Below are 57,671 nucleotides of genomic sequence, written 5' to 3'. Positions count from 1 at the left end.
TATTTCAGCATATCCGGGATGCCAAAGTGCATTTGTGGCTGCTGCCGTTTTGCCTGCAACAGTTTGAGCTGGTTGATGCACCTTTTGGGTTATCCGAAGCAGCCAATTATAAAAATTACAGCCATTAATAAAATATAACGTATAAAAAAATCCTCCATCAGGGAGGATTTTATGCATTGATCTGATAATAAATCAGGTTCAGTGACTTATTCTAAAAAGCGCACCGTAACGCCCGGTTTAACCCGCTTGGACAGTGCATTGGCATCCCAGTTGGTTAAACGGATGCAGCCATGCGAGGCGGTCTTGGAAATTAATGAAGGTTCAGGCGTACCGTGAATACCAAACGAAGGCTTGGTTAAGGCAATCCACATATTACCTACCGGATTGTTTGGCCCCGGTGGTAGTGACAATGGCTTCATGTTTTTGCCTTGCACAAAGTTTTTCGGGTTATAGCCATACCATGGATTGGGTGCAATGGCTTTCACCTGATAAGTACCTTTTGGGGAAGGCGTGTCAGTGCTGCCAATGGTAGCCGGATAGGTTGCAACCATTTTATTATTGCTGTCAAAGGCATACACCTGTTTTGCACCTTTATGGGCAATAATCAGCGCTACCGGATCGCTTAAATCTTCGCGGGTATTGGTGACAATAATAGTTTCACCTACTTTGGCAAAGGTTGCTTCCGGGTTTAATTTTTTCAGGAAGTTCTCATCCATGTGAAAACGCTCGCCCAGCATTTCAGTCACGCGGGTGTAATAAAGCCCTTTCATTTTGGCCTGTTCCGCATAATCATGGGGAATGGATGCTGCATACGGGCCATCAATATCCTGCTGGGTAATGGTATAGTTCTGGAATACATCGTTGCTTTGGCCAGCGCTAAGCAGATCCCAGGTCTGGGTATCCAGGGCACCCGTTGCAGGCAGGCCGTTCATGACCTGAAATGCAGAAATGGCTTTAAGCATGTTTTTGCCGGAAATCCCATCAATCACACCTGGTGAGGCATGGTGACGGTTTAGCAAAACCTGCGCCTTGGCGTATTCGGTAAACTGACCTTTGCCAAGATCACTCACCCAGTTGGCGTTATTTAAGCCATCCAGTGTCCATTCCTCAACTGATTTTTCCTGACTAGCTTTGCTGGCGGCACCATTAACCGGATCAGTCGGGTTTTCGGGGAGGGTTTCAACCACAGCCTGTGCTTTTTCCAGTGCACGTTCAGTTTGCGCCGTCACGGGCTTGCTGGTGTCAGGTTCGTTACCCGATGCACTGTTAATATCTGACATCTGATTAACAAGGGTAGGCTTAAGGCGCTGTTCATCTTGCTCAGCAGAATTTTGGCCAGCCGCATTCAGGTTATCATTACTGGCGACAACGGTATTTTTATCAGTGGTGCGATTGCTGCCAGCGGTACTGTTGCCAGTAGTAATTTTTACAGATTTATCAGTGTTATCTTCTGCCGAAAATGCAGGTTGACTTAAACATAGTGCAAGCGCAATTGTTAAGGCCGAGCGAGCAAACATCATAATTTTCCTAAAATATGTAACTTTCTATGTAGTGGTCTAGTATGACAAAACCTGCAACAGTTTGCAGTGAGCAACTGTAAATATATACAGGCTTCCTGCGACACAGTACTGCATTTAAATACAAAGCAAAATTATTAATTTATCCGCCAGTTTGCTATGATTTGCCACTTAATTCAGCCTGCCAATTAAGAAGCTACCGTGAGGAATCCTTCAATGATGCCACTCAAAAATGATCGTTTCCTGCGAGCGCTATTACGTGAACCGGTAGATTGCACACCCGTATGGATGATGCGTCAGGCGGGCCGTTATTTACCAGAATACAAGGCAACCCGTGCGCAGGCTGGCGATTTTTTAAGCCTGTGCAAGAATACCGATCTGGCCTGCGAAGTGACCTTGCAGCCGCTGCGTCGTTATGCGCTGGATGCGGCAATCCTGTTTTCCGATATTTTAACCATTCCCGATGCGATGGGACTGGGCCTGTATTTTGAAGTGGGTGAAGGGCCAAAATTTAGAAAAACAGTGCGTACTGAAACTGACATTGCCCAGCTTGAATGGACCAATCCGGAGGTGTCGCTGGATTATGTGATGAACGCGGTCAAAGCCATCCGTTCAGCACTGGGTGGGCAGGTTCCGCTGATTGGTTTTTCCGGCAGTCCGTGGACACTGGCAACCTATATGATTGAAGGCGGCAGCAGCCGGGAGTTTCAGCACAGTAAAACCATGTTGTATCAATCGCCAGAACTGCTGCATGCCTTACTGGATAAGCTGGCCATTGCCGTCACTGAATATTTAAATGCCCAGATTCGCGCAGGCGCACAGGCTGTTCAGATTTTTGATAGCTGGGGCGGTGCACTGGCCCATTGTGAATATCAGGAATTTTCCTTAAACTACATGAAAAAAATTGTGCAGGGTTTAATCAGGGAACATGATGGACGCCGTGTTCCGGTCATCCTGTTTACCAAGGGCGGCGGGCAATGGTTACCGCAAATGCTGGATAGTGGCGCAGATGCACTGGGGCTGGACTGGACAACCAATTTAAGCATTGCCCGCCAGACGGTTCAGGGCAGGGTGGCTTTGCAGGGTAATCTTGACCCCAGCACATTGTACGGCTCACCGCAACGGATTCGGGCGGCAGTGAAAGCCATGCTGCAAGATGCCTATGCAGACGGCATTCATACCGGTTATGTGGCCAATCTGGGACATGGGATTACCCAATGGGTGAACCCGGAGCATGCAGGTATATTTGTGGATGCCGTGCATGAATACAGCAATGAAATCTTTCAAGCTAATGTATAAATTTTTCTAACGTGTTAAGAACTTTAATCAATGGCAGCATACTGAGCTTGTATGCTGCACTATTTGGTATCCTGCTGCTACTGGCCTTTGTGGTTACCCATCAAATGCATTGGCCAATTGCCGGAATTTATCGCTACGATGCCTTGCTGGCCTATGCCTTGCTCATTCAGGTATTTCTGGTGTATTTCAAGCTGGAAACCGCGCGTGAAGTCTGGGTTATTGCCATTTTCCATGCGATGGCCATGCTGATGGAGCTATTTTTAACCCACCCGAAAATTGGTTCATGGCATTATCCAGAACAAGCTCTGTTCAGAATTGCCAATGTGCCGTTATTTGCCGGGTTTATGTACTCGGCAGTGGGCAGTTTTCTGGCGCGTAGCCTGCGTTTATATCAAGCCTCTTTTGTGCATTTGCCCAGTTTAAAATGGCTTGGTTTACTGGCGGTATTGTCGTATGCCAACTTTTTTACCAAGTTTTTTATTCCGGATATCCGTAATGTGCTGTTTGTAGCATCGGTTGTTTTATTCTGGAAAACGAGGTTGTTATTTTCCATTCAGCAAAAAACGCAGCAAAAACAACAGCATCAGCTTCCTTTTTTACCGCTATTGCTGAGTTTGGCATTTATCGTCTGGCTGGCTGAAAACATTGCTACCTTTGCCAATATCTGGCGTTATCCATCACAGGCTACGCAATGGCACATGGTCGGCTGGGGCAAGCTGGGGTCGTGGTATTTGCTGCTCACGTTAAGTCTGGTGCTGGTGCTGGCAGTGATGGGTAAGCGGGATGCTACAGGGAGCTGGCGCTTGCGCTGATTTATCAGCATTGATTGACTGACGTTATAGTTATGCAGTGCCGCCAATTTCAACCTCATTATTTATTACTTTAATAAACTGCGTATTACTAATGGGATATAAAGAAAGCTGATGTTGGTAGCGATTCAAGGTTTGTTCAGCGGTTTCCTTAAATGGCAGATTGCCATAATGTGGAAGCAGATAAAAGTCCACCATATTTAAAGCAGTATAATCTGTCAGTAGCGGTGCCTTATCTTTTTCATCCATCAAACCAATATAATCAATATCAGGCGCGACAATGACACTGCCGGCTGATGTACCAATGTAAGGCTTGCCTTGTTGGATTTGCTGAATAATTATCTGGTCTGCACCTGATTTTTTGAGCTTTTGTAATAAGTAAAATGTATTGCCGCCGCCAATAAAAATATAATCATTCAAAGTAATTTTTTGCTCAATTAAGGATAATGGAGCGATGGCGATATCCAGTTCATCAACGATCACTCCAAGTTCTTCAAAGGCCAGCTTATCGTTTTGCATGTAATGATTCACTTCTTCCAGATTACTAGCCGTTGGAATAAAAGTAACAGTTTTGCCCTGCACATTATCGCCAATGAAATCAACAAAGTATTTGCTAACATCAGCAAAGGAAGATGCTAAAAATAATTTTTTCATATTGAACTGTCCAATTAAAAACCGTTTTTAGGATTCAGCTATGCTATTAAAGTCCTGCTTTATTTATGTTGATGTTGTGTAGTAGCTAAAAAGTATTGGCGCAGTCATACGGGGTCGATCAGCATATTCTATAGCCAGCATTTGCATCATTTAAAAATTTAATCAGATCGAATTTTGAATCCGGTAGAATCCTTAAAACATATTATCTATCTAGGCTCGATAAAAAATTCCCTAGCCTAGGCTGTTTTAACAAGTCAACTCTTAACCTAAAGATTTTTATAATGAATAAAATACTCGTGCCACATTTATACACTGAATTCAATCCATTTGGGCAACCCGTTGGTCAATTGCTGGAAAACTGGCAAGGTGCTACCAAGCCACTACCGCAGCTGCTTAACGGACAGCATAGCCAGCTTATTCCTGTGAGCTTTGAGCAACATGCCGATGCGCTGTGGGCGTTAGTCAATCAGGAGCCGGATGCGTCATGCTGGACGTATTTGCCATATGGGCCGTTTGCCTCGCAAGCACTGTTTAACAACTGGCTTCAAATCATTTTGGCTGAAGACTTACTGTTATATGGTATTTTTACAAGCGGGCAAATTCAGGGCTGGTGTGCGCTGATGCGGGCAGATTGCAAAGCAGGTAGCATAGAAATTGGCCATGTCTATTATTCGTTAGGCTTACGGCGCACACTGGCAGCGACTGAAGCTCTGTTTTTATTGATGCAGCAGGTATTTGCGCTGGATTATCGTCGCTGTGAGTGGAAATGTAATGATCTTAATCTTCCTTCCAAACAGGCGGCGTTGCGGCTGGGTTTTAAATATGAAGGATTATTCCGGCAGGCCACGGTGGTGAAAGGCCATAATCGCAATACAGCTTGGTTTTCTATGCTGGATAGTGAATGGCCGCAATATGAACACGCCCTACGGCGTTGGTTAAATCCTGATAACTTTGATGCAGCGGGTCAGCAAAAATTGAGTTTGCAGCAGTGCCGGAATGATTTGTAGGCTAAATGTTTTCACCGGGTACAGCCATTAAAAATTCCTGACGTGCCTGTGTATTGGTGGAAAATTCACCCAGCATAGACACACTACGCGTGCTGGAATGCTGCTTTTGCACGCCACGCATCATCATGCACATGTGCGCGGCATCCATCACCACGGCTGCACCGCGAGCCCCAGTCGCATCCATTACCGCCTGTGCAATTTGCTGGGTCAGGTTTTCCTGAATCTGCAAGCGACGTGAATACATATCAACAATGCGGGCAAACTTTGACAAACCCAGCACATGACCATTGGGTAAATAGGCAATATGTGCCTGCCCCATAAATGGCAATAAGTGATGCTCGCACAGGGAGTAAAATTCAATGCCTTTAACCAGTACCATTTCACGGTTGGTGGATGGAAATACCGCATTGTTGGTGACTTCATCCAGCGACTGGTTATAGCCATGCGTCAAAAACGAGAATGCCTTGGCAGCACGGGCAGGGGTATCAAGCAGTCCTGGACGTTCTAAATCTTCACCAATGGCAGAAATGATATTGGCGTAAGATTGTTGCATAGTCATTGTGTCAGATCACCTAATTTGGCAGAAAAGCAGTCTTGTCAGAAGCTGGGTCTGGCAGAAACCAAGTTTGGCCTGCAATTTGTCTTGGTTACGAGTGGCAGGACAAGGCTTACTGGTATTGAGGGGGCTCATTATACCAGAAAAAAGTGATACCAGAAAAAGGCAACATTAGAAAAAGCTAAAGTGAGAATATGGTCAGCTCAGGCTATTTTTTCAAAGTTTAGCCATCCGGTTATGGTAGTCAACGTGCTTTTGGCTTGGCCGGATTGGCTTTGTCATCACTAGACTGGCGCTCAGCGCGCTTAATCAATACCAGCACAGCACCCGTTCCACCCTGTTCTGCTGGTGCACTAACAAACGCCAGTACTTCGCGGTGTTGACGCAACCAACCATTCACATAAGTCTTCAAAATGGCTTGTGGCCCTTTGCCATGTACAATCTTGATCACATTTTCATTGGCTTGTCGTGCCATTTCAATAATTTGCAGTACCGCACTGCGGGCTTCTTCAATAGTACAGCCATGCAGGTCAACGGCTTCATACCAGCGCAGCTTGCCTGCTTTTAACTGCTCAAAAATACGATGCTGCAAGGTGGCTAGCCGATAGCTTAAAACGGCTTCACTGGCTACCGGATTTAGCATGGCCTGCGTATCGGAAATGCCCTGCATGCCTGCTTCATCTACACCCACGGCTGCAGCACGCCGTGCCAGAATCTGCGCGCTGGGTTTTTTTGGCCTAGCAGTGGCAGGTACAGGCGTTTCATCGGTTTTTATGGGCCTAACGCCACGCATGGCCTGCGCAAACAGCTTGTCATCATCCGGGGTTTCTTGTGCCCTCTTGCTGGATGCGGTTTGAATAGGAGTAGTCTTGGCAGATGCGGCTGTAGCAGAAACCGGCGCAGCTTTAAGTTGCTGCTTTAATTCCCGTAAAGCCTGTTGTGTGTCCTGATTGAAGGAGGAGGATTTAGCCATAGTATGCCTTTTATGCCATCAAAAAGCAGGCCCCTGGTCAGCAAACCAAATAGCAGGCAAGCCAGAAAAGGGGCCAAACGATTAAAACAGGATATTCAATTTGCCTAAATTCAGGCAATCAGTAATTACATAGAACTACTGATATTTTTAGGTTGGCCAAACAACTGGGTTAAGGCAGTACCCGGATTTTCCTCACGCATGAAGCTTTCGCCCACCAGAAAACTGTTAACGCCATTGGCCAGCATCAGGTCTACATCATTCCGGGTTTTAATACCGCTTTCAGTGACCAGCATACGGTCATTGGGCACATACTGTTTTAGGCCCAGCGTGACATTCAGGCTAACTGCAAAGTTTTTCAGGTTGCGGTTGTTGATGCCAATAATGGCAGAATCGGGCAGCTTCAAGGCGCGATCCAGCTCACTATGGTTATGGACTTCAACCAGTACATCCATGCCATGTTCATACGCCAGTGAGGCCATTTCCTGCATCTGGTCGTCGGACAGGCAGGCAGCAATTAACAGTACACAATCCGCTTCCAGCACACGGCTTTCAATAATCTGGTAAGGCGAAATCATAAAATCCTTACGCAAGGCCGGCAGTTTGCTTACACTGCGCGCCAGTTTCAGGTTCTGGTCATTGCCGGCAAAAAAATCAATGTCGGTCAGTACCGACAGGCAGGCCGCCCCGGCTTTTTCATACTGGGTTGCAATTTCTGCGGGTTTAAAGTTTGCCCGGATCACACCCTGTGAGGGAGAGGCCTTTTTGATTTCAGCAATGACAGCAGGTTTTTTGCCTTGCAATGCCCTGGCAAAACCGCGCGGAGGTGAGGCAAGCTTTGCCTGTTGTTCCAGCTCATTTAGCGACAGTTTTTGCTCGCGCAACTCAACTTCTTCACGTTTACGGGCGACAATCTTTGCAAGAATAGTGTCTTCTGTCCGTACCATATCCATTCAAGTCCTAAAATAAAGTGATCATAACAACTGCTGGTCAAATGGACGCCAGCGCTCTGTCAGGGCTGGAGGTTGACTGACTGAGTCAGACTCTGGCTAAATTCAGCTAAAATTGACATTTTTTCCAAAGCCTGCCCGCCATAAATGATGTCCTGGGCCAAGCTGATTCCGTGTGCAAGCGTAGGGCTTAATCCTGAGACATAGATCCCAGCGCCGGCATTTAGTGTGATCATGTTGGCAGCTTTTTCACCTGCATCTGATTTATTGCGCCCCAGGGCATCCCTGATCAGCTTGAGACTCTGCCGGGAATTTGCAACATCCAGACCAATCAGGCTCTGGCTTGCAATGCCATAGTCTTCCGGCACAAATTCCCACTCGGTAATGCTGCCGTCTTTTAACTCGGCCACATACGTGGTTTGGGCAAGGCTGATTTCATCAAGGCCATCCCTGGAATGTACCACCAGCGCATGCACTGTTCCCAGCTGGCGCAGTACCTCGGCCAGCGGCCGGCAAAGCCGCTGGTTAAAAACCCCGACTACCAGGCGCTGGGCACCGGCCGGATTGGTCAAGGGTCCCAGCAAATTAAACAGGGTACGCATGCCCAGCTCACGGCGTGGACCAATGGCATGGCGCATGGCAGCATGATGATTGGGGGCATATAAAAACCCTACGCCAATTTCGCGAATACACCGTTCAGTTTGGGTAACCGTTAAATCCAGTCTGATACCGGCCTGTTCCAGCAGGTCGGAACTGCCGGATTTGCTGGAAACCCCGCGGTTACCATGTTTGGCCACCGAAGCACCGGCAGCGGCAGCAACAAAGGCAGCCGCAGTGGACACATTAAACAAATGCTGGCCATCACCGCCTGTACCGACAATATCAATCAGGTGGGGCAAATCTGACACCTGAACCGGTAGCATCAGCTCACGCATTACCCGGGCCGCTGCGGTAATTTCGTCAATACTTTCCCCTTTCATGCGCAGGCCGACCAGCAGCCCGCCAATCTGGGCACTGGTGGCTTCACCTGTCATGATCACGCGCATCACATCGCCCATTTCAGACTGGGAAAGGTCAATATGACGTACAACCTGATCCAGGGCAGTTTGAATGTCCATGTGCTACCCCTTAGGCATATTCATCAATGAAGTTTTTAAGCAACTGATGGCCATGTTCACTTAAAATGGATTCAGGGTGAAACTGCACCCCTTCAATGGGCAGGGTTTTATGCCGCAAACCCATAATTTCATCGCGCTGGCCATCCGCAGTCTGGGTCCATGCAGTAACTTCCAGACAGTCCGGCAGGGTGGTTTTATCCACCACCAGAGAGTGATAGCGCGTGGCCTGATAGGGACTGGTCAAGCCCTTAAACATTCCAGCATTGGCATGATACATGGCAGACAAACGGCCATGCATGACTTCGCGCGCACGCACCACAGCACCACCAAAGGCCTGCCCAATGGCCTGATGGCCCAGACAAACCCCCAGCAGGGGAATTTTACCGGCAAAATGGTGAATGGCCTGCAGTGAAATTCCGGCTTCAGTGGGCGAGCAGGGGCCAGGGCCAATCACAATGTATTGTGGCTGCCATGCTTCAATCTGCTCAATGGTCACCTGATCATTACGAATAACCTTGACATCCTGCTCCAGCTCACCAAGATACTGGACAATGTTGTAGGTAAACGAGTCATAATTATCGAGCATCAGAAGCATCGTATTTGCAACCTTATGAAAACAGAAAATTTATTTCATCTAAAGAGGTCGGAATGCCTGTTGAGGAATCCACAGGGTCAAGGGTATTTCAAACAACACCCTTGAAGCTCTTATCTTAACAGTTATGTCATTATGTTTAAATCTTTAAACCCAACAATGTCGCGCTATGGATTTGAAGCTTATTCAACGCAACTGGCTATCCTTGCTGCCACGACGGTTAAATAGTTCAAACTTTCTGGCATGGGCTTCAAGCTTGCTTTGGCATGCTACACAATGCTGCACACCGGGCAGGGCAAGCTGGCGTGCTTTAGGGATAGGCTTGTCGCATTCCTCGCAAGTTTCTGCACTCGGGCCTGATGGAATGGCATGTCTGGCCCGTTGCAATGCATCATTTACTGTTGCTTCGATTTGTTCCTGTTCTGCGCCATCATGTGCCCAGCCGCCAGCCATATTTATCTCCAGTTGTGAACTTGATCAACGATGGTTTTAACTCACCGTATTTGAATCAATTAGGGGATTTTCTATTATTTATATGGGGCCTAAATACGCTATTTTCAATCCGGTAGGCGTTTTGCTACGGTCTTGCTCAACAGCTTACCTTTAGAGATGAGCCAATTTGGTGCAATATTCATGTAAACATCAAAAAGGGAGCTGAAATAATAAAGGCTCAATTTACTAATTTATATGATAAAAATATAAATTTACTAGGGTAGGTGGCAGGGAAATACTGCAATGCGCTGTATTAGGGCCAGCCTTCATTGATTTTTTATAATAAATATTGGAATTTTGCACCTTTTTGGTGCTATAGAAAACCTTTTACTGCAATAACAGAATTAATGATGGCAGATGGTGCATTTTTTTTAAGAGTGCGTATAATTTGTGGCGTATTATTTTTAGGCCCTCAACAAATATTTCTTTTAAATTTATTAACTTATGAATTTTAAAGAAAATTGGTATGGCTTTTGCTAATATATCAGGTATTAAATTTGTAAGGCGCACCTACAGGGTGCAGTTACCCAATACTGGGCAATACTGGAGCAAAGTGAGCATGGCAAATAAAGTCCTCAACTTAATTAAAGAGCACGAGGCCAAGTGGGTCGATTTTCGTTTTACAGACACGCGCGGTAAAGAACAACACGTTACTTTCCCGGCTGGCACTGTCGATGAAGATACCTTCGAAGATGGCAAAATGTTTGACGGTTCTTCCATTGCTGGCTGGAAAGGCATTGAAGCATCTGACATGATTTTGCGTCCAGATCCTGAAACTGCTTTTATCGACCCGTTCTTTGAAGCCACCACTGTTGTGGTTACCTGTGACGTGATCGAGCCTTCAACTGGCCAGGGTTATGACCGTGATCCACGTTCCATTGCTCGTCGCGCTGAAGAGTATTTAAAGTCTACCGGTATTGGCGACACTGCATTCTTTGGTCCAGAACCAGAATTCTTTGTATTTGACGAAGTAAAATTTGACATCGATATGTCAGGTGCGCGTCATACTATTTATGCTGAAGAAGCAGCCTGGTCTACCAACAAAGACTACGAAGCTGGTAACACTGGTCACCGTCCTCGTGTTAAGGGTGGTTATTTCCCGGTTCCTCCAGTTGATAGCGCGCATGACCTGCGTGTTGCCATGTGTGATGCCATTGAAGCCATTCTGGGCGAAGGCAAAGTTGAAGTGCAGCACCACGAAGTGGCCTCTTGCCAGTCTGAAATTGGTGTAAGCTTTAACACGCTGGTTCGCAAGGGTGACGAAGTTCAGGCCACTAAATATGCCATTTTGAATGTTGCGCATCAGTTTGGCAAAACCGCAACCTTCATGCCAAAACCAATCGTTGGTGATAACGGTTCAGGTATGCACGTTCACATGTCCATCAGCAAAGACGGCAAAAACCTGTTTGCGGGTGATGAATATGCTGGTTTGTCTGAACTGGCGCTATTCTTCATTGGCGGTGTGATCAAGCACGCACGTTCACTGAATGCGATTACCAATCCGTCAACCAACTCGTACAAGCGTCTGGTTCCGCATTTTGAAGCCCCGATCATGCTGGCTTATTCTGCGAAAAACCGTTCTGCCTCTATCCGTATTCCTTACGTATCCAGCCCGAAAGGCAAGCGTATTGAAGCGCGTTTCCCGGATTCTACTGCCAACCCGTACCTGTGCTTTGCTGCACTGTTAATGGCTGGTATTGATGGTATCCAGAACAAGATTCATCCGGGTGAAGCAGCTGACAAGAACCTGTATGACTTGCCGCCTGAAGAAGAAGCCAAGATCCCAACCGTTGCCCATAGCCTGGAAATGGCATTGGATGCACTGAAAGCGGATCATGACTACCTCACTAAAGGTGGTGTGTTCACCCAGGAAATGCTGGACGCGTATGTTGAGCTGAAAATGGAAGACGTACGTCGCCTGAACACCACAACTCACCCTGTTGAGTTTGAGATGTACTATAGCTGCTAATTAAAATAGCAGTATTAAGGCGTCCCTTTAAACTGGAGGGACATCTTAATTTAAGCCCAGAAGCATTGGTATCATTGCTTCCGGGCTTTTTATTGTCTTGTGCATTTTGATATGCTGGAATGAAATCCGGCTGTTTTTTCCTTTTGTTTTAGTCATTATCCAACGGATGATATTGGTAATTAGAACTAAAAATCTGCCTAATACCTCATAAAAAACTGGACAAATTTTTCTCAAAATCTTGTCTGGCCTGATTAATGATCCCTGATTCAACCTTTGAGCCGTAATAACACTATAGCGGCAAGTTAGAAGCAGTCAGGATTATCAATTTTACGCAGAATTTACGCCAAAGCCTTTTTTCAATATAGAGAATTTACGACCTGATTTTTCATACTGATTTGTAGGAAAACTTCCTGCGAATAATCAGGTGTAGAAATGTGGGTAACTCTTATTGTTTTTTGTTTAGCCATCTTGTTGGCTTATTCGCTGGGGAATTATCTGGCTGCCGTAATGCAGGGCAGGCCTATGAAAACGGACAGGTTATTTTGCTGGTTTGAGCAACCTGTGTACCGGATTTTAGGGGTTAACCCACAATCGGGTATGTCTGTCCGCCATTATATTAATGCATTTCTAATGAGTAGCCTGTTGTTACTGCTGGTGGTTTGCGGCATTTTTATGACCCAGCAATGGCTACCACTTAACCCTAACGATGCCCCCAACATGAACTGGGATCTGGCCCTGCATACCAGTATTTCTTTTTTAACCAATACCAACCAGCAGCATTATTCCGGTCAGGCCCAGCTTTCTCATCTGTCACAAATGACAGGAATTGTGGGATTACAGGTCATTACACCCATGATGGGTCTGGCTTTGGTGGTTGCTACCTTACGGGGCTTATTTTACCGCCATCCCCAAAACACGGCTGATCAGAATGAGGCTGTAGAAAACTCGCTTAACAGCCATGCGCGACCTACAACTGAAGTGCCTGTTAATGTGGGCAATTTCTGGGCTGATGTCATTCGTCCAGCGTGCCGATTTTTAATTCCCTTATGTGTAATCTGGGCGCTTTTGCTAACCAGTCAGGGAGTGCCATCAACGTTTGCAGGTGGGCCAATAGTACAGGTGCTGGATCAGCAGGCTGAGCCAAACGACCAGAAAATTCCGTTAGGGCCAGTGGCAGCTATGGTGGCTAGCAAGCAACTGGGCAGTAATGGCGGTGGCTGGTATGGGCCAAACAGTGCAGTGCCCCTGGAAAATCCAACCCCGCTTTCCAATATGCTGGAATTACTGGCAATCCTGCTCATTCCCATGTCAGTGATATTTATGATTGGCAAGTTCACCCAGCGTAAAAAATTCATGCTGATGGTACTGGGCAGTATGTTGCTGATGTCGGTGCTTTCAACAGGTCTTGCTTTGTGGTCAGAAGGTTATTCAGCCACCAGCCATAGCATGTCACTCATGGAAGGCAAGGAGGTACGCTTTGGTGCAGATGCTTCTGCGTTATGGCTGGCACTAACCACGCAGGTAAATAATGGCTCGGTCAATATGATGCACGATTCGGCAGCACCGCTGACTGGCTTGGTGGCGTTGTCCAATATGCTGATTAATACCATCTGGGGTGGTGTGGGCTGTGGCTTGCAGCAGTTTATCGTGTATTTGCTGCTGGCAGTATTTGTGGCTGGGCTGATGACGGGCCGTACTCCCGAATTGTTTGGCCGCAAGATTGAAGCCTATGAAATTAAATTACTGGCAGTGCTGATTGTGCTGCAACCACTGGTTATTTTGGGATTTACCGCAGTAACGCTATGGTTCCCCGCCATTACCGTCCACTCTAATCCCGCTTTTCACGGCATCAGTCAGGTGTTCTATGAGTATGTTTCCGCATTTGCCAATAATGGGTCAGGGTTTGAGGGCCTTGGTGACAATACGCTGTGGTGGAATTTGAGTTGTAGTATTGTCCTGCTGCTTGGCCGCTATCCTGCCTTGATTATTCCTTTGCTGATTGCGGCGAGTCTGGCCGGTAAACGACACGCGCCTGAAAGTACCGGTAGCCTGCAAGTTGAAACCCCAACCTTTGCCTTAACGCTGGTTGCGATTGTGGTGATTTTAACCCTGCTGCAATTTATGCCGGTACTGGTGCTTGGACCTGTTGCAGATCACGTGTTGCTGGTTGGCAGCTAAAGTCTAAAAAAATCTGTTTAACCCATCAGGCTTATCCGTACTGGATCAAAAGGCATTAGACCATGAATACATTAAATTCCCTTGTAGACGCATACGCACTAAAACAGGCTTTCCTTAAACTTGCACCCCAGCACATGATTAAAAATCCAGTGATGGCACTGGTCTGGCTGGGCACACTCATTACACTGATAGCCACTGTGGCCGGTTGGACAGATTTTACATTTGGCTTCATCGTTACCCTGCTTTTATTGCTCACGGTACTGTTTAGTAATTATGCCGAAGCGGTGGCAGAAGCCAGAGGGCGCGGGCAGGCTGCATCATTACGACAGGCACGCCAGAACCTGATGGCTAGTGAGTTGCTAGTTTTATTTAAATCAAAAATAATCAGCTTGTTTTAAAAAATTATCAGTCAACCAAAACAGAGTCAAACCGCAACTTCCAGCAGATTAACCGACAATAAAAACTTAAGCCAAACTTAAAAATTAATTTTTTAGAAAAATACTAGAAAATATGAATTAATTGTTATGTTATAACATATCTTTTTATGGGTCATTAAACTGGAGATTAACGTGTTAAATTCTAAGGTAAAAAAAGCCGCCATCAGATTGCCCTTGCTGACCGCCATGATGATATTGGCTGCCTGTGGCAATGACAGCAACAATAATGACAATACGGCTAACCAGCCTGATGTACCGCATCAAGAAAATAACACCACCTTGGGACGACTGGTTATTACCAATAGCGATTCTGCCAATCCAATGGCTTATGTTTATGATCTGGATGATCAAAAACTGGCCAGTGAATTACCGCTAAAATCTGTACCTAATGCTGTCTATTCCAGCCCTGACCATCGCTATGCCGTCCTGATTGCACGTGCAGATAACATTACCAAGTTTGTTGATGGGGGCATCTATCAGCATGATGATCACATTGATAAAGACAAACCTGCCTTATTACCTCTGGCCCTGACTGGCCCAACACCCAATCACTACCGTTCATTTAATGGACAGGCTGCTATTTTTTATGATGGCAGTGACAGCCTGACCTCCAGTTTTGACCTGTTAACAGATAACAGCCTGAAATCCGGTAAGGTGGTTGCCTACCAGCCCTTACCACAAAAGCATCATGGTGTGGCAGAACCCAGAGGCAATTATGTGTTGAGCAGTTATCTGGCTGCTGGTGAAACCACTTTAAGTAAACTGGCCTTATATGAGTTGCATAATGACCATTTTCACTTTGAAAAACAGTTTGCAACCGACTGTAGCAAGCTGCATGGGGCGGGTTCTAATCAGGACTATTCTGCATTTGGCTGTGAAGATGGCGTACTGGTCGTGCAGCAAAAAAACAATGAATTTGCAGATTATAAAATTCCGGTTAATGTAAGAATCACCACTATTGCAGGTCATTCTAAACTCAAGCAGTTTGTGGCTTTTGCAACCGGTAATCTTCAGGCATTTGTTATTGACCCTGTAGCAAAAACCAGCCGTGAGCTTGACTGGTCGGCAGGTATTAAAGACGCCGAGGGTAAGCCCGTGGCCCGCCTACAGCATGTTATGGATCAGACAGGCCAGCATCTGGTGATTATGGATAATACGGGTAACCTGCATGTCATTGAGACAGCAACATGGACGCACAAGGCCAGCATTAAGGTGCTGGATAAAGACGTGAGTCTGGGTAAAATCAGCCTTAATGCCAGCACCAATGACATTCTGGTGAGTGATGCAACGGCCAAGGCCATCCATGTGGTGAGCCTAAGAGACCTTAAAATAAGCCAGAAAATTACACTGGATTTCGCTCCGGCCAACTTTGCCTGGGTTGGTGTAAAAAAGGCCTAAAACGCTAAAAACTGATGGAACAAAAGCTTATTTAATAGCTTTTGTTTCATTTTAAAAAACCATTGTCTGTTGATGAAAACAGGCAGTGAATAGTCTGAAATTTAAAATATATTGCAGCTAACTCCATGCTTGCAACGCGCCTGTAAGCACCTTATGCCACTACCATGCTGGCGCAACTTCATAAAGCAATGACATTACTGCTCATCCGGTTGCATGATTTCAAATTTGCTTCACATTAAGGATAACGGCACAGCGGCTAAGTGGCTTGCAGTCGCTATCAAGCACGGTAAGCCATCAATGGCATTAATTAATTAAATAGCATTTATGCTTAATAACACGAATAAATTTGGCACGGATGACAATACGGTGCTGGTGTTTTTTGCCATGCAGGACATCTTTATATTACCCGGTAAACTCACAATGATTATTCGTATCCTGTAGTGGTGGACAGGCTTTGTGACAGTCAATAGAAACAAATATTAACTAATATTTATTGTTGGATTATTAAGTATGCCAATATATCGTGTAGCATCCGTCCTTTTAGTGAACTCCTTAAGGCAAACACAATGACTGGTGAACAACCTGAGATGTCGCATGCCCAAAAAGAAAAAATTGTTTTTAGGTACAGTTTTGAAATTAGCGGATTTAAAAAATCTGCGGGTAAAGGCAGCATCATTGTTAGTGATCAGCTCACCGATGAAGCCATTAAAAACTTAATCAATGAGTTTGTGTTAGGAAAAATCCGTGAATTTTTAAAAGGTAAAACCATTGTTCCTAATGGAAATTTTACTATTAATACCAGCATTGAGATTATAAAAATTACCCGGTTGACCCCATGGAACAATATGATTTACCCCGGCGATGAATCAGGGCAGGTGACCAGTCGCAAGTTTGTGGTGTTTATGGTCGGGGTTGCTTTTGTATTGCTGATGTTTTTGTTCGTATTTTTCAATAATTCGTCATTGTCCTCAATCAAATGGCAAGCTCACTAAGCGTTTAAAATTTAGGTTAAGTTTTATAAAAAGAAAGTAAATGAAATGTGTACTTCATTCATTTTTCAGGCTTTCTTGTCATATAGTATTACAGCCAATAAGAAAAGACGTTAGATAGAGCCTTGAGCATATGCAAAGTTGTGAGCGTGTAGTATTTATCAGCACGATCAGTGCAGAACTGATTGATACGGCAGAGACTATCCGGCAGTTTAGGGAGGATGGCATTGCTTATCATGTCCGTGATGAAGTGACTGGCCTGTTATTGTATGGTGATAGCTACATTTTCCATTGCTTTGAAAGCAGGCATGGGGGGATGGACAAGCTAAAGCAGACGGTAATGACCTATCCCTATCACCATAATCAGAAGCTGATTTATGACAAAGCCAATGTTGAGTCCAGATTTAATAGCTGGAGCATGGTTTGTGTTGTTACAGAAACCCAGATTCAGGATTTTATCAACAAGCATCGCTGGAGCACATTTAATCCCTATCTGCTTGATGGCGCGTTGCTGGATGAATTTATGGAAGTCATTTATAGCTATGGGGACAACCATAAAACGGCATTGATTCATCCTGCGGAGCGCTTGGTTAAAAGCCAGCAGGGCACAGATCAACAGTCCATCAAAAAGAAAACTCCCTACGGTCTGGCAGTGATTGCACTGACATTTATTATTAGCCTTATTGTGTATGGCTGGGATTATTTTGGTGTCATGCTGGATGACTGGTAAGCCTTGGCGCAGCGCATTATTGTTGGTCCATTCCATTGATTCATTCAGTGGGTTGATCAACTTGTGGGAATGTGATTCCCTATGCGCTGGATAATGCCTACCTGTCCATGGATAGCAAACAGAAGGCTGCTATACCTGTTCAAAACGCAAGCCAGCATGCCGGGTTAAGCGCTCAATAAATCGTGCGTCAAACAGGGTAGCCGGTGTCCAGAAGCCACCTTGACGGCCCGTTTTTTTGTCACCTTGTCCATGATCCAGTGCCAAACCAATAGCCGCCTGACCCAGCATTTTGCCAGTAGAGCCATAACCCGGATCACGATCACCAGTAACCTTGACCCGTATGGTTTGTCCGGCATCTGTTTGGCCAAAAAAGCGCAAATCAAAACGGCCTGACAATTGTTCCTCTATGCTTGGGCCTTCACCGGGCTTGGGTAAGAGAAAACGTTCCATAAGCTGGCTAACCGGTTTGCTGACTGCACCGAGCATAAACGCGCCAAGGCCTGCCACCACACCTGTGGCTTTTAAACGACCTTTTAAGCCATCGCCGGTAAGAATTGCTTCGTTATAGCTAAAGTTTTTACCATATGCATCGCCAGAAAGAGCATTGGAACGATGCACCACGCGCTCATTAATGGCAGCCATGACAAAAGGCGCAATCCATGCCTTAAAGTCCGGGTCATATTCGGCCGATTTGACAAAATGCTGTCGCGTCATAGAGCCGTGATGGTCAGGGCACAGCATGTAAGGATTCAGCAGCTGCTTGCGGAGTGCCGGATCAGCCGCTGCTTCCTGCACCACATTGAGCAGGCTGGCTACTGTTCCGCCCGATGCACCGCCTTTTAGGGTTCTAACCCGCATCTTGACCTGGGTGGCAGGCACGCCCCATTGTTGCATGGCCTGTTGTTGCAGGAAATAAACACCCATGTCAGAAGGTACAGAGTCAAAACCACAGCAATGCACAATGCGCGCACCGGACTGCTGGGCAGCAGGTTCATAGCGTTCAATCATCTTTTTAATCCACTGGGTTTCGCCAGTCAGATCGCAATAGTCGGTTCCACTATCAACGCATGCCCTGATCAGGGGTTCACCATACAGCGCATATGGCCCAACTGTAGAAACCACCACCCGGGTTTGGGTGCAAAGTTGCTTGAGCTGGACTTCGTTGCTGGCATCCGCAATGATAATTGGCACAGACTGGCCAGCCGTACCCAGTAAGGCCTTAACCTCTTGCAGCTTGGCTTGGGAACGTCCTGCAATGGCCCAGCGCAAGGTTTCTGTTGAGCTTGACAAATACTCAGCCAGATATTTGCTCAGGATTTGCCCAACAAAGCTGGTAGCACCAAATATGATCAGGTCATACGGTGGATTAGTCATAATTTTCTCCTTGTTTTAACTTTACGCCAATAAATTGAATGGTGTGGGCCTATTTAATACCAGTTGTGTAGGCTTGACCACTTCCAGCCACAGCATGAGGGCCAGACCATTGAGCAACTGCTTAACGGGCCACCATAACGTATCAGGTTTAGCTTTTTGCGAAAAAGCCGTTGTGCAGTATTCCTAAGCGCCAACCTTTGCTGTGATCCGGTGAGATCAACACATTCCTTGGGTAGAAAACCCTACACCCTGAAAACCACTATAAGATTAAACCTGACTTGAAGGTCAAGAGTATTCCTACACTTAGATACAATAGCCAGAACCTGCGAGCGGCTCATTTTGATGCTTTAACGTTTTTGGAATTTTATTGAGTAAAAAGCTATTGACATTAAAGTTCACTTTAATCTTAAAGTAAGGCCATCAACAATGCAGGGGATTGATATGAACGTGTTCGATAGCTTGGTTCTGCCTAATGGTTCATCGATTCCAAATCGTCTGGCCAAGGCTGCCATGGAAGAAAATATGGCCGATATAAATCAGGCACCATCTGACGCGTTAATGCGTTTGTATCAGGCTTGGGCTAAAGGCGGGGTGGGCCTGATTATTTCCGGTAATGTCATGGTGGATCGTCATGCCATGACAGGGCCGGGGGGCGTGGTACTGGAAGATGACGAGTATCTGGACCAACTTAAGCAATGGGCCACTATTGGCCGCGCCAAAGGCGCTCAGTTCTGGTTGCAGATTAATCACCCCGGTCGCCAGATGCAGTCAAATCTAGGGCAACCCACGTATGCACCCTCTGCCATTGCGCTGGATCTGGGCAAGATGTCTAGCCGGTTTGATACCCCGCAGGCAATGAGCCAGCAGAAGATTGAGGATGTCATTCAGCGTTTTGCCACTACCGCCAAACTGGGTGAACAGGCAGGGTTTACCGGCGTGGAAATTCATGCGGCACACGGCTATTTGCTCAGCCAGTTTTTATCTCCGTTAAGTAACCAGCGTACTGATCAATGGGGCGGTTCCCTTGAAAACCGTGCGCGCCTGCTAATTGAAATTGTGAAGGCCGTGCGTGCAGTGGTTTCTGCGCAGTTTGCAGTAGCCGTAAAGCTTAATTCGGCAGATTTCCAGCGTGGTGGCTTTAGTAGTGAGGATGCGCAGCAGGTGGTTAAAATGCTGAATGGACTGGCGGTTGATCTGGTTGAACTGTCTGGTGGCAGTTATGAAGCGCCCGCCATGCAGGGACAGGCACGTGATGGCCGTACACTGGCACGGGAAGCTTATTTTCTGGAGTTTGCCAGGGAAATCCGTAAAGTGGCCAATATGCCAGTTATGGTGACCGGGGGCATTCGTCGTTTAGAGGTTGCCCAGCAGGTTATTGATAGTGGGATTGAAATGGCAGGTATTGCCACGGCACTGGCAATTAACCCTAATTTGCCCAAAGAATGGAAGCAGGGCAAACATACGGCACCAGAATTGAGACCTATCGACTGGAAAAACAAGACGCTGGGTTCGCTGGCCAATATGGCAGCGGTTAAGTTCCAGTTACGCAAGCTCAGTGAGGGTAAAGCTCCCAAGCCACAGGTATCCCCATTGTGGGCTTTGATCCTGCAACAAGTCGCAATGACATGGCGCACCCGACAGTATAAAAAACGTATGGCGCGCTGTTCGACAGGCTGACTGGATAACCCAAACTAAAAAAGGCATTGCTGCCGGGTAATGTCCTTTTATTTTGTGCCTCACTACGGTAGGGTTTTTAAATGCTTTACCACGGCCTTAGCAATTTCCCTGCTGGATTGTGGGTTTTGTCCAGTAATAATCCGGTCATCGCGAATCACATAAGAGGTAAACGGGATAAAAGCCCTTTTGTATTTTGCCCCACGCTCAATTAACTGGTCTTGTAATGAAAACGGAACCTGAGACTTGATTCCCGACAGGGTTTCCTCAATATTGGCAAATCCAGTTACCGTTTTATCCGCAATCAATGTCGTGCCGTTTTCAGCCTGTAGAGGCAGCAAGCCCGCCACGCCATGACACACTGCCGAAACAATACCGCCCTGCCGATAGATTTGTTCGCTAATAGTTTGCAAGGCTTTATTGTCTGGAAAATCCCACATGGTGCCATGTCCACCAGTGTAATAAACTGCCTTGTATTGGGCTGGATCAATTGCACTGGGCGACAGGGTATTTTGCAGGCGTGTCATAAACACCAGGTCAGCCAGTTAAAGTCAGGTTTAAGGTCAGGTCTATTCAGGTTTGATGGAACAATTTCTGGCAGGCTAAACAGGTAGGATTCTTAGTTTGCCGCTCTGTAATCTGATCAGCTTGAACTAGGGAAATAGCTGTTAAACAAGCGCTGCGCATTTTCTTCACAACTGATGTCATCAGGTTTGCTGTTAATGGCATGAATCAGCGTGAGCAGGCTTTGTTTATTGTCTGCCAGTTTCTGTTCCAGTTGTTCAATTTCTGCAACTTTAGCGCTAAGACTTTCCATGAGCTTGCCATGATCCCAAACAGTAATGTTGGCAGGCAGCAAAGATTTAATTTCAGTTAGGGAAAATCCGGCCTGTTGCGCCTGCTTAATCAATAGCAGTTGCTGAAGGTCATTTTCACTGTAGTGGCGGTAACCATTGGCTTTACGTTTGGCCTTGGGCAGCAGTTTGATTTGTTCATAATAACGAATCGTTGGAGTATTCAATCCGCTTAAGCGCGAAAGTTCACTAATATTCATCCGGGTTTCCCTGATTGACATTCAAGCTTACTTTAGGCTTATAGTGCACTTGAATGTCAATACGCAGATTCAAGTTTATGCATCTTTTGGTTTATCTGTTTGTCACGGCCACCCAGCGCGCTTTTAACGATGACGTCGTAAATTGGTGATAGTAGCTGCGCCAGCGTGCAGTAAGCTATTTATGGTGATCTGCCGTATAACAGCAAAATAATGGAAAGCAAAAGTGATACTTAAAGGTTCTGATGAAATATTGCTTGCTGATGTAGCCATAGTGCAGCAATCGGAAGATTATGTGCTGGCCAGTATTCTGGAGCAGTGTCTGGCCAACTGGCGCAAACATGGGATTAATACAGATGCTTTAAGTCAACTGGTTGGTTTTGATCTGGCAGAAGCAGCAGCCAATCCGGAAGGCTGGATTAATATAAAACTGCTTGAGCAAATGGTGCAGCAAATAGCCCTGTTTACTCCTGATCCGCTGCTTGGCCTGCATGCGGCCAGCATGGAAGATATGGGTGGCTTTGGCGTGCTGGGTTATCTGGAGCAAACCTGCGGAACCTTGCAGGAAATTTATGATGCCACCATGCGCTATGAGCGTCTGGTCAGCGATATTGGCACCACCACACTACGGCATGAACCTGGCGTGGTCTTTTGCATCTGGCACTGTAAAACCGAAGATCCACTGTTTCGCCGGCATGCCACCGAATTTATTCTGGGTTGCTGGGTACGCCATATTCGTTTTGCCAAGCTACCACTAAGCCAGATACTCAAGGAAGTGCATTTTAGCCATCCGGCGCCCAGCAATCCTGCCTTACAGGCGGACTATGAAAACTACTTTGGCTGTCCGGTCAGGTTTGATCAGCCAGAGTCGGCATGGGTAGTGCCTATTGAGATGATGACGGCACAGTTACGCCTGCCTAGTCCCAGCCTGCAACTGACCTTGGAGCGGCATGCCCGCCTGTTGCTGAGCGAGCGCACTAAAAAGCCGTCCCTGCGAGAGCGCATCAAGGCACAGCTACGGGTATTACTGATGCAGGGCAATATTTCCCGCGACTATCTGGCCAGTGAGTTGGGCGTTAGCAGTCGCCACTTGCATCGACAATTGCAAAAGGCTGGCAGCAGCTATAGTCAGCTGGTAAGCGAGTTAAGGATCGAAATGGCCAAAATTTTATTGCAAGATCCGTTATTAAGTATCGAGGCAATCGCACAGCGCTTAGGGTTTAGTGAATCAACACCGTTTATTCGCTGGTTTCGGCAACACTTTGGCAGTACACCCAGACAATATCGCCAGCAGTTAAAAGATCAGGATCAATAAACTCTCAGACAGGAATAGAGGCATGGTCAGCAATCAAGCTGGAGCCGCAGGGCCAGACATGCCCAGTTAAGTAAAAAATAGATAAAAAAAGACCTATGAACCGTTGCTTGGGGCCTTGGACGTATAAACCCAACACCGTTCAGGATGTTCGCATTAACATCATTGCTTTGTTGACCTATAAAGTAATTGATATGCGTAAATTGACTGCGGCTGAAGGTTTGCAATTTCCCACTTCCGCTTTATCGGATAAACCCAGCACCACCCTCAGTGCAAAACAAATTATTCAGTCTGCTTTACAGGCTGTACAGTCACCCGTTGCTAGTAAAATCACCCGTGAAAAGAACTGGCGCAAGAATTATCCAGTGTATTTTAAGGCACTGGTTGAAGCAGGCATTGCATCAGTCGATCATCCGGTGCAGATTGCCCAGCAAGGACTCAGCACCGCCCAGCAGCTATTTGTATTTAACCGGGGCACGCAGCAGTTACCGCTTGCCGACGCCATGAACCAGTTTCAGGCACAGCCGTTTGATACCTTTACCCTCAAGGGCAATGCAACTGCCGAAATTGAACCGTGGTTTGTGCCGTATCACGGCCAGAAACTGCAAGGGCAGGCCCTGCTTGAACAAATTGATCGCTGGGAGCAACAGCATATTATTGAACCCAGCCATGCCAAGGCCTTGCGTACAGTACAGGCGCATCCTGAATGGTTTGACCTGTCTGAACGCACGATGGTGCTGTTTGGTGCCGGTTCAGAGGCAGGGCCACTCACCTGGCTGACCAAGTGGCGCGCCAATATTGTGGCCATTGATTTGCCCAGTCCTGCCATTTGGGACAAGATCACCAGTATCGTGGCCAAAGGTAATGCCACCCTGATTGCACCGCAGCAAGCCAGCATGGAGGGCAAAACACAACTGGGGGCCAACCTGTTAACCCAGACGCCTGAAATTGCCAACTGGCTGGCGACCTTGGCCCAGCCACTCGATCTGGCGGGTATTGCCTATCTGGATGGGGAAAAACACGTGCGGGTATCCATGGCCATGATTGCCATTATGGACAAGGTTAGTCAGCTTAAGCCGGATAGCAGTATCATGTTCATGCTCACTCCAACTGATATTTATGCAGTTCCCAAGGAGGTGGTGCAGGGCAGTTTAATGCTTCGCAAGCAGCGCAATCAGGTTGAAAAACTGGTAGCCCATGCTGCACGTCAACTATCTTTATCGCATTTTTTTACTCCCATTGATGAGACATTGCTGCTATCGGATAACGGCCAGCAGTATGGTATCTGCGACTGCATGGTAATTGAGCAAGGGCCTAACTATGCCTTGGCCAAGCGCTTGCAGCAGTGGTATGCGCTGCTTGCAAGGAGCCGGGGCCAACGGGTAGCTATCAATATTGCGCCATCCACCACCACATTATCAGTTGTTAAAAACCCTCTGTTAAAGGCTGCATTTGCCGGTGCCGGACTGTTTCAGGTTGAAACCTTTAATCCTGAAACCACCAATGCCATTATGGCGGCGCTCTGGGTACATGACCTGCATAACCCTGACAGCGTGGCCAACCCGCAAAACAAACTTGAACATCCCCTCAAGCTCATTATGGAAGGGGCCAATCATGGGGGATTATGGCGTGTGGCGTATCTGGCCAGAACCGCCTTGCCCTTTGCGGCTGCCTATGGCTGGGGCAAGCAAAAACTGGCTATGCTTCAAAAACAGCGCAGCCGGATAATGCATTAAATAATAATGGTTTAGGTCTGATTATTTTTAATAATTTATTATTGAAATCAATTTGATATGGCTGTTAGCCTAAAGCTGAAGAAGCCAAAAAATATTGATTTCATTCAAATAATACATTCAAGCCACTCACAATGTTTAGTGGTGTACAACCCCATCCTATGGAATGGGGTTTTATTTATATCTTAAAAAATATCCAGTTTATCCATTTCATCACAATAGCTCTGCTATTTGGTTTTATACTAGGCCAGACAAGCCGTGGCTGGCAGTTCAATAATATTCACGTTAGGCATGCTTTAGTCCCTGCACCAATATCTACTGGTTCAGTGCTATGATTAACGCCTGAGTATGGCTCCTATCACTGCCAGTGCTAATCCATGTCCAGCGTCTAAAGATACAACAGTCTAAAATGAGGAATACAAATATGTTCAGGGAAAGCAGATTTTTAGCCGTGGCTCTTGCGCTGGTAGTAAGCGGGATAGCTCAGGCCGCCATTTATAAAACAACCGATGCCAAGGGTAATGTGGTTTATACCGATTCACCCTCCAAAGAAGCTCAAACTGTTGACCTGCCGCCGCTATCCATTGTGCCCAGTTTAAGTGCAGAGCAAATTGCGCAAGCCAATGCCGGTAATCAGGCAACAGCAGCCCAGCCTGCAGTCATTCGTTACCAGCTTAAATTTGTACAGCCGCTGGCTGAACAAACTGTACGCAAACCTGATCCTATTGGGGTTAACGTCAATATTCAGCCTGCACTGGCCAATGGCGACAATATGTCTATCCTGCTGGATGGTGTTGTCGTTGCCAACGGGAATGGCGTTACCATTTCCACTGAACAAATGGAGCGTGGTGCGCATAGCATTGCCGCACGGGTTACCAATTCAGCGGGGAGGGTGGTTAGTGAGGTAGCTACTACGGTTTATGTTCAGCAAGGTAGTGTTAATTCGCCTGCAAGTCAGGCAAATAAGCCACGTACTGCCCGATAACAGACGCTTTTATAAACAGCACTAATTGTCAAGCCAGACTTAAGCGTGTAAAACGTTAAACGTTTATTCCACATGCTTGTGTTTTATGCCTGCTAATTTATCTCATCATCTGGTGCGCTGGCATACTTCCAGACAATTACTGAATCAGGCCCTCACCAGTATGCCAGCGGAATTAAAACCGTGGCTGCTGGCGCAAGGCTCCCTAACCCGCCAGTTAACCCAGCTGGCTGGTGGCCAGTTTCGGGTAGAACCATTCAGGCAGGGTTTTGAGCGTATTTACCTGCATGAAAGCCAGCTTATGCAGACTGGTGTTGACCAGCAGGCCTGGGTGCGTGAGGTCTATCTCTATGGTTGCGAAGCTGATCCGTGGGTAAAAGCGCGTAGCATCATTCCGGTAGAATCCCTCAAAGGGCAGGGTTTACGTTTACGTTATCTAAAAAACCGGTCTCTGGGGTCTTTGCTGTTTGCCCGTGCAACACCGGATTGCATTCGCCAGATTGCCCTGTTACCAGAAGGCTGGACACGGCGCAGCCTGTATTTATGGCACCAGCGTCCGCTGATTGTTCAGGAAACCTTTTTGCCGGGTTTTCAGCAGTATCTGCTTCATCATCCCCAGCTTTAGCTTGCCAAAGCCATGTCAAAACCCTATCCACAACATCATGACAAGAGGTTGCCATGCAGCTTGATACGCCGCCCACTATGTCACCCTTAAACTGGCAACAGCGCCTAAAGGCGTATGTTCAATTAACCCGTTTTGACAAGCCCATTGGTACAGAACTGCTGCTGTGGCCAACATTTTGGGCAGTGTGGATTGCGGCTGAAGGTAAACCCAGTGTCAAGATTGTGCTGATCATGTTTTTGGGTGTGGTATTTATGCGGGCCGCCGGCTGTGCCATTAATGACTTTGCAGACCGCAAGGTAGATGGCCGGGTGGAGCGTACCAAACACCGGCCCCTGCCCAGTGGGCTGATTTCTGCCAAAGAAGCCTTAATTGTATTTGCGGTATTGGTAGTGGCCAGTGCCAGCTTACTGCTGTTTTTGCCGCTTAAAGCATTTTACTGGTCATTTGGTGCGCTGGCACTGGCAGCGGTTTATCCGTTTATGAAACGTTATACCTACCTGCCGCAATTTGTACTGGGTGCTGCGTTTTCATGGGCCATTCCCATGGCTTATGTTGCTCAGGGCCAAAGTCCTGATTTGTCCTGCTGGCTGCTTTATGGTGCCAACCTGCTATGGACGGTTGCTTATGATACACAATATGCCATGACTGATCGTCCGGATGACCTAAAAATTGGCGTAAAGTCCACTGCTATCCTGTTTGGCAAATATGACTTGGCTATTATCGTGTTATTGCAACTGGCCAGTCTCAGCCTGCTGGCAGCAGTGTTTTATCTGCATGACCTGTTAAGTATGTTTACCGGCTGGGCCACTTTGGCTATCGTTCTGGCCTTGTTTGCATATCAACTTGCCAAAACGCTGGACCGGCAGCCTGCGCATACCTTTTGGGCGTTTCGGCATAATCGCTGGGTAGGTCTGGTAATCTGGCTGGGTATTGTTGCCAGCTATCTGTTCTAAATTAAGATTGTCCCGTTTTCTCAAGGTTATTTTTTAAGGCGTTAGTTTTCAAATTCTGGCTAGGGTAGTGTTGCCCGTAATTTACGCTTTACTACACTTGATTACCTGTGATCTACGTTGGCTACAGTTGGGGAGCATGTCTTATACAGGAGTGCATCAGCTTTAACATTTGGTTTTGTTATGCTTGAACTCATCAAGACGCAATACAAATTTGAGATGAGGTAAAGTATGTCTACTACCAATAATATGAATTCTAAATCAGTAAATAACCAGTTAAATCAGCAAAATAGTGTTAAGCAAAGTCAGACCGATGCCCAAGCTGATGCAAACCGTGCGCCCGTGCAGCAAGACTATACCGCATCAGCAGTATTTAATAATGACAAAGTGACTTCGCAACAGGTAGAAGGCCTAACCGATACTGATGAGTTAAGCCGTGAAATGGATAAAAATCCGGAAAATGCCCTAAATGAGCAGGGTGCTTCCAATCAGGAAAAAACTGAGCAAAACGACGGAAGTGCTGGAAACCAGAAAATCCGTGATGCTGTAGAACATTTAAATGAAGATAAACTAAAGGATAATGTACTTGAACAGGATAGACGAGGTACAGTGGATATCCCTACGCCTTCATCACCTGATTGATCCTTTACCTGTTTAGAATTTATTAATTTATATTTTACTAAATTATAATAATAAGTAAAACAACCAGTTAACCCCACACCATAAATCCCCAAAAATTTATGGTGTTTTTTTTATGCAAAATTTCATGATGACTTTAAAGTCATTTCTTTCATGGTTTTTGATCATTTGTTCAGGTATTTTATAAGTTCTCCTTAATGATTTCATCATTAAAGAGAGCTATATTTAAAATACGTTTATGGATGATAACGCATGAAAGCACCCTTTTTTACCCGTCATTTGCTTGCTGCTGCCATTTTTAGCAGTGTGCTTGGTTTAAGCGCTTGTGGTAGCGACAGTGACTCATCTGATAGCTATCAGAACAGCAGGGTTTATTTAAGCGAAACTACCTATAGCCTTAATCAGGGTGATTATCAGGTTACCAATGCAAATAGCATTAAGGTAATGAGCTATAACATGCCGGGTGTTGCTGGTAAGAATGTAAAAGCCACAGCAATGGTAATGACACCCAAGGGTGAAAAACCCAAGGATGGCTGGCGTATGGTAGTCTGGGCGCATGGTACAGTTGGGGTAGGCGATAGCTGTGCACCCAGCAAAAATGGATTTACCAACAACCGTTTTTCTGCCATGGCTGATCAATTGCTGGCAGAAGGCTACATGATTGTGGCACCTGATTATGAAGGTCTGGGCACTCAAGGTATTCATCCCTACCTGAATCTGGGCAGTGAAGCCAGATCGGCCATTTATGCAGTCAATGCGCTTAAAGAGCATTACAAGACTGATATTCAGGGTAACTGGATGTCGGTAGGCCAATCACAGGGCGGCCATGCGGTACTGGGTATTTCTGAATATGCCGCCAATGATGCCAGTTATAAGGGTACAGTTGCTGGCGCGCCTGCTTCCAGTCTGGGTTATATCATCACGCAAGTAGCGCCCAGTGCATTACAGGATTTGGTAAATAAAGGTCAGCAGGAGGTTGCCATTGAAGCCTATGCTGAGCTACTGGCGTATGCGGCTTACACTGCTGTCGGGATCAAGGCCTATCAGCCCGACTTTGATTATCAGTCCCTGTTCTCTGAGCGGGCTGCCAAAGTTGCAGTCAATGCCGAAGGGACCACTGGTGATAACGGGATTTGCCTGACAGATCTGCATGATCAGTTTGCTGCTGATATCCGCAATTACCTGCGCAGCAATCCTAACCAGACGGTGCTGAATTATCCTGGCTTGGACACGGCTGAGTTTGCCAGCAACCAGACCTTGCAAAAATTTCTGGCGTATACCCAGCCTGCTACCAAAAAGCTGAATACACCAACCATGATTATTCAGGGTACACTGGATTTGGCTGTTCCATTCCCGGTTACGCAATCTCTGGTTGAAGCACAGGTCAAACTGGGTTCAAACATTAACTTCCAGCCGGTGGTCGGGGCTTCCCATACTCAGGCAATTGTTACTAAGCGTCCTGAACTGGTTGCCTTTATTAAAAAATATATGCCAGCCCAATAAGCTGCTGGTGTGCTGTACGTTTGCCAAATGCAGGCGTGCAGCAGTTTCAACCTATAATGAAGAAATATCAGTCTGATAAAAATTAAACTTCATGTTAAACTGTAGCGCGTTTTATTTGCCTTTGCCCAAAAAGCCCTTTATTGATAGGTAGAGTTTGCCATGTTTGCCAATATTTCCATTCGCGATTTTGATCCAGAGCTGGCCCAGGCCATCAGCGCCGAAGATCAACGTCAGGAAAACCACATCGAGTTGATTGCTTCTGAAAATTATTGTTCACCTGCAGTAATGGAAGCACAAGGGACCAAGCTCACCAACAAATATGCAGAAGGTTATCCGGGCAAGCGCTACTATGGCGGTTGTGAACATGTGGATGTGATTGAGCAGCTGGCCATTGACCGTGCCAAGCAACTGTTTGGTGCCGACTATGCCAACGTACAGCCCCATGCAGGTTCTCAAGCGAACAGTGCGGTATTTTTGGCTTTGCTGAGTGCGGGTGACACAGTGCTGGGCATGAGCCTTGCGCATGGTGGCCACCTGACTCACGGTGCCAAAGTGAACTTTTCTGGCAAAAGCTACAATGCTGTACAATATGGCCTAAATTGTGACACTGGCGAAATTGACTATGAAGAAGTTGAGCGTCTGGCACTGGAACACAAGCCAAGAATGATTATTGCCGGCTTTTCTGCCTACAGCCGTGTGGTGGACTGGCAGCGTTTCCGTGATATCGCTGACAAAGTAGGCGCCTACCTGATGGTGGATATGGCGCATGTGGCAGGCCTTGTGGCTGCTGGTGTTTATCCAAGTCCGGTGCAAATTGCAGACGTAACCACCACCACTACACACAAAACCCTGCGTGGCCCACGTTCTGGCTTGATTCTGGCCAAAGCCAACGAAGAAATTGAGAAAAAACTGCAATCTGCGGTATTCCCGGGTAATCAGGGTGGCCCGCTGATGCATGCCATTGCCGCCAAAGCAGTTTGCTTTAAAGAAGCCATGAGCCCCGAGTTCAAAACCTACCAGCAACAAGTGGTAAAAAATGCACAGGCCATGGCCAAGGTGCTGGTTGAGCGCGGTTATGACATCGTTTCCAGCGGTACAGACAATCATTTGTTCCTGTTGTCACTTATCAAACAGGACATTACTGGTAAGGAAGCGGATGCGTGGCTGGGTCAGGCGCACATTACGGTGAACAAGAATGCTGTACCGAATGATCCACGTTCGCCCTTTGTGACTTCCGGTATCCGTATTGGTACACCAGCCGTGACCACGCGTGGTTTTGGCGAAGCAGAAGTGACTGATCTGGCAGGCTGGATTGCAGATGTTCTGGACAGCAAGGGTGATGAAAAAGTCATCAGCGACGTTGCCCAGAAAGTGGCTGCCGTTTGTGCCAAGTTTCCGGTGTATGCCAATTAAACTAAATAAGCTGTGTAGGCTCAATAATCAACAGCATGCCAGCTGATAAATTGCTATGATAAAAAGCGCTTTCTGATGAAGGCGCTTTTTTTATTGTATTGGGCAAAATCAGCCAGAAACCAGTCGGAAAATCAGGCCATGCAAATTGAACAGCTTTACTTAGGCAAACTGACACACTGGGAAGCCAAAAACCAGAATACTGGAATTTTTAAGCAACCTGTTGATTGTGCCTATGTCAGTAAAGAGGGTCTGGTGGGGGATGTTCAGGCTGACCGACGCTTTCATGGCGGGCCGGAAAAGGCACTGCATCAGTTTGCGCAGGCCAGTTATGACAAAATTGTAGAAGGCTATCCTGAATTAAATGGCATTGCAGTCAAGGGCACTATCGGTGAAAACTTTAGTTGCGCCGACATGACCGATGAAAATGTATTCATTGGTGATATTTATCAGTATGGTACAGCCGTGATTCAGGTGGCACAACCGCGTAATCCCTGCTGGAAAATCAATTACCGTTATAAGGTCGAGTTGCTGTCCAATTACATTGCTGAGCACGCCATTTCCGGCTGGTATTACCGGGTGCTGCAAGAAGGCAAGGTAGCCGTGGGTGACACAATTGTTTTACTGGAACGTCCCAATCATTTAATTTCCAATGCTGGCTTGCTTCATCTGATGAACCAGCAACAGCCTGCTTTACTGGCACTTGAGGCCGCAAGGGATTGTGCAGGCTTAAATACCGACTGGATCAAACGCATTGATAGCCGCATTAAACATCTAACCCATGCCCTTAATAAGCAATAGTATGTAATAGGGTGTTTGTTAGGCCAAAATATTGGTTAAATTACCAAGCGTAACTATCCATCAAGCGTAACTATCCATAATGAAAATAAAAATAAGAGACACGCTTTGAATCTGGAAGCTTTAAATTTGCAAGCTGTGATATCTGGCGGGCTGTTATTTTATGTTTATGAAAAATAGAAGAAACTGAGGTCAATTTTTAATATGAGCTAAAATAAAATTTTGAGAAAAGCTAAAATTTGTGCTTCAATTCTATTGAATTTTTGGCTTGTAGCTCCATTTATTCCTATTGTTCGATGAATTAAATATTTGAATAATTTAAATTAAAATTTAAAACGCCCTTGAAACTCCAAAAAAAACACTTATCTAATTTTCATGGCTTAACACGATAACACTCGCTCAGTTTGACTGATTTTATCAGTCATGGAGGAATACAATAATGCGTTTTGAAAAGTTCACCGATCGATTACAACAAGCATTATCCAATGCGCAATCTTTGGCAGCCGGTCGGGATCACACGGGGATTGAGGCCTTTCACATACTGGCCACCCTGCTGGAAGAGCCTGGCAATGTCAGTGTATTGCAACAGGCTGGTGCCAATATGGCTACCTTGCAAAGCAAGCTTCAACAGGCATTGAATGATGCCCCCAAACTGGCTACGCCCACCGGTGATGTCAACCTGACGCCTGAATCTGTGCGGATTTTAAATCTGGCGGATAGTTATGCGCAAAAGGCTGGTGATGAGTATATTTCCAGCGAATGGGTATTACAGGCTTTAAGCGAACAGGGTTCCAGCAAGAAAATTATTGAGACGGCTGGCGCAGACAGTAAAAAACTGCGTGCCGTGATTGAACAAATTCGAGGTAATGAAAAAGTGACCAGTAATAACCATGAAGACCAGCGCGAAGCGCTGAGTAAATATACCATTGACCTGACCGAACGCGCCTTGAATGGCAAGCTTGACCCGGTGATTGGTCGTGATGATGAAATCCGCCGTACCATTCAGGTGCTGGCCCGTCGTACCAAAAACAATCCGGTATTAATTGGTGAGCCGGGTGTAGGTAAAACCGCCATTGTTGAAGGATTGGCGCAGCGTATTGTGAATGGCGAAGTGCCTGAAGGCCTGAAAAACAAGAAAGTCTTATCGCTGGATCTGGGTGCTTTAATTGCGGGTGCCAAGTTCCGTGGCGAGTTCGAAGAGCGCCTAAAAGCAGTGCTAAAAGACCTGTCCAAACAGGAAGGTCAGGTCATACTGTTTATTGATGAATTGCACACCATGGTTGGCGCTGGTAAGGCTGATGGAGCCATGGATGCTGGGAACATGCTTAAACCCGCACTGGCCCGTGGCGAGTTGCATTGTGTGGGTGCAACCACACTGGATGAATACCGCCAGTATATTGAAAAAGACGCAGCGCTTGAGCGCCGTTTCCAGAAAGTATTGGTGGATGAGCCCAGTGTTGCCGACACCATTGCCATTTTACGTGGCTTAAAGGAACGCTATCAGTTGCACCATAATGTGGAAATTGAAGACTCCGCCATTATTGCCGCAGCCCGCATGTCGCATCGTTATATTACCGACCGCAAGTTACCGGACAAGGCCATTGATTTGATTGATGAAGCGGCCAGCCGCTTGCGGATGGAGATGGACTCCAAACCTGAAGCACTGGATAAAATTGACCGTCGGCTGGTTCAACTGAAGATGGAATATGAAGTCATCAAGCATGACGAGCATGCCACTGCGCAGCAAAAACAGCTGACTGCCCAGATTGAGCAACTGGAAAAAGAGCTGGCTGACATGACTGAAGTCTGGCAGGCCGAAAAAGCCATTGTGCAGGGTGCACAAGGTTTTCGTGAGGAGCTGGATAACGCCAAGATTGCCTATGCCAAAGCTGAACGGGACAGCGATATTGCTGAAATGTCACGTTTAAAGTATAGCGTTATTCCTGAACTGGAAAAGAAAATTGCCAATGCCGAACAAGCTGAGGACAATCAACAAAATCAGGAACAGGGCAAGTTCAAGCTGTTGCGTACCAAAGTGACAGATAACGAAATTGCTGAAGTAGTGAGTGCTGCTACCGGTATTCCCGTATCCAAAATGATGCAGGGCGAACGTGAAAAACTGCTGAACATGGAAACTTTCCTGCACAAGCGGGTAGTGGGTCAGGATGAAGCAGTGGTTGCGGTGTCCAATGCCGTGCGCCGCTCGCGGGCTGGCTTGTCTGACCCCAACCGCCCGAGCGGTTCATTCCTGTTTCTTGGGCCAACCGGGGTGGGTAAAACCGAGCTGACCAAGGCATTGGCCAACTTTTTGTTTGATAGTGACGACGCCATGATCCGCATTGACATGAGCGAGTTTATGGAAAAGCACAGTGTTAGCCGTCTGGTGGGTGCGCCTCCGGGCTATGTGGGTTATGAAGAAGGTGGCACTTTAACCGAAGCTGTGCGTCGCAAGCCGTATAGTGTGGTGTTGCTGGATGAAGTTGAAAAAGCCCATCCCGATGTGTTTAACATTTTGCTGCAAGTGCTGGACGATGGCCGCTTAACCGATTCTCAAGGCCGGGTAGTGGACTTTAAAAATACGGTTATTGTAATGACTTCCAATCTGGGTTCACATGCTATCCGTGAGCTGGGCAGTGAAGCACCTGAGCATGAAGTAAAAGCGGCGGTGATGGCGGCTGTTGGCGAGCATTTCCGGCCGGAATTCATTAACCGGATTGATGAGGTGGTAGTCTTCCACAGTCTGGGCAAATCGCAGCTTCGGGGCATTGCTGATATTCAGCTTGATCGCCTGCGTGCGCGCCTGCATGAGCGGGAAATTGGTTTGCAACTGGACGATACAGCCTTTGATGCACTAATTCAGGTGGGCTATGATCCGGTATTTGGCGCGCGGCCTTTAAAACGTGCCATCCAGTCTGAAATTGAAAATCCACTGGCACAGCGTATTTTGTCCGGCGAATTTCAGGCTGGCGACCAGATTGAAGTTAAGCAGGAAGCGAATGGACTAACCTTTGAAAAAGTGAAGTTCCATTAATTCATCTGGTTAATTTTTAGTGTGAAAACAGCCTCTGGCGCCTGTGTGACAGAGGCTTATTTATTGGGCAAATTTGGTGAATTTATTGGCAATTTTTGTCATTTTTTGCTTAAAAAATAAAAAAACTGACGCTTTGGCTTACTTGCTTGTAAGCTATTTCTCATTGTGCGTGAATGAGGAGTATGAAAAACTCCCAGTCCTCGCTTCGCTGACATCTCTATTTCCACATAAAAAATTAGGGTTGAGGGAAATTCAGGTGGACAAAAGCATGTTCGAGGATAATTAACGTCATGTCAAAACTATTGAAGCATTGATAGAGATTAGAGGCATATTCCTTAGGGGCCCAATCAGCCAATATAAATAATATGCTTATCCTTCGTTAAATATCCGATCTTAAAAAACCTGTGTTCAAAGCAGAACAATTGTAGGAATCGGTCAACATGAAATTTTTTAAATTACCCAAGCCTGAATTAAAAGCTAAATTTCAAAAAGTGGAAAAATTTTCAGTGCAGGACTTAAGGGTCATGTACAGCATTTATGAAAAATATTATGAAAACACCAGTTTTGATATTTTCCAGAGCGACTTTTACAAGAAGACCGGCGCTTTTATTATCTGCCATCCTGATACAGGCCGTATTGTGGGTTTCTCAACCCTGATGAAATGTGACATCAAGGCCGGTGATAAAACCTATCATGCGCTGTTTAGCGGTGATACGGTGATTGAAAAGGAATTCTGGGGTACCCGGGCTTTGCAGCGTGCCATGTACATTTACCTGATTACCGAAAAGGTGAAGCATCCCACTGAGCCTGTGTACTGGATGCTGATTTCCAAGGGCTTTAAAACCTATCTGCTATTGGCCAATAACTTTTTTACCTACTACCCGCATTTCAAGGGAAAAAATCAGCGTTTGTCTGGTGTGGTTGACAGTTATTGCCGCCAGTATTTTGGTGATTATTATGATCCGGCTAGCAAAATTCTCAACTTTGGCAGTGACTATCAGCCACTTAAAGAAAATGTTGCCCCGATTACCGAAATCATGCGCAGCAACAATCCTAAGATCAAATTTTTCGAAGAGCGCAATCCCAACTGGGTACAGGGTACAGAATTACCGTGCGTGGGTGAAATTACCTGGCAGGAACTGGCCAAATATGCCCAGCGGTTTATCACCAAACCCATGAGCCAGGGCAAGCTTGATGCGTTATTAGTGAATAAAACCCAGTCGGTATAAGTCATGAATTTGTTTGCGCAAGTAAGCCATCAGGCACTGGCGCTGGTTTGTCGCAAGGCCGACCAGCGCTTTAAAAACCAGCGGAAACGACTGGAACAGGTACAGCGTAAAAAGCTGGGAAAAATTTTAAAGCAGCTTCATTTAACCAAAACGCAGCAGCGTATCAAAAATTATGAAAGCTTTGCTGCGCAGTTGCCGCTAACGCGCTACAGTGACTGGAAAACCCGTATTGAGCAGATGCGGCAGGGCAATCAGGGCCTTAGTCGCAGTAAGCTGGTGCGCTATCAGCCTACCAGTGGTTCAAGCGAAAGCATCAAGTTTATTCCCTACTATCAGGATTTTTTAAACGAGCTGGATGCTGCAATTGGGCCATGGTTAAGCAGCATGTACCGCCTGCATCCCAAGCTAAAGCAGGGTTCGCATTACTGGTCCATTTCATGGCTACCGGAAAGCCAGCGCCATCTGTTAACCGACGCTAACCTCAATGATGACAGTGTATTGCTGGACTGGGGTAAGCGTATTTTAAGCCAGTATACTCAGGCTGTTCCTTCAGATGTGGCCTTTGCCGACAGTGCGGATGACGCCTTGTTTGCTACCTTATGTTATCTGGTGGCCGATGCGCACTTAAGTATGCTGTCAGTGTGGAGTCCTACCTTTGCCCTGCAATTACTGGACAATATGCCAATGTGGGGCAGTGATATTGTTCAGGTGTTAACTACCGGAAGCTGGGGCAAGCGGCAGCATTCACTGGCTGAGGTTAAAGCGCCTAAAGCCCGTAGCCGTGCCCGTGTACTGGAGCGCTTGCTGGCCAAGCCCTTAATGGACTGGCAGGCGTTATGGCCAGACCTTTGTCTGGTATCCTGCTGGGATACTGCAGGTGCCAAGGCATGGGCGCAGCAATTGCAAACCCGCCTGCCATTTGCCGGGTTTGAAGGCAAGGGACTGTGGGCCACTGAAGGCGTGGTGACCATTCCTTATGATGGCCATTATCCACTGGCCTACCAAAGCCACTTTTATGAGTTTGAAAACTTAACCACCGGCAAAATTGTACCAAGCTGGGAATTACAGCTTGGTGATGAGGTGAGCCCCATCTTAACCACAGGCAGTGGCTTGGTGCGTTATTGCATGGATGATCATCTGGTGGTCAGCGAGTTTTATGGCAGCTTGCCCTGTTTTACCTTTAAGGGTCGTCGTTTCGGGGTTGACCTGGTGGGTGAAAAACTTGATCCCAGCTCAGCCTTAAGCACCTTGCACAGTGTTGCGCAAACGGTTCAGCACTGTAAGCCGGTTTCCCTGCTGGCCATTGATACGGAAGGGCAGGCAAAGCCCTATTATCTGGCAGTATTTGAAGGGGCCATGCAAAATCAGCCCTGCGCTACATTAATAGATAACCACCTCAAGCAAAATTTCCATTATGAACTGGCTCGCAATCTGGGCCAGCTTGCACCGGCACAGGTGGTTTGTGTGGATGATGGCTGGCAATACTACAAGCAGCTTGCCATGCACAGCGGCATGATTGAAGGCAACATCAAGCCCGAACCACTCAAGAAAATTCATATGAATGCACTAAACAGTGCCCAAGTGCCTGCTGCATTATAAAAAGGATACAAGTCATGATTGACGCTGCTGTTGATACCTTAGCCGAGCCAGCCATACAATCTATTGAAACTTATAGAACCAAAGCGGTTGAAGGCTTGCATATCCGGCCTGCTCACATTGCCGATGATCAGCAACTGGTCAAATTAATTGCCGAATCCATGCCGGCTAATGGCGTATTGCTATCATTTGAGCGCTATCCCAGCTACTTTAAGGCCACACGGACTCAATATGAGCAGCCACGCGTTCTGGTGATGGTAGCTGATGAGCAGCCTGAAAAAATTCTGGCCATGTTTAATCTGGGCACCCGCAACTGTTTCATTAATGGTACGGTTAAACCACTGCGCTATGTGGGGGATTTGCGTATTGGCAAAACAACCCGGGGTAAGGGCTTAATCAGCTTATTGATGAGCTATGTAAAGAACTGCCTACCACTGGATGAAATTTACCAGACCGTTATTTTGAATGACAATATCGTTGCGCGCAAAGTATTGCATGAAAACCGCCCCGGTGTGCCAGCACATTATGTGTCCGATCAGGTGGAAACCCATACGCTGACTGGTTTTAAAACCAAAAAGCAACCCAACCGGAATTTGTCTATTTCGCATATGACCCGGGGTGATATTAGTGCCGTAAACCGCTTTATCCGGCACATGGCTGATTATTATAATTTTCTGCCTGCCTATGATTTTAAGGGACTGGTTGCGCAGGAGCCATACTGGAATGGGTTAAGCATTAATGATTTTTATATCGTAAAACGTGGCGGACAAATTGTTGGGCTGTTTGGCCTGTGGAACCAAAAACCATTCAAGCAAACCCGCATTGCCGACTATAGTAAGCTCATCTCGTTTGTGCGACCGGCTTACAATTACTGGGCAAAACTCACGCACCAGTTACGTTTGCCCCAAAAGGGCGATACGCTAAATTACATGATGCTGCACTCGGTATTATGTAATCCTTATGATACTGATTTATTTGAAAATATTATAAGGTCGGCTCATCAGCAAGCCTGTGATAGAAAATGTTATGCAATTTGCTTTACACTGGCTGAAAATGATCCGCGACGTGATTGCCGTAAGGTTTTTATTAGTCAGAAAGTGCAAGCAATACATGCATTTCACTGCTTTAAGGATAATCCACTTCAACAGTTTGACAGCAAGCGAATAAGCTATCTGGAATGCGGACGCATTTAGCCTTTTAGGCAAAATGACACTCATCGTAATCTGATTGAACTTTGTGCAACAAGTTGTTAGAGTGAAATCAATTACAAAAAATGGGAAGTCAGACTAAATGCAAAGGCTGCTTGTATCCCCTGTTTCTCAAGCTCATTACAGCAAGAAACTTGTTTCCAGAGATAGCGCTTTTAATTTAAGCGTTGCAGGCGTTGGAATTGCTTTGCTATTAAGCACTGCAAGCTATGCAGCCACACCGCTGGATGATGTAGAGCTGAATAATAATTTTTTGCAAAATAATATTCCTGTTTCGCAACTGGCACTGGATCAGTTGCAGAATGCTGGTCCTACTCCTGAGCAAACGGAGCAACAGCTCGAAGCGATTGACCAGAATACCCGCATTAATAATGTGTTTGCCAATCTGGTACAGGCTACTGGTATTTCCAATATTCAGGTTTCTTTGAATAAAAAAGACCGCGAAGTAAATTTTACTACCAGCAACCCCTTGTTTGGAATCGATATTCTCAATGAAATTGCAGTTAACGACTTTGGCTCTGAGCCATTTAGTTTTCGATGGGCTGGGAATTTTACCCAGATGTTTGATTTAAGCCAGATTAATAGTCTTTACTTTGATCATTCAACCGGTAGTTATGAGCTAAATAATATTCAGGGTATTGTTGAAATTGAAGCATCGACCTATCAGGGCAATGAAGAATCCAGAAAATTCCGTCGTGATTACCATGTTTTCTAGCTGTATATTTTCTAACTGATCGCTGTTTTTTATAACAGTTTAATATAAAAAGCCCAGACATATCATGCTGGGCTTTTTGTTGTCTAGCACCTTAAATTACAGATGACGAAAGCGCCAGGCCCGATGGATTTTATGGTTACGCTTGAAATCAAACCCAATCGTTTTCTCAGTGATTTCCTGAACATCAAAGCGCGCTGCCAATTCGTCATCCAGCTCAAACTTTTGAAAGTTATTGGAAAAATACAGCGTTCCCCCATTACTTAACCGATTCATGGCACGTTTGAGCAATGAAGCATGATCGCGCTGTACATCAAAGGTTCCCTGAAATTTTTTGGAATTGGAAAAGGTAGGTGGATCAATAAAAATCAGTTCATAGGTTTCATGGCCTTCCTTAAGCCACTCAAAAACATCAGCTTCAAAAAACTGGTGCTGCTGATCAGGATGGTCTACCGTTAAACCATTTAAGGCAAAGTTCTGTTTTGACCAGTTCAGGTAAGTATTGGACAAATCCACACTGGTAGTACTGGCAGCACCACCCACCGCAGCATGCACGCTAACGGTTGAGGTGTAGCTATACAGGTTTAAAAAGTGTTTGCCTTTGGCTTCCTGTGCAATGCGCAAGCGCATAGGGCGATGATCCAGAAATAAACCGGTGTCCAGATAATCGGTTAGGTTAATAAAAACCCGGACATTGCCTTCCTGCACAATAAAGCGTTTGCTGACTTCACTTTGCTTTTCGTACTGGGTAATGCCTTTTTGTCTGGCCCGGGTTTTGATAAATACTTTTTCACGCGGCAAGCCCAGCACTTGGCGAATAACCGCCAGTGCCAGATTAAAGCGTTTTTTGGCTTTTTCCGGATCAATGGTTTTGGGCGGTGCGTATTCCTGTACATGCAGGTTATCGTCATATAAATCAACCACCAGATTAAAGTCGGGCAGGTCGGCATCATACAGACGCAGGCAGCTTACATTTTCTCGCAAAGCCTGTTTTTTCAGGTTGCTGATATTTTTTTGCAAGCGATTGGCAAAATCCTGTGCGCCTTCAATTTCTACCGGTGTAGCTTGCCAGTTGGCCAAAAAGGGCGGTTTGTCCAGCTTGCTTACCACGATGCCATCGCGTACATAAATAGGCAAGTTCCCATTCATCAGGCGCAGGGTTTGGGTATTTTCCAGCGGCAGAACATCGGCTTGCTCAATATGTGAGGCCAGAATGGCAGCCTGCTGATCGGGCAAAAATTTCTGTAGTTGCCAGGCTAGGCCCTGATACAAAGCCCGGTTACTGGCTTTATCACCCAAGCGTTCGCCATAAGGAGGATTGGTAATGATAAAGGCTTTTTTACCTTCCAGCTGAAAGTCTGGCCAATCGGCCAATACCCGTTCTTCAATCTTGATATGAGCCAGCAAGTCTTCAAAACCTGCGGCAATAATGTTTTGTCGCGTGGCTTTTACGGCGTCCCAGTCAGCATCATAGGCATAAAACTGTGGCAGTGGTTGTTGCAGGGCAGTGTCATGACGTTGCTGCGCTTCGGTTTTCAGGGTTTGCCACAAGGTATTGTCATGGCCATGCCAGCCCATAAAGCCAAACTGGCGCTGGATGCCGGGTGCACGATCCGTTTGTATCATCAAGGCTTCAATGATAAATGTACCCGAACCGCACATTGGATCAATCAGTAGATCAAAAGAGGTTTTGCCCCAGCCAGCCAGTCGCAAAATAGCTGCTGCCAGATTTTCCTTAATGGGGGCATCGGTCATATAGCGGCGATAACCGCGTCGGTGCAGGCTGTCACCCGATAAGTCCAGACAAAAGGTATGGGCAGTCTTGCCAGCCAGTACAAACAGGGTAATTTCGGGTTGCTTGGTATCAATGCTGGGGCGACGGCCTTGTGCTTCCATAAAGCTGTCTACTACACCATCTTTGGCACGCAAGGTGGCAAATTGTGGGTTTACCTTGATTTCACGTTCGGTTTGCAAGCGAATGGCAAAGGTACTGCTGGGCGAGAAAATCAGTGACCAGTCAAAGCTGACCGCGCCTTCATAAATTTCTTCGGCAACGTCACGCGCATCATGGGTTTTTTCGAGTTCAAAATGATGAATGGGCAACAGTACGCGCGAGGCCAGCCGTGACCACAGGCAGATGCGATAGGCTGTTTCCAGTGTGCCCTGAATAATGACCCGGCCTGCTTTTTTTTCTGTAATACTGGCGCCCTGATTCTGGGTAATGTCTTGTAATTCTTCAACCAGCAGGTTTTCCAGACCATCGGCACAGGTAACCCAGTAAGTGTTGAGGCGAGCAGATTGAGTCATGAATGAGTTCCAGAATAAAGATGCAGCTTATAACTGTATAGTCTAACCGATTTTTAGCTATCTCAGGCGATGATGATAGGAATTGCTCCCTATTCGATGCCGCGTTTTGCAAGGTTTAAAGCATAAAATTACACTTGGGTTCACTGTTTATTATCCGTTACACTAGCGCCGTGTTTGCACCCACCGTTTATACAGGCCTTGTCTTATGCATCTTGCTGCCTTGCACACCTTGAGCCAGATCCAGTTAAACCAGTATGGCAACCTGCGCCATTTTCTGAGTATTGAAGGCTTATCACAACAACATTTGACGCATATTCTGGAAACCGCTGAAACCTTTCTAGGCGAAAATGGTCAGATTATCAATCGTCCTTTGCTGGAAGGCCGCACGGTGATGAACCTGTTTTTTGAGCCGTCTACCAGAACGCGTACTACCTTCGAGGTGGCGGCCAAACGCCTGTCTGCCAATGTGCTTAATATTGATATGCAGCAGTCCAGCACCAAAAAAGGCGAAACCCTGCGTGATACGCTATGGAATCTGGAAGCCATGGCCGCCGACATGTTTGTCATTCGGCACTGGGCTTCTGGTGCAGCGCATTTTATGGCGCAAAGTGTGTGCCCGGATGTGGCAATTATTAATGGGGGTGATGGTCGTCACTCACATCCAACGCAAGGCATGCTGGATATGCTGACCATTCGTCGTCATGCCGGTAAGCCATTTTCCGAGTTAACGGTTGCTATTATTGGTGACATCAAGCACTCGCGTGTGGCGCGTTCCGATATTGAAGCGTTGCAAACGCTCGGTGCAAAAGAAATCCGTGTGATTGCACCCAAAACCTTGCTGCCTAATGGCATTGAGGAGTTTGGCGTGACGGTATTTGAAAATATGGACAAGGGTGTAGAAGGCTGTGATGTGCTGATTGCCCTGCGTATTCAAAATGAACGGATTGGCTCCCCGCTGCTGGCGTCTAGTGAAGAATTCTATAAGTTATATGGCCTGACCGAAAGCCGGGTACAGCGTGCCGCACCCAATGCTTTGGTAATGCATCCAGGCCCCATGAATCGTGGGGTGGAAATTGCATCGAATGTGGCAGATGGCCCGCAGTCGCTGATTTTAAAACAGGTGAATTATGGCATTGCTGTGCGTATGGCGGTGCTGGCTTTAAGCATGCAAGGGCAGCTTGAGGCAAAGGGTTTACTGGATCAGGCACTGGTATAAGGGGAAAGCAGCATGAGTAAAGTTGAAATTAAAAATGTGCGTGTGCTTGACCCAGTTCGCCAAACTGATGAGGTCAGGACAGTTTTTGTTGAAAACGGAAAACTGATTGAGTCTGCAACGGTTGAGACGAGCAATGCGGATCAAACCATTGACGGTCAGGGCAAATGGCTGATGCCGGCGCTGGTAGATTTATGCGCACGCCTGCGTGAACCGGGCCAGCAACAGCATGGCACCTTAAAAACCGAAGGGCAGGCAGCACGTGCCGCGGGGTTTTTACACGTGGTGCTGCCACCGGATACCAAGCCTGTGCAGGATAACGGCGCACTGTTGAAAGGCCTACGCGAAAAAGCCTTTAATGATGGCGGTATTTACCTGCACATGATTGGCGCGCAAACCAAGGGTCTGGAAGGCAATCAACCAGCTAATATGGCCAGTTTAAAGCAGGGCGGCTGCATTGCTGTGAGTAATGTACGCGCTGCCTTTGCTGATGATGATGTACTGCTGCGTACTCTGGAATATGCCGCTAGTTTGGGTTTAAAAGTATTTTTCTACCCGGAAGAGCATTCATTGGCTAAAGACGGCTATGTGCATGATGGCTTTACTGCATCGCGTCAGGGTTTGACAGGTATTCCGGCTATTGCAGAAACTGTAGCATTGGCTAAGCAACTGCTAATGGTTGAAGCCACTGGCGTACAAGCGCATTTTAGTTTGTTGTCCTGTGGTGCTTCGGTTGAGCTGATTAAGGCAGCCAAGGCCAAGGGGTTGCCGGTAACGGCTGATGTGGCCATGCACCAGTTGCATTTAACCGATGAAACCATTGATGGCTTTAATTCACTCGCGCATGTGCGTCCACCATTACGCAGTGAAGCAGATCGTGAGCTGTTGCGCCATGGCGTTGCCAGTGGTGTGATAGATGCCATTTGCTCGCACCATGAGCCGCTATCGGCATCGGCCAAGCTGGCACCATTTGCTGAAACCGAAGCCGGTATTTCCAATGTAGATACGTTTATGGCACTGGGCGCAGCGCTGGTACATCAGGACTTGTTGACGCCCTTGCAACTGGCAACCCGCATTAGCCAGAATCCTGCACAGATTGCCGGAATTGAACGCCAGTGGCAGGATATTGGCGGCTGGGTGCTGGTAGACCCAGAGCAGGAGTGGATAGTCAGCAATGACCAGTTCCAGTCACAGGGCAAAAATACCCCGTTTCTGGGAGCCAAGGTTAAAGGGAAAACCCTTCAGCTTTTTATCTAAACGCTAAAGTTTAAACTTCGTCTGTTGGCAGTAAGGCCTGTTTTATAATCTGCTTTTTTAGAAAGTTGTTATAAACCACAGGCCACTGCTTCCAGTTGCTTGGCGCATTGCGTCCAGCCTTCCACAAAGCCCATGCTTTCATGGCGCTGTTTGTCGTCACTATTTTTATGCATCACATGCACATGATAGCCTGTCACATTTTCATGGTCGCTCAGGCGAATCTGTACGCTCATAAATGACTGCGCGGCTGGCCTAAAATCAGTAGATAAGGCATCAGTCCAGCCCAGTACTTCGGGCTCACACACTTGGGTAAAACAGCCGGAATTGGGATATTGTTCACCATCAGGTGACTGCATTAATGTATAAAACTCGCCACCACAGCGCAGGTCAACCCGGCAATCAGGCGTAGTATAGGGTTTTGGGGCAAACCATTGCTTGATGAGTTCTGGCTGGGTTAGTGCTTGCCAGACTTTCTCCCGTGGGGCTGCAATAACCAGATCCAGTGTTAAATCAAGGTCTTTATTGACTGGGCTATTGTTGTGTAAGTTGTGATGCAGGTTATTGTGCATGAGGTCATTCCTTGTTTGTTTTAAGCCAGATTAGCATAGAAAATAAGCAAAAAAACTGGCTTGGTACAGAAATTATCAGGCAACTTATATTGCGTACCAAATGCAAAATTAGCCCAGCTTCGCATAGCTTCCCGTTGCATGCGCTACCAGTTTTTTACCCGATAAAATTTCAACCCGCATTAGCGCATGCTTGGTGCTGTCCTTCACCAGATAAGCCATTGCGGTTAAATCCTGTGCCGCAGGGCGGCTTAAAAAATGAATCTGAAAATCACGGGTGACCGAAGCCAGGTTTTTTTCATCGACAGCCAGCATGAGGGCATACATGGCAGCATCAGCCATCGCCATTAAAATTGGCCCGGAAATGGTATTGCCATGCCGGATTTGACTGCTTTTAAAAGGTAATACGCAGCAAACTTCAGGCAAATTGATGCTATCTACAAAAAAGCCCTGCATATCCGATAATGGTACACTTTGGCTAATTAAAGTGGTGATCTGTTGTGCCTGCAAATTCATCGATGCTCCTAGCGGAAGTGATCCCACTGTAAAATTATCCTAGTGTAAAAGCTAAACTGAACTGGTGAAGAAATATCCAATGAAAATTAGCCTGATTGGTAGTGGCAATGTCGCCACACATTTAGCATGCGCCCTATATGATTTAAAGCATCAGATTGTTCAAGTCTATAGCCCAAACTGCCAAAATGCCCAACTGCTGGCACAACGGGTAAAGGCGCAACCTATTGACCAACTAAAAAAGCTGCAACCGACTGATCTGTATCTGATTGCAGTAAAGGATAGTGCCATTGGCGAAGTGGCCAAACAACTGGCTAGCCTGAATATTGATGGCCTTGTTGTGCATACGTCGGGCAGTACTGCGCTTGATGCCATCAAGCACAGCAGTCCGTATTATGGTGTGTTTTATCCTTTACAAACCTTTTCCAAGGGCAAGGCCGTAGATTTTGCGCAAGTGCCTTTGTTGTTAGAGGGTAGCCATGCAGAAGTGTTACAGCAGCTGGATATATTGGCGCGGCAGTTAAGTCCACAGGTCTATCATTACAGCACACAGCAGCGACGCAGCCTGCATCTGGCGGCGGTCATCGCCTGTAATTTTTCCAATTACTTATATAGTGTGGCTGATGGTTACTTAACCGGGCAGGGAGTTGAATTTGATTTGTTGAAGCCACTTATTCTGGAAACAGCAGCCAAAGTTCAGGAGCATGCACCAATAGAGATGCAAACTGGCCCGGCTGTTCGGCAGGATCAGGGCATTCTGGATATGCACCGGCACATGCTGGACAGCCAACCGCAATTACAGCAGCTGTACCAGTTATTGAGTGCAGGGATTATGCAATTGCATACCAAGCCCTAAAGGCTAGTTCCGGGCTTTCCAGTCGAACTGGTCGATTTGCTCACTGGATAAGTCATGGCCCAGCCACAGCCGTACTTCCCGAAAACCAAGACTGCTAAACAGCTCGGTAAAAGCACGTTGCTCGATATAACTTAAGCCGCCATCCAGCAATTCTTTGGGATGAATAATTACCCGGTACTGGGCTGTGCCAGAAAATATAGACTGTTGTTTGATTTGCTGTTGAAGAGCACGTTCTGCCTGTAAAAAATCTCCCAGCAGCATTCGGGGGTGTGAAAATTTACCCTCGACACTAAACAGCTGCTGGCTATCACTGCAATAAATTCTGAAACAGTCTTTAACCACCTGTATATAGGCAGTTTTGGGCTTAAACCAGTTATTTTGCATCATGTTAAACATGCTTAAATAGCCCAATCCAATAGATTAGATTTTCTCAAAAATAAAGTCCCAGACACCATGGCCTGCTTCATGGCCACGACGTTCAAACTTGGTTTCTGGCCGCCAGTCAGGACGTGGTGCCGCATTGCCCTTACCATAGACATTTTTTAGGGCAGGCCGATTGTCTAAGACATCAAGCATCCACGTCGCATAATGTTCCCAATCGGTGGCGGCATGAAACCAGCCACCTTTTGCCAGCTTTTGTTCCACCAAAGGCATGCGTTCATGCGATACAAAGCGGCGCTTAAAGTGTTTTTTCTTTTGCCAGGGATCAGGGAAATACAATTGCAGGCGGTCAATTGATCCATCCGGCAAGCCTTTTAGCACTTCCAGCGCATCCGCATCCATTACCCGCAAATTGGTGAGGCCCGCCATACCCGCTTCATACACACACTGGGCAATGCCCGGTACATGCACTTCAATCCCCAGAAAGTTACGTTCTGGAGCAGCCTGTGCCATTAATACCAGTGAACGGCCCATGCCAAAGCCAATTTCTACGGTGAGCGGGTGTTCTGGATTCTTAAACAGTTGACGGGCATCATGCACAGGCCCTTCAACAATCAGGTGCTGGTAGTCTTGCAGTGCCTGTGTTTGTGAGGTATTTAATGGCGATGAGCGACGCATGAAGGTCAGTACAGAACGGTGTTCCTTACCATTTTTATTGTCCTGCGCATGTTCAGCCTGATCATTCCCATCTGGCTGGTCGGCAAGCTGCATAGGTTCTAAATGCTGTTGTTCGGATTGGATCGAAGGCTGCGTCATGGCAAAACGATTAGCTACTGGCAAAAAGATGCGCGCATTGTACTGGATTTTTAGATCGTTTACCTCTTGAAGATGGATGCTGGTTGATTCAAGGCATGCCTTTATAAAGTATAAGGCTTCAATAATTCATAATGAACACAGCCAATCCAACAGGATGAGACGGTTAATGATTCTAAAAAATCTAAAAAAGAAAACATCTGGTTTCCTGCTAAACCCTATGGCTTGGGTTGGGGCTTACCGGTGGCATGGCAAGGCTGGGTGATGCTGGTCAGTTATTTTAATTGCAATTTGTTTTATCAAGGGTGAGCGTCTGGGCTAAGATGAATCATCAGATATTGTTATCCTGTACTTCGCATAGTTTGTAGCCATGAATTTTACTATTTCCAATACTGTTAGCGCTCAGCAGGACATTAAAAAAAGCCGTTTTACTGCTATTGCGGCACCTGTTTTATCAGTCGAGCAGGCACAGGAATTTCTGGCCCAGCAGCATGATGCCAGTACCACACATCAATGCTGGGCATGGAAAATCAATAGCCAAAGCCGGGTCAACGATGATGGTGAACCCAGTGGCACAGCGGGTAGACCCATTCTGGCCGTGATTGAAGGCCAGCAACTGGACAATGTCATTGTGCTGGTGAATCGCTGGTATGGTGGGGTAAAACTGGGTACTGGCGGACTGGTGCGTGCCTATGCTGGCACAGCGCAACTTTGTTTACAGGCAGCCAGCAAGATAAAACTGGTAAAAACATTACAGGCCAGTTTCTTTGTGAGTTTTGCCGAATGGGCGCGGGTAGAGCATTACCTTAAAAGCCATGAGGTGCACATTGTGCAGCAGCATTATGATGCAAAAGGGATTCAGCTTGAGATAAACATTGCAGCAGCGTTTAAGGATGAGTTTAATGGCTGGTTGCAGGCCATGACCGCTGGACGGGAAAGTTTAGTAATTAAAAAGACTTAATACTCATTAAATTAAAGTAGGTTAAACAATGTTGATCACTATATAAAAAGGCGCAGTAAGCTAAAAAATTCCTAAGCCACTACGCTGTTTATTTATCAAAAAATAATTTGAATGCCATTTTTAACTATGAACACTTATAAATGTAATGACGATGTTATGACATTTTAGCTAGCTTGGGCAGATTGAGCTGTTATGGGTATGATCTGGCCCCCACGTTCTAAAACCCTGGGTATCAATGTGGATCTGGCCACTGGCATACAAGCCAAGCCCCATATTCAGGCGCTGGCCGTTATTTTGCCAGTATCTGCATAACTGATACTTGGCACGGGCAATTTTTTCCAGCTCACCAATATCCGGATTTTCACTGCCAATACGGAAATCCAGTGCTGAGTTATGTACATGCTTGCTGCCGGGACTGCCATTGGCACACTGGTTCAATTCAGCATCGCGATAGACTGAGGTGACTTCAATATCATCCAGAATTTTCTGATCCTGCAATTGTTGCAGTACTTTCAAGGTAGGTAGCAGGTTATCCCACAGCTCACTGGATGGCACGGCATAGGGTTCACGGCCACAACGCTCCCAGTCTCGCGCACTTTTGAGCAGTTCAAACATGGGCGCTGCCCGGCTGGCATCGTGGCGAATCAGGTAATTATGGTAGCGGTTCACCTGTTGCTTGTGTGAACCTTCATTTAACCACTGGTTATAGCTGGAGGGTGGTGCACGGTGCCAGTGAGTATTTTGCTCAATCATAAGCTCTGGCGGCAGTTTATTAATTTTTAAAGGCTGAGTAGGCCGGGTCACCTGCGTGTGTACCAGCGGTTTTTTTGCAGGCGGATTGATACAGCTTCCCAGTAATGGCATCAAGGACAACAGGAACAACCAACGAAGCTGTGGAAAACCCGCCTTGGTCTGCTGTAGCATTGGCACTCCTTGTTCATGAAATAATTTTTAAACTGGTCGATGTTATATTGTAACAACCAGAGGATTTTGCAAGCCTGCATTGCACCAGAATTTTGTAAAAAACAATTCACAGTGTGTAGGTTTATCAAGAGGACTAAAACAAAAAAGCCCGCTGTGGGCGAGCTTTTGAGCTGGAAAAATCCGCAATCCAGATCGTTTAGCGTTCCAGATATTGTAGCTTGTCTGGCTTGCCATTCCATTCTTCACGGTCATCAGGCTGATCACCAATCTGGGTAATGTTGGGCCATTTTTGTGACAGGTCGGCGTTGATTTCGATAAATACTTCCTGACCTGCCGGCAGCTCATCCTCTGAGAAAATGGCATTGGCCGGGCACTCTGGTTCACACAGCGCGCAGTCAATACATTCATCCGGATTGATCACCAGAAAATTAGGGCCTTCATAGAAACAATCGACTGGGCAAACTTCAACGCAGTCCTGATATTTACATTTAATACAGTTTTCGGTGACAACAAAGGTCATGGCGACAGCTACCCTACAACATGATGTTAGCAATTGGGCGCTATTTTAGGCGCTTTTGCCTGTCAGTAACAATTCCTTTTAGTGATATTATTTATATATTAAGCATGTTAAGTGAAAGCAGTAGCCAAATTAACTGATTTGACAATGAATTTAGTAATGATAAAGCGAAGTAGGATCACCTTTTCAAGGTCGATCCATGTTCTCAGCGAATTAAATACTGTAGCTTGTCTGGCTTGCCATTCCATTCTTCACGGTCATCAGGCTGATCACCAATCTGGGTAATGTTGGGCCATTTTTGTGACAGGTCGGCGTTGATTTCGATAAATACTTCCTGACCTGCCGGCAGCTCATCTTCTGAGAAAATGGCATTGGCCGGACATTCTGCTACACACAAATTACAATCAATACATTCATCCGGATTGATCACCAGAAAATTAGGGCCTTCATAGAAACAATCGACTGGGCAAACTTCAACGCAGTCCTGATATTTACATTTAATACAGTTTTCGGTGACAACAAAGGTCATAGATAAATCCTCATAGTTATGATTTATCCTAAATTTAATTTATATTTCTTATAATTAATAACATTTTATATTTATAAGGCTTATATATAAAGCCCACTAGCAGTTATTGCTTTATTCTCTGTTAGTGAGCTTTAAATTTTAAATTAATTGTTTCAACGCATACAACAGCTCAAGTGCCTGCCGTGGTGTCAGATTATCAACGTCTGTTTGTTGTAGTTGCTCCAGCACGGGTGATGGTTTTTCCACTTCAACAATCTGGATTTGCGGCTCTACCACAATGTGTTCTGGCGCGGTATCAAAATCAAACAGGTCATTTTGATGGGCAGTGCCAATATATTTACTTTGCTGACGCTCCAGAATTTTCAGGCGCTGCTGGGCTTCTTTCAGCACGGATGCCGGAATACCGGCCAGCTTGGCCACCTGTATGCCATGGCTTTGACTGGCTGGGCCGCTACGTACCTGATGCAATAAAATCAGGTCGCCATTAATTTCCTTGGCGGCCACATGATAGTTGTCAATACCGGCCTGCTGGCCCAGTTCAGTCAGCTCAAAATAATGCGTAGCAAACAGGCATAGGCATTGAATACGCTTGGCCAGATCCAGCACACAGGCCCACGCCAGCGACAAGCCGTCATAAGTGCTGGTACCACGGCCTACTTCATCCATCAAGACCAGTGAATGACTGGTGGCATGATGCAGGATTTGGGCAGTTTCAGTCATTTCCACCATGAAGGTTGACTTGCCGCTGGAGAGGTCATCAGCAGAGCCAATCCGGGTAAAAATCCGGTCAATCGGGCCAAGCTTGGCTTGTTTGGCAGGCACAAAACTGCCGCAATAGGCCAGAATGCAAATGAGCGCAGTTTGCCGCATGTAAGTGGACTTGCCCCCCATATTGGGGCCGGTAATTAAGGCAAGCCGGTGTTTTTCATTTAAATTGACATCGTTGGGCGTAAACGAAGCCTGGATTAATGACTCCACTACCGGATGGCGTCCGGCCTGAATATCAATACCGCATTCGGGCTGGAAGGTAGGGCGTATCCACTGGCGGTTACGGGCTTGGGCCGCCCAGTTGGCCAGTACATCCAGCTCGGCAACAGCGGCACTCATGCCTTGTAGCGCCGCCAGTTCCTGACGCAGTGTATCCAGTAGATGATCAAATAACTGCTTTTCGCGGTTTAGGGCACGTGATTCACTGGACAGTACTTTATCTTCAAAGGTTTTAAGCTCTGGCGTAATGTAGCGCTCAACATTTTTCAGGGTTTGCCTGCGAATAAAGTGTGCGGGTGCCGACTCACTTTGCGCGCGAGTCAGTTCAATGTAATAACCACTAACCCGGTTATAGCCAATCTTCAGGGTGGCAATACCGGTGTTTTCACGTTCGCGCTGTTCCATATCCAGCAAAAACTGGTTGGCATGGTCGCGAATCTGGCGTAGTTCATCCAGTTCGCTATCAAAACCTGCTGCAATCACGCCACCTTCACGCAGTAGCACCGGTGGTATTTCAACCACGGCCTGCTTGAGCAAGTCAAATACATGGTTAAAGCTGCCCAATTGGCTGGCAAGCTGGCTGAGTACCAGACTTTTTGGATGCAGGGCGGGGTGCAGGGCGTGGTGAACAAATGGTAACTGCGCACAAGCTTGGCGGAGCATGACCAGATCACGCGGACGTGCCGTATTCAGTGCAATACGTCCCAGTACCCGTTCAATATCGCCAATGCTGGACAGCGCCACGCGGATGGCTTCTTCATGATAACCTTTTAAGATGTCGTCAATGGCATCTTGTCGTTGTTCCAGTAGCTTGGTATCACGCAGTGGCTGCATCAGGTGGCGGGCCAGCAGGCGTGAACCCATGACGGTTTGGCAACGGTCTACCAGTTTAAGCAGGGACGTGCCATGCTCAAACAGGGGTTCGGTAATTTCCAGATTGCGCCGGGTAACCGGATCAAGCGCAATAAAGGCATCCATGCTTTCCACACGAATACGCTGGATGTGCGGCAGGCTGGTTTTTTGGGTTTCACTGGCATAATGCAGCAGGGCCGCCGCCGCCGCTTGAGCCAGTTTTAAATGCTCAACGCCAAATCCGGCCAGCGTACTCACCTTAAATTGTCGGCATAACACATCGGCAGCATTGCCGGGATGAAAATCCACATTCGGGCGGCGGGTTAAAGGCGTTTCAATATCCTGACGCAATTGTTTAACCGTGGCGGTATTTTCAACATCTTCACTAATTAAAATTTCGGCTGGGGCCAGACGGGCCAGCTCAATGCCAAGCCGCAAATAATCCAGTGGCATTTCCTGTACCAGAAACTGCCCTGAACTCAGCTCAAGCACCGCAATGCCCACTTTATCCTTATCAAAACACAAGGCTGCTAAACTTGCACTTTGATGGCTGGGCAACAGTGCGTCATCGGTGAGCGTGCCCGGTGTTAAAATCCGCACCACTTGCCGATCAACCGGACCTTTGCCAGTAACCTCTCCCACCTGTTCACAAATGGCAATGGTTTCACCGGCCTTGACCAGCCTTGCCAGATAGCTTTCAGCCGCATGGTAAGGCACGCCTGCCATGGGAATTGGCTGGCCATTACTTTTGCCGCGATGGGTCAGGGTAATGCCTAGCAGCTTGACCGCGCGATGGGCATCCTCAAAAAACAGCTCATAAAAATCACCCATACGGTAAAACACCAAGGCATGCGCATATTGCTGTTTGACCGTCAGGTACTGCTGCATCATGGGCGTGTGTGAACTGATATCAAGCATGGGATTCGTGGCGTTCACGGATTATAAAGTCCTCTGGAAACAACAAAAAATAGCAAATGATGCATCGGTTAATTTCCATAAGTATTTGACAATAACCCCTATGAATTTAGAAAAATATATTTTGCCAAGGTGAAATAAAGTTATCGAATTCTGGAAATTACGCTGTATTGCATTCATACGTTATTTTATCAAATTTAGGCGTGTTAATAAAAAGGAATATGCAGTGGAACAAGAAAAGGAAGATAAAAGCAGTGAACCTAGGGTAGCCTTATCAGCGCTTGCCATTAAAAAAATGAAAGCAGGCGATGCAGATAAAAGTGATATTGGTGAGTACATTGGTTTAAGAGTAACTTGTAGCAAAGCTGGGGCAAAAAGCTTTGTCTATCGCTATCGAAGCCCTATTGATAATTCATTAAAAAGATCACCCTTGGCGCATTTCCTGTTATGTCTCTTGCAGAAGCACGGGTATCCCTGGTACTCAAGGTTACAAAGAGGGTGAAGCCTTTGTTAAAGAGTTGTGCAAACAGTATGGGCAGCAGGCATGCCAGGAACCAGTTAAGGCTCAAAAATAAGCTCGCTGGTTGATCAGGCAATGGATTTAATATCGTCTAACACTAAGTATGATTAAATGACTCATAAGCATGAGTGTATTTTTCAGTTTAATGAAATAGATAAAATGCCCCATACATTGAAGTATAAGGCATTTAAATTACTGAACATTCACTACGATTTTGCCAATCTGGGCATTTGTTTCCATGTATTGATGAGCTTTTTGAATATCCTCAAAATTGAAGACTTGGTCAATTAAAGGTGATAATTGACCTGACTCCAAACCGCGATAAACAAATTGTTTTGCCTGTTCTAGAGCATTTGAATCAGTCGTAATTTCAAAGAGCTCATAACCACGTAATGTTAAATGAAGGTATTTCTACGCGATGATACCTTACGTAGCCTGATCTATACGCCGGATGCCAGTCGTGCCATGGCGTTGCTGGGCAATACCCCTGATGCGTATGGACAAACCTGGCATCTGCCGAGTGATGATCAGCGCCTGACCTATCGTCAGTTCATTGAGCTGGCAGCGGATATTTTTAAGGTCGATCCTGATTATACGGTTATTAAAAATTGGCAACTCAAGCTCGGTGGACTTTTTAATAAGACCATTCGTGACGCGGCGGAATTGCTACCACGCTATAAAGTTGACAATATCTTTGTATCAAATAAGTTCAAACAACGGTTTCCAGCATTTGAGGTTACAACGTTCCGACAGGGTTTAACTGCAATTCGGGATGAGAAACGTTAAACGTCTGATTACCACACTTGTTTTAATGATCTTTGGATTTTTATTGTTAACCCTTTTTAAGACAATGATATTAGGAAGTTATCTTCTGAATGTGGATTTGATCCGCATCAAAATTTATTGAATTATCTAAGCCGTAAAGCCTCAACCAATAGCCGAAACAATGGCGAGGATTCACGGCGACTTGGATAATACATATAGTAGCTAGAATAACTGATATCCCAATCTTCTAATAAAGTGACAAGATCACCTTTCAATAGTTCGGATTCAACCATGGCTTTAGGCAACCAGGTGATGCCTATTCCATCCAGAGCTGCCTTAACTTTAAGCCGTGCATGACTGACCACCATAGAAAATTCAGGGCGTATGGAAATCATGTCTGCGCGGTTTGCTTTAACCTTAAATTCCCATGGCATGATGTGCTCATGGGTGGGTAAACGCATCCCAATACAGCGATGTTGATAGAGGTCATCAGGCGCTTTGGGGATACCGTGTGTTTTTAAATAATCAGGTGAGGCAACCGTGATCATCTGTAAGGTTTCACTAACCTGCACAGCAATCATGTCTTTATCTACTTTATTTCCTAACCGGATACCAATGTCATAGCGGTCTTTAACAATGTCTGAAAACGCGTAATCAGTGGTGATTTCTAGCTGGATATCAGGATAATCCTGAGCAAATTTAACCAGTTTATCCCACAGTAAAAAACTGATCACATATTCGGTGCCATTAATTCTAAGCTTACCTTGGGGTGAATTGCGAAATTCGTTGAGGTTATATAACTTTTGCTCAATCCCGGTAATAAGTGGCTCAATATCATTTAAGAGCTGTTCACCTTCCTGCGTGAGGGAAACACTGCGGGTGGTACGATGCAGTAATTTAATCCCAAGCCGTTGCTCCAGCATTTTGATGGTATAACTAAGTGCTGATTGGGAGACACCCAGTTGTCCAGCCGCTTTGGTAAAACTACCAGTGTGTGCCACAACAATAAAAGCTTTTAAATCATCAAGATTTTCTGACACGGCTTGACTCACTATAATGATGTTTTTGTTAATAGAATGTAATTAATCAAAAAAACATATAAATGTAATCGAAAAAGCCTACTTAATCCATCTACCCTGATCAGCGTATAGTTATTTTTTAACCAATACGGCATAACGTGTGGTGAGGGATTCAAGATGAAAACGATTCAATTAAATAATCATGTTGAAATGCCCGTGTTGGGTTTTGGCGTATTTCAAATGACCGATCCTGTCGAGTGTGAGCAAGCCGTACTGCATGCCATTGAAGCGGGTTATCGTTTAATTGATACCGCAGCTTCCTATCAAAATGAAACTCAGGTTGGTAACGCGCTTCGTGAAAGCCAGCTTGCTCGTAATGAATTATTTGTTACCACCAAGCTGTGGCTACAGGATACCCATTACGAAGGCGCGAAAGCACAATTTGAACGCTCTCTTAACCGCTTGCAACTGGATTACATTGACCTTTACCTGATTCATCAACCCATCGGTGATGTGCATGGGGCATGGCGTGCCATGGAAGAGCTATATCAGGCAGGGAAAATCCGTGCCATTGGTGTGAGTAATTTTCACCCTGACCGTTTAGCTGATCTGATGGCCTTTAATACCGTTAAACCAGCCGTTAACCAAGTGGAAGTGAATCCCTTTAACCAGCAATTGCATGCTGTACCGTGGATGAAAGCGCATGATATTCAGCCTGAAGCATGGGCACCTTTTGCCGAAGGCCGTAATAACCTGTTTGGTCAGCCTGTATTAACCGCGATTGGAAAAAAATATGGCAAATCTGTGGGACAGGTGGTGCTGCGCTGGTTAGTACAACGCGGCGTTGTTGCCCTTGCCAAGTCTGTGCGCAAGGAACGCATGCTGGAAAATATTGACGTTCTGGATTTTGAACTCTCAGCAGAAGACATGAATCAGATTACTGCCCTGGATACGGCAACCAGTGCGTTCTTTTCCCATCGTGATCCGGCCATGATTGAATGGCTGGCCAGTCGAAAACTGGATGTCTAACTATTAATCATTTTATTTAAGCGTTAGCTATTAAATACTTTTCAGTTGTTTGATTCTGAAACACGGAGTGATTATGAAATTTTTACAGCATGTTTTAATGTTAGCCGTGATTGGTGCTTCTGGTTCAGCCGTGGCAGAAACCAAAAAAGATAATCCGTTTGGCTTGGTTTATGGGGACGCCATTACCCAAAATGTTGCAGGTCAGGTCAATATTTATCCTGTCAGCTATAAACTCAATGGTCTGGATATTGCCGCCAATGTCTACACCCCGCCCAATTATGACCCTGCTAAAAAGTATCCGGCCATTGTGGTTGCCCATCCCAATGGTGGCGTAAAAGAACAGGTGGCTGGTTTATATGCCCAGCGGTTAGCTGAAAAAGGCTATATCACCATTACTGCGGATGCCGCATATCAGGGCGCAAGCAGTGGCCAGCCGCGTAATGTGGACAAGCCTGCCTATCGTATTGAAGACATTCATGGCATGGCGGACTTTATCACCCAATATGCCGGGGTTGATGAAAATCGTTTAGGTCTGTTGGGCATTTGCGGTGGTGGCGGATACTCGCTGGCCGCAGCACAAACCGACAAACGCTTTAAATCAATTGCCACATTAAGCATGTTTAATTCTGGCCGGGTTCGTCGTAACGGCTATCAGGATTCACAACTGGACACTATTCAACAGCGTTTAAAGCGAGCGTCTGAGGCCCGCGCTCAGGAAGTGAAAGGCAAGGCTATTCCTAAGCGTACTCATGAAATGACTGGTGGGAATATTCTTTATGCAGGTGATGCCAATCTGACAGACGAGCAAATTGCGGCATTGCCGTTTGATTTGTACCGTCAGGGTTACGAGTATTACTGGAAGACCCATGCCCATTCAAATGCAACTTTTAAATACACCATGAGTAGCCTGCTTGACCTGATGCGCTGGGATGCTACTGACCATATTGAGTTGATCAACCAGCCACTGCTGATGATTGCAGGCAGCAAGGCCGATAGTCTGTATATGTCTGAAGATGCCTTTGCCAAAGCAACCGGGACAAAGGATAAAGCGTTATTTAAGATCCCCAATGCCACGCATATTGAAACCTACTGGGTGCCTGAGTATGTCGATCAGGCAGTCAATAAACTGGTTCCTTTCTATGGCAAGCATTTATAAGTAAAGTGGAATTTAGCATGACGCATAAATCACTAAAAGCAGCATTAATTCTTACTTCATTGTCTGGCCATATACTGGCAGAAGAGCAGGCCAGACAAC

54 protein-coding genes and 2 pseudogenes (2 of these 56 cut by a window edge) are annotated in these 57,671 nt (G+C 46.3%); 34 read left to right on the top strand and 22 right to left on the bottom strand.

Translation table 11 applies throughout. From position 1 onward, the window contains the following. On the top strand, nucleotides 1-128 hold the 3' portion of the coding sequence (locus BKE30_RS07550; protein ID WP_076877989.1) for an McrC family protein. The gene continues 1,186 nt to the left of window position 1, outside the view; 128 of the gene's 1,314 nt are visible here — the last part of the coding sequence; its start codon lies beyond the left edge, outside the window; its stop codon occupies nucleotides 126-128. Nucleotides 129-206: 78 nt separating this feature from the next. Here BKE30_RS07550 and BKE30_RS07545 read toward each other — a convergent pair whose 3' ends face one another. Continuing rightward, nucleotides 207-1,517: a L,D-transpeptidase family protein gene (locus tag BKE30_RS07545; RefSeq protein WP_076877988.1), complete on the bottom strand. Its 1,311-nt coding sequence runs from the start codon at nucleotides 1,515-1,517 to the stop codon at nucleotides 207-209. Nucleotides 1,518-1,733: 216 nt separating this feature from the next. On the opposite strand from BKE30_RS07545, the gene hemE reads away from it, so the two are divergent. Further along, nucleotides 1,734-2,816, top strand: coding sequence for a uroporphyrinogen decarboxylase (gene hemE / locus BKE30_RS07540; RefSeq protein WP_076877987.1), 1,083 nt, complete (start codon nucleotides 1,734-1,736; stop codon nucleotides 2,814-2,816). An 11-nt stretch (nucleotides 2,817-2,827) separates the two neighbouring features. Further along, the gene (locus BKE30_RS07535; RefSeq protein WP_076877986.1) at nucleotides 2,828-3,628 is read left to right on the top strand and encodes a DUF817 family protein; all 801 of its coding nucleotides are present in this window, start codon (nucleotides 2,828-2,830) and stop codon (nucleotides 3,626-3,628) included. Between the two features lie 30 nt (nucleotides 3,629-3,658). On the opposite strand, the gene BKE30_RS07530 is transcribed toward BKE30_RS07535, so the two are convergent. Then, complete coding sequence (locus BKE30_RS07530) at nucleotides 3,659-4,279, bottom strand: Type 1 glutamine amidotransferase-like domain-containing protein (protein ID WP_076877985.1); 621 nt, start codon at nucleotides 4,277-4,279, stop codon at nucleotides 3,659-3,661. Nucleotides 4,280-4,560: 281 nt separating this feature from the next. Here BKE30_RS07530 and BKE30_RS07525 point away from each other — a divergent pair, with 281 nt between their 5' ends. Further along, nucleotides 4,561-5,286, top strand: coding sequence for a GNAT family N-acetyltransferase (locus tag BKE30_RS07525; RefSeq protein ID WP_076877984.1), 726 nt, complete (start codon nucleotides 4,561-4,563; stop codon nucleotides 5,284-5,286). A gap of 1 nt (nucleotide 5,287) precedes the next feature. On the opposite strand, the gene folE is transcribed toward BKE30_RS07525, so the two are convergent. From folE to BKE30_RS07495, 6 genes are all read right to left on the bottom strand, one after another. Next, nucleotides 5,288-5,845 carry a GTP cyclohydrolase I FolE gene (gene folE / locus BKE30_RS07520; RefSeq protein WP_076877983.1) on the bottom strand — a complete coding sequence of 186 codons (558 nt, stop codon included), beginning with the start codon at nucleotides 5,843-5,845 and terminating at the stop codon, nucleotides 5,288-5,290. A gap of 241 nt (nucleotides 5,846-6,086) precedes the next feature. Beyond that, nucleotides 6,087-6,815: a Smr/MutS family protein gene (locus BKE30_RS07515; RefSeq protein ID WP_076877982.1), complete on the bottom strand. Its 729-nt coding sequence runs from the start codon at nucleotides 6,813-6,815 to the stop codon at nucleotides 6,087-6,089. Nucleotides 6,816-6,940: 125 nt separating this feature from the next. After that, entirely contained in the window at nucleotides 6,941-7,759 is an 819-nt protein-coding gene (gene trpC / locus BKE30_RS07510) for an indole-3-glycerol phosphate synthase TrpC (protein ID WP_076878014.1), read from the bottom strand. A gap of 65 nt (nucleotides 7,760-7,824) precedes the next feature. Then, nucleotides 7,825-8,880, bottom strand: a complete 1,056-nt coding sequence (trpD, locus tag BKE30_RS07505; RefSeq protein WP_076877981.1) for an anthranilate phosphoribosyltransferase — start codon at nucleotides 8,878-8,880, stop codon at nucleotides 7,825-7,827. Nucleotides 8,881-8,890: 10 nt separating this feature from the next. Next, entirely contained in the window at nucleotides 8,891-9,475 is a 585-nt protein-coding gene (locus BKE30_RS07500) for an aminodeoxychorismate/anthranilate synthase component II (RefSeq protein ID WP_076877980.1), read from the bottom strand. Between the two features lie 183 nt (nucleotides 9,476-9,658). Further along, complete coding sequence (locus BKE30_RS07495) at nucleotides 9,659-9,925, bottom strand: DksA/TraR family C4-type zinc finger protein (RefSeq protein WP_076877979.1); 267 nt, start codon at nucleotides 9,923-9,925, stop codon at nucleotides 9,659-9,661. Nucleotides 9,926-10,517: 592 nt separating this feature from the next. On the opposite strand from BKE30_RS07495, the gene glnA reads away from it, so the two are divergent. The 6 genes and pseudogenes from glnA to BKE30_RS07465 all read left to right on the top strand — a co-directional run bounded on the left by glnA (nucleotide 10,518) and on the right by BKE30_RS07465 (nucleotide 17,665). Continuing rightward, the gene (gene glnA / locus BKE30_RS07490; protein ID WP_454464559.1) at nucleotides 10,518-11,933 is read left to right on the top strand and encodes a type I glutamate--ammonia ligase; all 1,416 of its coding nucleotides are present in this window, start codon (nucleotides 10,518-10,520) and stop codon (nucleotides 11,931-11,933) included. Between the two features lie 432 nt (nucleotides 11,934-12,365). Next, the gene (kdpA, locus tag BKE30_RS07485) at nucleotides 12,366-14,111 is read left to right on the top strand and encodes a potassium-transporting ATPase subunit KdpA (protein WP_076877977.1); all 1,746 of its coding nucleotides are present in this window, start codon (nucleotides 12,366-12,368) and stop codon (nucleotides 14,109-14,111) included. A gap of 62 nt (nucleotides 14,112-14,173) precedes the next feature. Beyond that, nucleotides 14,174-14,470, top strand: a pseudogene (locus tag BKE30_RS07480) (potassium-transporting ATPase subunit B); the annotation flags it as partial. Between the two features lie 210 nt (nucleotides 14,471-14,680). Then, a complete protein-coding gene (locus BKE30_RS07475; RefSeq protein WP_083698487.1) occupies nucleotides 14,681-15,946 on the top strand; it encodes a hypothetical protein in 1,266 nt (421 codons plus the stop codon). 566 nt (nucleotides 15,947-16,512) lie between these two features. Then, nucleotides 16,513-16,938, top strand: a complete 426-nt coding sequence (locus BKE30_RS07470) for a hypothetical protein (RefSeq protein ID WP_076877976.1) — start codon at nucleotides 16,513-16,515, stop codon at nucleotides 16,936-16,938. 130 nt (nucleotides 16,939-17,068) lie between these two features. Beyond that, on the top strand, nucleotides 17,069-17,665 hold the full coding sequence (locus BKE30_RS07465) for a BLUF domain-containing protein (protein ID WP_076877975.1): 597 nt from the start codon (nucleotides 17,069-17,071) through the stop codon (nucleotides 17,663-17,665). A gap of 129 nt (nucleotides 17,666-17,794) precedes the next feature. Here BKE30_RS07465 and BKE30_RS07460 read toward each other — a convergent pair whose 3' ends face one another. Then, nucleotides 17,795-19,039 carry a saccharopine dehydrogenase family protein gene (locus tag BKE30_RS07460; protein WP_076877974.1) on the bottom strand — a complete coding sequence of 415 codons (1,245 nt, stop codon included), beginning with the start codon at nucleotides 19,037-19,039 and terminating at the stop codon, nucleotides 17,795-17,797. 441 nt (nucleotides 19,040-19,480) lie between these two features. Here BKE30_RS07460 and BKE30_RS07455 point away from each other — a divergent pair, with 441 nt between their 5' ends. Next, entirely contained in the window at nucleotides 19,481-20,716 is a 1,236-nt protein-coding gene (locus BKE30_RS07455) for an NADH:flavin oxidoreductase/NADH oxidase family protein (RefSeq protein WP_076878012.1), read from the top strand. 62 nt (nucleotides 20,717-20,778) lie between these two features. Here BKE30_RS07455 and BKE30_RS07450 read toward each other — a convergent pair. Both BKE30_RS07450 and BKE30_RS07445 read right to left on the bottom strand, forming a co-directional pair. Continuing rightward, nucleotides 20,779-21,258, bottom strand: a pseudogene (locus BKE30_RS07450) (type 1 glutamine amidotransferase domain-containing protein); the annotation flags it as partial. A gap of 98 nt (nucleotides 21,259-21,356) precedes the next feature. Next, nucleotides 21,357-21,767 (bottom strand): MerR family transcriptional regulator, encoded by a 411-nt coding sequence (locus BKE30_RS07445; protein ID WP_076877972.1) that lies wholly within the window; start codon nucleotides 21,765-21,767, stop codon nucleotides 21,357-21,359. Nucleotides 21,768-21,990: 223 nt separating this feature from the next. On the opposite strand from BKE30_RS07445, the gene BKE30_RS07440 reads away from it, so the two are divergent. The 14 genes from BKE30_RS07440 (at nucleotide 21,991) to BKE30_RS07370 (ending at nucleotide 39,495) form a co-directional block, all read left to right on the top strand. Continuing rightward, the gene (locus BKE30_RS07440; RefSeq protein WP_198938055.1) at nucleotides 21,991-23,079 is read left to right on the top strand and encodes an AraC family transcriptional regulator; all 1,089 of its coding nucleotides are present in this window, start codon (nucleotides 21,991-21,993) and stop codon (nucleotides 23,077-23,079) included. Nucleotides 23,080-23,270: 191 nt separating this feature from the next. Further along, the gene (locus BKE30_RS07435; protein WP_076878010.1) at nucleotides 23,271-24,812 is read left to right on the top strand and encodes a hypothetical protein; all 1,542 of its coding nucleotides are present in this window, start codon (nucleotides 23,271-23,273) and stop codon (nucleotides 24,810-24,812) included. A gap of 421 nt (nucleotides 24,813-25,233) precedes the next feature. Continuing rightward, entirely contained in the window at nucleotides 25,234-25,794 is a 561-nt protein-coding gene (locus BKE30_RS07430) for a DUF4124 domain-containing protein (RefSeq protein WP_076877971.1), read from the top strand. A gap of 85 nt (nucleotides 25,795-25,879) precedes the next feature. Continuing rightward, a complete protein-coding gene (locus BKE30_RS07425; protein ID WP_083698485.1) occupies nucleotides 25,880-26,416 on the top strand; it encodes a chorismate--pyruvate lyase family protein in 537 nt (178 codons plus the stop codon). 53 nt (nucleotides 26,417-26,469) lie between these two features. Next, nucleotides 26,470-27,369: a 4-hydroxybenzoate octaprenyltransferase gene (gene ubiA, locus BKE30_RS07420; RefSeq protein ID WP_083698484.1), complete on the top strand. Its 900-nt coding sequence runs from the start codon at nucleotides 26,470-26,472 to the stop codon at nucleotides 27,367-27,369. A 228-nt stretch (nucleotides 27,370-27,597) separates the two neighbouring features. Continuing rightward, a complete protein-coding gene (locus BKE30_RS07415) occupies nucleotides 27,598-28,008 on the top strand; it encodes a hypothetical protein (protein ID WP_076877970.1) in 411 nt (136 codons plus the stop codon). Nucleotides 28,009-28,257: 249 nt separating this feature from the next. Beyond that, on the top strand, nucleotides 28,258-29,508 hold the full coding sequence (locus tag BKE30_RS07410) for an alpha/beta hydrolase family protein (RefSeq protein ID WP_076877969.1): 1,251 nt from the start codon (nucleotides 28,258-28,260) through the stop codon (nucleotides 29,506-29,508). Between the two features lie 159 nt (nucleotides 29,509-29,667). Further along, the gene (gene glyA, locus BKE30_RS07405; RefSeq protein ID WP_076877968.1) at nucleotides 29,668-30,921 is read left to right on the top strand and encodes a serine hydroxymethyltransferase; all 1,254 of its coding nucleotides are present in this window, start codon (nucleotides 29,668-29,670) and stop codon (nucleotides 30,919-30,921) included. 75 nt (nucleotides 30,922-30,996) lie between these two features. Further along, nucleotides 30,997-31,719: an MOSC domain-containing protein gene (locus tag BKE30_RS07400; RefSeq protein WP_083698483.1), complete on the top strand. Its 723-nt coding sequence runs from the start codon at nucleotides 30,997-30,999 to the stop codon at nucleotides 31,717-31,719. A gap of 436 nt (nucleotides 31,720-32,155) precedes the next feature. Continuing rightward, entirely contained in the window at nucleotides 32,156-34,747 is a 2,592-nt protein-coding gene (gene clpB, locus BKE30_RS07395; RefSeq protein WP_076877967.1) for an ATP-dependent chaperone ClpB, read from the top strand. Nucleotides 34,748-35,187: 440 nt separating this feature from the next. After that, nucleotides 35,188-35,976, top strand: coding sequence for a hypothetical protein (locus BKE30_RS07385; RefSeq protein ID WP_076877965.1), 789 nt, complete (start codon nucleotides 35,188-35,190; stop codon nucleotides 35,974-35,976). 3 nt (nucleotides 35,977-35,979) lie between these two features. Continuing rightward, a complete protein-coding gene (locus BKE30_RS07380) occupies nucleotides 35,980-37,575 on the top strand; it encodes a GH3 family domain-containing protein (RefSeq protein ID WP_076877964.1) in 1,596 nt (531 codons plus the stop codon). A gap of 14 nt (nucleotides 37,576-37,589) precedes the next feature. Beyond that, a complete protein-coding gene (locus BKE30_RS07375; RefSeq protein ID WP_083698482.1) occupies nucleotides 37,590-38,765 on the top strand; it encodes a hypothetical protein in 1,176 nt (391 codons plus the stop codon). Nucleotides 38,766-38,862: 97 nt separating this feature from the next. Beyond that, the gene (locus BKE30_RS07370; RefSeq protein ID WP_143253680.1) at nucleotides 38,863-39,495 is read left to right on the top strand and encodes a hypothetical protein; all 633 of its coding nucleotides are present in this window, start codon (nucleotides 38,863-38,865) and stop codon (nucleotides 39,493-39,495) included. A 96-nt stretch (nucleotides 39,496-39,591) separates the two neighbouring features. On the opposite strand, the gene rlmKL is transcribed toward BKE30_RS07370, so the two are convergent. After that, nucleotides 39,592-41,799 (bottom strand): bifunctional 23S rRNA (guanine(2069)-N(7))-methyltransferase RlmK/23S rRNA (guanine(2445)-N(2))-methyltransferase RlmL, encoded by a 2,208-nt coding sequence (gene rlmKL / locus BKE30_RS07365; RefSeq protein WP_076877962.1) that lies wholly within the window; start codon nucleotides 41,797-41,799, stop codon nucleotides 39,592-39,594. A 205-nt stretch (nucleotides 41,800-42,004) separates the two neighbouring features. On the opposite strand from rlmKL, the gene BKE30_RS07360 reads away from it, so the two are divergent. Both BKE30_RS07360 and BKE30_RS07355 read left to right on the top strand, forming a co-directional pair. Next, on the top strand, nucleotides 42,005-43,015 hold the full coding sequence (locus BKE30_RS07360; RefSeq protein WP_076877961.1) for an aspartate carbamoyltransferase catalytic subunit: 1,011 nt from the start codon (nucleotides 42,005-42,007) through the stop codon (nucleotides 43,013-43,015). Between the two features lie 12 nt (nucleotides 43,016-43,027). Further along, nucleotides 43,028-44,269: a dihydroorotase gene (locus BKE30_RS07355; protein ID WP_076877960.1), complete on the top strand. Its 1,242-nt coding sequence runs from the start codon at nucleotides 43,028-43,030 to the stop codon at nucleotides 44,267-44,269. A 68-nt stretch (nucleotides 44,270-44,337) separates the two neighbouring features. Here BKE30_RS07355 and BKE30_RS07350 read toward each other — a convergent pair whose 3' ends face one another. Then, entirely contained in the window at nucleotides 44,338-44,838 is a 501-nt protein-coding gene (locus tag BKE30_RS07350; protein WP_076877959.1) for an SRPBCC family protein, read from the bottom strand. A 108-nt stretch (nucleotides 44,839-44,946) separates the two neighbouring features. Next, nucleotides 44,947-45,351 carry a PaaI family thioesterase gene (locus BKE30_RS07345; protein ID WP_076877958.1) on the bottom strand — a complete coding sequence of 135 codons (405 nt, stop codon included), beginning with the start codon at nucleotides 45,349-45,351 and terminating at the stop codon, nucleotides 44,947-44,949. Between the two features lie 79 nt (nucleotides 45,352-45,430). Here BKE30_RS07345 and BKE30_RS07340 point away from each other — a divergent pair, with 79 nt between their 5' ends. After that, complete coding sequence (locus BKE30_RS07340; protein WP_076877957.1) at nucleotides 45,431-46,204, top strand: Rossmann-like and DUF2520 domain-containing protein; 774 nt, start codon at nucleotides 45,431-45,433, stop codon at nucleotides 46,202-46,204. A gap of 3 nt (nucleotides 46,205-46,207) precedes the next feature. On the opposite strand, the gene BKE30_RS07335 is transcribed toward BKE30_RS07340, so the two are convergent. Next, nucleotides 46,208-46,591: a hypothetical protein gene (locus BKE30_RS07335; protein ID WP_076877956.1), complete on the bottom strand. Its 384-nt coding sequence runs from the start codon at nucleotides 46,589-46,591 to the stop codon at nucleotides 46,208-46,210. Nucleotides 46,592-46,624: 33 nt separating this feature from the next. After that, nucleotides 46,625-47,356, bottom strand: a complete 732-nt coding sequence (gene trmB, locus BKE30_RS07330; protein ID WP_076877955.1) for a tRNA (guanosine(46)-N7)-methyltransferase TrmB — start codon at nucleotides 47,354-47,356, stop codon at nucleotides 46,625-46,627. A gap of 412 nt (nucleotides 47,357-47,768) precedes the next feature. Between trmB and BKE30_RS07325 the strand changes: the two genes are divergently transcribed. Then, a complete protein-coding gene (locus tag BKE30_RS07325) occupies nucleotides 47,769-48,359 on the top strand; it encodes an IMPACT family protein (protein WP_076877954.1) in 591 nt (196 codons plus the stop codon). 168 nt (nucleotides 48,360-48,527) lie between these two features. Here the strand turns inward: BKE30_RS07325 and BKE30_RS07320 are convergent, their stop codons facing one another. The 4 genes from BKE30_RS07320 to mutS form a co-directional block, all read right to left on the bottom strand. After that, nucleotides 48,528-49,283 (bottom strand): D-Ala-D-Ala carboxypeptidase family metallohydrolase, encoded by a 756-nt coding sequence (locus BKE30_RS07320; RefSeq protein ID WP_076877953.1) that lies wholly within the window; start codon nucleotides 49,281-49,283, stop codon nucleotides 48,528-48,530. Between the two features lie 196 nt (nucleotides 49,284-49,479). Continuing rightward, nucleotides 49,480-49,803: a ferredoxin FdxA gene (gene fdxA, locus BKE30_RS07315; RefSeq protein WP_076877952.1), complete on the bottom strand. Its 324-nt coding sequence runs from the start codon at nucleotides 49,801-49,803 to the stop codon at nucleotides 49,480-49,482. A 202-nt stretch (nucleotides 49,804-50,005) separates the two neighbouring features. Next, on the bottom strand, nucleotides 50,006-50,329 hold the full coding sequence (fdxA, locus tag BKE30_RS07310; protein WP_076877951.1) for a ferredoxin FdxA: 324 nt from the start codon (nucleotides 50,327-50,329) through the stop codon (nucleotides 50,006-50,008). 138 nt (nucleotides 50,330-50,467) lie between these two features. Beyond that, nucleotides 50,468-53,104, bottom strand: coding sequence for a DNA mismatch repair protein MutS (gene mutS, locus BKE30_RS07305; protein ID WP_076877950.1), 2,637 nt, complete (start codon nucleotides 53,102-53,104; stop codon nucleotides 50,468-50,470). A gap of 205 nt (nucleotides 53,105-53,309) precedes the next feature. On the opposite strand from mutS, the gene BKE30_RS16190 reads away from it, so the two are divergent. Further along, nucleotides 53,310-53,585 carry an Arm DNA-binding domain-containing protein gene (locus BKE30_RS16190; RefSeq protein WP_076877949.1) on the top strand — a complete coding sequence of 92 codons (276 nt, stop codon included), beginning with the start codon at nucleotides 53,310-53,312 and terminating at the stop codon, nucleotides 53,583-53,585. Between the two features lie 210 nt (nucleotides 53,586-53,795). Here the strand turns inward: BKE30_RS16190 and BKE30_RS16525 are convergent, their stop codons facing one another. Beyond that, entirely contained in the window at nucleotides 53,796-53,972 is a 177-nt protein-coding gene (locus BKE30_RS16525) for a zinc-binding dehydrogenase (protein WP_076877948.1), read from the bottom strand. Between the two features lie 30 nt (nucleotides 53,973-54,002). Here BKE30_RS16525 and BKE30_RS07290 point away from each other — a divergent pair, with 30 nt between their 5' ends. Beyond that, nucleotides 54,003-54,389: a Rossmann-fold NAD(P)-binding domain-containing protein gene (locus BKE30_RS07290; protein ID WP_198938054.1), complete on the top strand. Its 387-nt coding sequence runs from the start codon at nucleotides 54,003-54,005 to the stop codon at nucleotides 54,387-54,389. Nucleotides 54,390-54,511: 122 nt separating this feature from the next. On the opposite strand, the gene BKE30_RS07285 is transcribed toward BKE30_RS07290, so the two are convergent. Beyond that, entirely contained in the window at nucleotides 54,512-55,408 is an 897-nt protein-coding gene (locus BKE30_RS07285; protein WP_076877947.1) for a LysR family transcriptional regulator, read from the bottom strand. 156 nt (nucleotides 55,409-55,564) lie between these two features. Here BKE30_RS07285 and BKE30_RS07280 point away from each other — a divergent pair, with 156 nt between their 5' ends. The 3 genes from BKE30_RS07280 to BKE30_RS07270 all read left to right on the top strand — a co-directional run. Next, nucleotides 55,565-56,416, top strand: a complete 852-nt coding sequence (locus BKE30_RS07280; RefSeq protein ID WP_076877946.1) for an aldo/keto reductase — start codon at nucleotides 55,565-55,567, stop codon at nucleotides 56,414-56,416. 73 nt (nucleotides 56,417-56,489) lie between these two features. Beyond that, complete coding sequence (locus tag BKE30_RS07275) at nucleotides 56,490-57,572, top strand: alpha/beta hydrolase (RefSeq protein ID WP_076877945.1); 1,083 nt, start codon at nucleotides 56,490-56,492, stop codon at nucleotides 57,570-57,572. Between the two features lie 17 nt (nucleotides 57,573-57,589). Next, nucleotides 57,590-57,671: the beginning of a cupin domain-containing carboxymuconolactone decarboxylase family protein gene (locus BKE30_RS07270; RefSeq protein ID WP_076877944.1), read on the top strand. The gene runs 1,055 nt beyond the window's last position; 82 of the gene's 1,137 nt are visible here — the first part of the coding sequence; its start codon is at nucleotides 57,590-57,592; its stop codon lies off the right edge, out of view.

The sequence above is a fragment of the Alkanindiges hydrocarboniclasticus genome, assembly GCF_001982605.1.
In the GTDB taxonomy this organism is placed as follows: domain Bacteria; phylum Pseudomonadota; class Gammaproteobacteria; order Pseudomonadales; family Moraxellaceae; genus Alkanindiges; species Alkanindiges hydrocarboniclasticus.
The sequence above is the reverse complement of the archived record's forward strand: the minus strand, read 5'-3'. Positions and strand labels throughout refer to the sequence as shown.

Coding starts and splice junctions, on each gene's coding strand:
- BKE30_RS07545 (WP_076877988.1), bottom strand. CDS start 1,517: ATGTTTGCTCGCTCGGCCTTAACAATTGCGCTTGCACTATGTTTAAGT.
- hemE (WP_076877987.1), top strand. CDS start 1,734: ATGATGCCACTCAAAAATGATCGTTTCCTGCGAGCGCTATTACGTGAA.
- BKE30_RS07530 (WP_076877985.1), bottom strand. CDS start 4,279: ATGAAAAAATTATTTTTAGCATCTTCCTTTGCTGATGTTAGCAAATAC.
- BKE30_RS07525 (WP_076877984.1), top strand. CDS start 4,561: ATGAATAAAATACTCGTGCCACATTTATACACTGAATTCAATCCATTT.
- folE (WP_076877983.1), bottom strand. CDS start 5,845: ATGACTATGCAACAATCTTACGCCAATATCATTTCTGCCATTGGTGAA.
- BKE30_RS07515 (WP_076877982.1), bottom strand. CDS start 6,815: ATGGCTAAATCCTCCTCCTTCAATCAGGACACACAACAGGCTTTACGG.
- trpC (WP_076878014.1), bottom strand. CDS start 7,759: ATGGTACGGACAGAAGACACTATTCTTGCAAAGATTGTCGCCCGTAAA.
- trpD (WP_076877981.1), bottom strand. CDS start 8,880: ATGGACATTCAAACTGCCCTGGATCAGGTTGTACGTCATATTGACCTT.
- BKE30_RS07500 (WP_076877980.1), bottom strand. CDS start 9,475: ATGCTTCTGATGCTCGATAATTATGACTCGTTTACCTACAACATTGTC.
- BKE30_RS07495 (WP_076877979.1), bottom strand. CDS start 9,925: ATGGCTGGCGGCTGGGCACATGATGGCGCAGAACAGGAACAAATCGAA.
- kdpA (WP_076877977.1), top strand. CDS start 12,366: ATGTGGGTAACTCTTATTGTTTTTTGTTTAGCCATCTTGTTGGCTTAT.
- BKE30_RS07470 (WP_076877976.1), top strand. CDS start 16,513: ATGACTGGTGAACAACCTGAGATGTCGCATGCCCAAAAAGAAAAAATT.
- BKE30_RS07465 (WP_076877975.1), top strand. CDS start 17,069: ATGCAAAGTTGTGAGCGTGTAGTATTTATCAGCACGATCAGTGCAGAA.
- BKE30_RS07460 (WP_076877974.1), bottom strand. CDS start 19,039: ATGACTAATCCACCGTATGACCTGATCATATTTGGTGCTACCAGCTTT.
- BKE30_RS07455 (WP_076878012.1), top strand. CDS start 19,481: ATGAACGTGTTCGATAGCTTGGTTCTGCCTAATGGTTCATCGATTCCA.
- BKE30_RS07445 (WP_076877972.1), bottom strand. CDS start 21,767: ATGAATATTAGTGAACTTTCGCGCTTAAGCGGATTGAATACTCCAACG.
- BKE30_RS07435 (WP_076878010.1), top strand. CDS start 23,271: ATGCGTAAATTGACTGCGGCTGAAGGTTTGCAATTTCCCACTTCCGCT.
- BKE30_RS07430 (WP_076877971.1), top strand. CDS start 25,234: ATGTTCAGGGAAAGCAGATTTTTAGCCGTGGCTCTTGCGCTGGTAGTA.
- BKE30_RS07425 (WP_083698485.1), top strand. CDS start 25,880: ATGCCTGCTAATTTATCTCATCATCTGGTGCGCTGGCATACTTCCAGA.
- ubiA (WP_083698484.1), top strand. CDS start 26,470: ATGCAGCTTGATACGCCGCCCACTATGTCACCCTTAAACTGGCAACAG.
- BKE30_RS07415 (WP_076877970.1), top strand. CDS start 27,598: ATGTCTACTACCAATAATATGAATTCTAAATCAGTAAATAACCAGTTA.
- BKE30_RS07410 (WP_076877969.1), top strand. CDS start 28,258: ATGAAAGCACCCTTTTTTACCCGTCATTTGCTTGCTGCTGCCATTTTT.
- glyA (WP_076877968.1), top strand. CDS start 29,668: ATGTTTGCCAATATTTCCATTCGCGATTTTGATCCAGAGCTGGCCCAG.
- BKE30_RS07400 (WP_083698483.1), top strand. CDS start 30,997: ATGAAGGCGCTTTTTTTATTGTATTGGGCAAAATCAGCCAGAAACCAG.
- clpB (WP_076877967.1), top strand. CDS start 32,156: ATGCGTTTTGAAAAGTTCACCGATCGATTACAACAAGCATTATCCAAT.
- BKE30_RS07385 (WP_076877965.1), top strand. CDS start 35,188: ATGAAATTTTTTAAATTACCCAAGCCTGAATTAAAAGCTAAATTTCAA.
- BKE30_RS07380 (WP_076877964.1), top strand. CDS start 35,980: ATGAATTTGTTTGCGCAAGTAAGCCATCAGGCACTGGCGCTGGTTTGT.
- BKE30_RS07375 (WP_083698482.1), top strand. CDS start 37,590: ATGATTGACGCTGCTGTTGATACCTTAGCCGAGCCAGCCATACAATCT.
- BKE30_RS07370 (WP_143253680.1), top strand. CDS start 38,863: ATGCAAAGGCTGCTTGTATCCCCTGTTTCTCAAGCTCATTACAGCAAG.
- rlmKL (WP_076877962.1), bottom strand. CDS start 41,799: ATGACTCAATCTGCTCGCCTCAACACTTACTGGGTTACCTGTGCCGAT.
- BKE30_RS07360 (WP_076877961.1), top strand. CDS start 42,005: ATGCATCTTGCTGCCTTGCACACCTTGAGCCAGATCCAGTTAAACCAG.
- BKE30_RS07355 (WP_076877960.1), top strand. CDS start 43,028: ATGAGTAAAGTTGAAATTAAAAATGTGCGTGTGCTTGACCCAGTTCGC.
- BKE30_RS07350 (WP_076877959.1), bottom strand. CDS start 44,838: ATGCACAATAACCTGCATCACAACTTACACAACAATAGCCCAGTCAAT.
- BKE30_RS07345 (WP_076877958.1), bottom strand. CDS start 45,351: ATGAATTTGCAGGCACAACAGATCACCACTTTAATTAGCCAAAGTGTA.
- BKE30_RS07340 (WP_076877957.1), top strand. CDS start 45,431: ATGAAAATTAGCCTGATTGGTAGTGGCAATGTCGCCACACATTTAGCA.
- BKE30_RS07335 (WP_076877956.1), bottom strand. CDS start 46,591: ATGATGCAAAATAACTGGTTTAAGCCCAAAACTGCCTATATACAGGTG.
- trmB (WP_076877955.1), bottom strand. CDS start 47,356: ATGCAGCTTGCCGACCAGCCAGATGGGAATGATCAGGCTGAACATGCG.
- BKE30_RS07325 (WP_076877954.1), top strand. CDS start 47,769: ATGAATTTTACTATTTCCAATACTGTTAGCGCTCAGCAGGACATTAAA.
- BKE30_RS07320 (WP_076877953.1), bottom strand. CDS start 49,283: ATGCTACAGCAGACCAAGGCGGGTTTTCCACAGCTTCGTTGGTTGTTC.
- fdxA (WP_076877952.1), bottom strand. CDS start 49,803: ATGACCTTTGTTGTCACCGAAAACTGTATTAAATGTAAATATCAGGAC.
- fdxA (WP_076877951.1), bottom strand. CDS start 50,329: ATGACCTTTGTTGTCACCGAAAACTGTATTAAATGTAAATATCAGGAC.
- BKE30_RS07290 (WP_198938054.1), top strand. CDS start 54,003: ATGAAGGTATTTCTACGCGATGATACCTTACGTAGCCTGATCTATACG.
- BKE30_RS07280 (WP_076877946.1), top strand. CDS start 55,565: ATGAAAACGATTCAATTAAATAATCATGTTGAAATGCCCGTGTTGGGT.
- BKE30_RS07275 (WP_076877945.1), top strand. CDS start 56,490: ATGAAATTTTTACAGCATGTTTTAATGTTAGCCGTGATTGGTGCTTCT.